Raw genomic sequence first — 41,357 nt, 5'->3', positions numbered from 1 at the left:
TCGACCTACCTTAATATACCATTTCTTTTGTTTTAATATCTAGGAAGTACATCAAAGTTAAAGGTACTCGCAATGTCGAATTGTCGCTTTGGGTACCTACACCCGACGAGCCTTTCATCACGCGGGCGTAATTCCCAACGGGGTACTTCGCGCAGCGCTGTGATTAATCCCCTCTAAATATACGCCCGGGACTTCCCGGCTGGTAGTTAAATGGCTTTTTGACCCCGCCCAAAAACGGATACAAGTTTCCGACAGTAATCGCCAGCAGCCCAAAGTTTTAGACTCTTGTTCAAGCTCCAGATTCATCTGTGAAGTAAATCGAAAATCGAAAATCGACTGGCTGCCCGATAATAGGTTTTTTTACTCCGCTCATTGACTAGGGGACAAAACGATGCGTTCTTTGGTTTTACCCCAAACATAGCTATATCAATCCCCGGACAATATAGCAATCCTTGCAGGAGTCGTAAATTTTTTACCCCACCCCAGCCCTCCCCGAACCCGCGGGGAGGGAGTAAGAAATTCACAAATGATGCGAGGATTGCTATAGATGATATTCATTTTATAAAAATACCACTAGCTTGCCAGAAGTAATCTCAGCTCGATCAGTCTCCAACCAGCCTGTAATCTCCTGTTTTTTTCTCATTGCTGGGCCTTATTTAGGGTGGAGTTTTGGAGTTCTTTTCAGCTAATCCGTGCGCGGTTAAACCGCGAAAGTTTGAACTTGGAGAGTGTTTAATTGTTTGGTATAAGCTGTGTTGCATCTAGATTGCCTATGGTATTAGAGAGGGAGAAGGTCCGATGGGGATCGGGGGAGAGGATTTGGCGATTTTTGATCTGGACTCGAAATATACAATTTAAATGCACAGCAGCTTATTGCCCTTGAATAGTATCCGATCGCAATTAAAGCTGAAATGAGGAGCGATCGCACAAACCCGGTTTGATCAAAAAATCGGGTTTTTAGATTCGGTATTAATGGCGAGGCTTGGTGGCGGTTGGCTGCCAATAACACCTGCAATTGACACAAGCATCAAGGAGGGAGCGTTGCCGGTGGTAAAAGTTGTGTGGAGAAAAAACTTGACATCAGCGTATAATTGAAAGTAAAAATAAATAAAAGCAATAAAAACAATGAGGCTTTATGTTTGATTTGCAATCGGCGATCGGCAAGTAGGGGATTGAGAAGTTCCTATTTCCTAAAACAATTTCTGCTAAAATACATCCGGTAATATACGGAGAATCTAGGATTTTTTCGCAATCTAAAATAAAAATTCAAAAAGCTAAAATGGCAACAGCTATTCTCGATCTGGAAATCTCCCAACTCTCGCCAGAAATTACGGTTGAGGAGCGTTACAGCAAAGCCTTGGTTTTAATTCGACTGCACGGAAAACCGATCGGCCAAGCTCTTTTGCCCGTAGTCGGAGGCCGCCTTGGCGGTGACGAATTACGGGAAACAGTGATGAATGCTGCGGGGGACAACTTGTGGAAAAACTGGCTCTACGACACTCTAGAATGGGACGAACGCGGGCCTGTGCAGGCAATGCCGATCGCCACAGTAGCGGTTTGCACGCGCGATCGCCCGGAAGATTTGCGGCGCTGTCTGGACGCGCTGATGCAGCTCCCAGATGAGGGTCAGGAATACTTAGTAATTGACAATTGTCCCGCCACGGACGCTACCAAGGAACTAATCAAAAATTACCCACAAGTCCGCTATGTGCGCGAAGACGTACCAGGCTCCAGCGCTGCCCGTAACAGAGCTTTACGCGAAGCTAAACATGAATTCGTAGCCTTTACAGATGATGATGCGGCCCCCGATCCGAACTGGCTGCGATCGCTCTTGGGAAATTTTAGCGATCCGCGAGTTATGTGCGTCACGGGGCTGGTGATGCCATTGGAACTGGAAACCGAAGCGCAAGAATGGTTCGAGCGCTACAGCCCCCACGGGCGGGGATTTGAGCGCCGAATTTTTGATGGGGCGCACTGCAACCCTCTGATTGTGCATCTTGTGGGAGTTTCGGCGAGTATGGCTTTGCGGAAAAGTTCGATCGACTACATTGGCCTGTTTGACGAAGCTTTGGGGGCGGGGACACCCACGGTGGGTGGCGAAGACAGTGAACTTTTTGCCCGCATTTTGCGCGCGGGCTACTGCATTGTGTACGAGCCGAGAGCATTGAGCTGGCACCGCCATCGGCGCACTTGGGAAGAATTGCGAAAAACGCTCCAGGGCTACGGCATCGCAGTCTATGCTTTCTGGACCCGGCTGTTTGTAATCAACAGAGAATTCAGTGTGCCTGTGTTAGCCTTGTCATGGCTGTTGTACAAACAAATTCCTGAACTAATTGCTTCTTTGCGAAAGCAAGCGGATTCTATCCCTAGTGATTTGCTTTTGGCTCAACTGCGGGGCTGTGTCAGCGGCCCGGGGGCTTATTTTGTGTCTCGCAAGTGGTTGCAAGAAATTAAGGGGAGCAGTCAAGAACCTCAGCCTAAAGGCATGAGGCTTGAAAGAGAAATCTAACAAGCCATCTTGACCAGCCTAAGTCTTAACTGACTACGTTTTTTGAGTCACGACACCGGGAGAATGCGAAGCTAGTTCCCTGCTCTGTCGCTAGTGGTTAAACAGTTCTAAGGTCACGCTTTACAGTGCTGCTAGCCCGCGCAAGCTCACTAAACATTGGCAAAGCTAACTTTACCCCAGAAATGGGAGATTGAGGACCCCCATATCCTCACGGGGGGGCAACCATACCCCCCTACCCCGCAAGGGAATTCAAATTAAATGTAAAGCCGTCCTGTAAGGACGGGGTTTCAGACCCGAGGAATTTTGATGAATAGGGATTTTTAGATTATTTTTAACCGCAGATGAAATGCAGATGAAATGCAGATGAAGTTAATTGTTGTCATGTAAATATGGAAAATCTAACAGTTAGCATAATTATTCCTAGCCACAACCGAAGTTCTTCGCTGCGACGGGCTTTGGATGCTTTGCACTTGCAGACTTATCCGATCGACCTAATGGAAGTTATTGTAGTCGCAGATAGCTGCATTGACGATACTTTAACAATGCTACAAGACTACAAAGCTCCGTTTAAAGTGCAGGCGATCGAGGTAAATTGCCGGAGTGCTGCCATCGCCCGCAATACGGGATCGGCTTCGGCTACCGGGAAATTGCTGCTGTTTCTCGACGACGATATCGAAGCGCTGCCGCCTTTGGTGGAAAGCCACGCGCGGGTTCACTCTTTGCGTCCGGGCTCGGCTGTCATGGGGCCCTATCCGCCTAAGTTGCAGGGAGCGACTACGTTGTTTCATGTGCAAGTGCGATCGTGGTGGGCAGACAAGTTTTATCAGATGAGCCAGCCGGCTCACCGATTTATTTATAAAGATTTGCTCAGTGGCAACCTTTCTCTGGATGCAGAACTGTTTGCTCGTCTCGATGGCTTTGATTCGGCTTTCGGGAACTGCGGCGGGGAAGATTACGAGTTTGGGGTGCGTTTGCTGAAAGCTGATGTACCTTTTGTTGTGGCTGCGGGCGCAGTGGGCTATCATTACGAACACGAAACTAACAATCTCGATCGCTATTTTCGCCGATCCCGTCAGGAAGGGCGATCTGATGTTTTGATCGGCCACCGACACCCGGAACTTAGACGGACACTGCAGGTAGCAGGCTACGAAAGTGCTTACTCGGTGGTAGATAAAATTCTGGTGGCGATCACGTTTTTCTGGCCGGCTGCTGTGGATTGCCTGGCCCTGGGACTGAGGAAATCTCTTGATTTACTCGAAAGCTTGGGGATGCGGGGAACTTGGCGGTGGTTGTGGAAAAAATTGCGCGGTTATTGGTATTTGAGGGGTGTCATCGATGAGTTGAAAAGTCGATCGGCAATTTCTAGTTTTATCCAAGGAGGCCCGGCCAGCGGCGATTTGGGCGGACATGAAATTAACATCGATTTGCAGCAAGGTTGGGAAGCTGCTGAAAGCCTGCTCGACGCGGAACGACCGACTGGGGTTTACCTGTATTACGGTCAACTGACAGTCGGTCACATTGTTCCGCAAGCGGGTGCGGAACCGCTGCGGGGCGCTCACTTACGATCGATTCTGGCGCTTGACTTTGCCGAACCCCTGGCTGGGGCGATCGCGGTTAACAGTATGCCCCGCACTGGTGAAACGATGGAAGAACAGCCTTTAGTTGCTTTGAAAAATTACGAATTAGCAATTAATAAATATGTCGGGGACTTTAAACTCCAAACTCCAACCTCAAAAGTTGGAAAATTAGAAAATTGGGAAATTGCAACTCAAAACTCCCAACTCAAAACTCAGAAGTTTTCTCTCTAGTTCCCGCTGCACTATTTTGAGGAGCAACTTATGGCAATAAAAGTGATAAAAATTGAGTTGACCGAACAGATTAATCCGGTTTGGAAACTAGAAAAATACAAAGGAGTTCGCATTGGGAATCTGGCTTTGGGCCGCCAAGTTTTCCAGGCTGTGGGCAATTTTGACGTTGTGAGAGACTTGCTGGGCTCTCTGCAAAGTCCTTTTGCTTACCGGGAAGGGTACTTGCAAGCCCAGCGTTTGGCTGCTCTTTTTGGGGTTGAACCGCTGGTAGCTGCCGGAGGTGTGCGGTGAGAAATGCTGGAACGCTCCTCGATGGGCGCAAAATGGCTCAGTGGTTCGATTTGCTGCGGGTGTTGGTCGATCGCGAGATGAAATTACTTTACAAGCGATCGACCTTGGGGATTGCTTGGACTTTAATCAGTCCGCTGTTACAGTTGGCTGTATTTTCCTTTTTGTTTCGCTCTGTCGTACCCCTTAATATTCCCAAATTTTCTTCCTTTGCTTTTAGCGGCTTGTTAATCTGGAATTGGTCTCAAACGGTATTATTTAAATCAACGGCATTAATTACCAATCATAAGCCACTAATCAGGCAGCCAAATTTCCCGTCGGCAATTTTGCCGGTAGTCACGACGACGACGGGGCTCATTCACTTTTTCTTAGCATTGCCGGTGTTACTTATCTTTCTGGCAATTGATGGCGCTCCTCTGAATGCAGTGCTCTTGTTGTTGCCGCTGCTGATGATTATTCAGTTTTTCCTGACAGTTAGTTTTGCTTATCCCCTTGCCGCTTTGAATGTCACTTTCCGCGACACTCAGCACACTTTGGGAGTAGTTTTGCAGATGCTGTTTTACCTGACTCCGATTTTCTACGACATCAGCAGCGTCCCCGAAAAATTTAAGATTTTTTATTACTTAAATCCAATGGTGCCCCTGATTGAAGCTTACCGCGCCATACTTCTTAAAGGTATGCAGCCGGATTGGTCTGCTCTGTTAATTTTGAGCTTGGCTGTGGCGGCTCTTTTACCCATCGGACTGGGAATTTTTAGACGGCAAAGCGCTCATTTTGTGGAGGAAGTGTAAATGCGTGAAGCAATTATTGTCAAAGGTTTGGGGAAGCGTTTTAACCGCTACTCTACCGCGAAACCTCATACGATTATGGAAGCCGCTTTGTCCGGTTGGTGGAAGCTGAAGCCGGAGGCGAGTTTTTGGGCGCTGCGGAATATAAATTTTACTGTTTCTCCTGGCGAAATGCTGGGAATTCTTGGCAAGAATGGCGCGGGAAAATCAACGCTGCTGCAACTTATCGGCGGTATTTGCAGGGCTGAGGAAGGATCTATTAAAGTTAACGGCAGAATTGGCGGCTTGTTGGATTTGGGTGCGAGTTTTCACTCGGATCTAACGGGCAGAGAAAACGTGTTTGTGGGTGCGGTGGTGGCCGGTTTGACTCGCCGGGAAGTGGCGCGCAGGTTTGACGATATTGTGGAATTTGCAGAGTTAAAACAGTTTATTGACAGCCCGACGCGGACTTACAGTACGGGGATGAAAATGCGGCTGGCTTTTTCGGTGGCGGTGCATACCGATCCCGAAGTGCTGTTAGTTGATGAACATTTGTCGGTTGGTGATGTGGCTTTTCAAACTAAATGTTTGAATAAGATAACTGAGTTTAAGAATCAAGGATGTGCGATTGTTTTGATTTCTCACACTGCGTCGCAAATTCAGAAAATGTGCGATCGGGCTTTGTGGCTGAAATCCGGTGAAATCGTCGCTTACGGGGAACCGGAAGTGGTAGTCGGGCAGTATTTGTCAGAAATGCGATCGTCCACAGAAAATAGCACTCCCCTGCGTGCTGCTGAAGCTACAAGTAGCGGTTCGCCACTGCGAGGTAATCAGAATCGCTTCGGTACTATGGAAGTAGAAATTACCGATGTCAAAGTGTCGCCAAATACGGAAATAGATAGCGGTGATGCTATTAGCATTGAAATTCATTATTCGGTGTCTCAGGAAATTTCTGCTGCTATTTTTGCCGTGACAATCAGCAGGGATGATGGTCAAAGTTGTTTTGAGACTAATACTAATCAAATGGGCAGACTGCTGCCGCTGGTGAAAGGGAAAGGCAAAATCCGGCTGCAAATAGATAGGCTGGATTTAGGAAACGGTCAGTATTACGTGAATGCTGGGGTTTACGAGGAAACTTTGGCTTACGCCTACGATTATCAGTGGCAGGTTTATCCGCTGTACGTGCGATCGACTGTAAACCAAAAAACGATACTTTGTCCGCCGTACCGCTGGGAATTTGAGGGCAAAATGCCGCTTATGGATGTGGCCGAACCAGCCACTGCAACTTACGATTTGGATAAGAATAATCCCGCCTACGCCAAGATTTTGACTCAGTTGGAAAACAAGCAAAAACCTGACTTTTTAATGATTGGTGCTCAAAACTGCGGCACGGAATCTCTATACGGATATCTCGCAAATCACTTGCAAATTATCAAAGAAGGTTCCCGGGATATTCACTTTTTTGAATTAAATTTTGAGCGTGGTGTTGAGTGGTACAGCAAGCAGTTGACTCGCAGTGTAGCGGGTGACAAGGTGCTGCTGTGGGAGATGACTTCTTACTATATTTATCATCCTTTGGTGGCGGAGCGAGTTTACAAGTGTTTCCCGGAGGTTAAGCTGATTGTGATGCTGCGAAATCCGGTAAAACGAGCGTGGATGCACTATCATTTGGAAGTGGCGAGTGGCTGCGAAAAGTTGGATTTTGAAAAGGCGATCGCTTCAGAACCTGATAGACTCAAAGGTGAAATTGAAAGAATCCAAGCTGATGAAAAATATTACAGTTTTAATCACCAGCATTATTCTTATTTGTCGCGGGGAATTTATGTAGAACAAATCAAAAATTGGCTCGACTATTTTCCGAGAGAACAGTTGCTAATTATCAAGAGCGAAGATTTTTACGCAGATACAGGCAAAGTCTTTTCGGAAGTATTGAAATTTCTGGATATTAGTGAGACTCCAAGTAAAGAATATGAAATTAATCATGTCGATGAATACAGCCCAATGCCCCCGGAAATCGCACAACAATTGACTAATTATTTCAAACCTTACAATCAGGAACTTTCGGATTTGTTGCATGAGGATTTTAGTTGGAGTTAGGAAAAAAGTTTTTAACTGCAGAGTTCCCCGATAGGAACATGAATCATACCTCTTTCTTCTCTTCCTCTGTGCCCTCTGCGCTCTCTGCGGTTCGTAAAAAAAAATCTAATTCACAAACCATTTATCAGCTATAAAAATGAAACGGATATTTTTAGTAGGCTCTCCGAGAAGCGGCACAACCATGCTTCAAAGTTTATTAGCTGCTCACCCTGAAGTTATTTCTTTTCCTGAATCTAAGTTTTTTCACTATTTACTGTACAAGAAGTTTGCGCGAAAGTTGCCAGGTAGGATGGAAGCTTTTTTTAAGGATGAGATTAATCGGCCTGAACTTTTGCAAGATTTTGATGATAGTCAAACTGTGGCAACTAAAGTTAGTTGGTTTGTCGGAGTTTTGGATGGTTTGGCGGCGGAACAAAACAAAAGTATTTGGTTGGAAAAAACGCCGGAACACATATATTTTATTGAGGATATACAGCGCTTTTTGCCGGATGCTAAATTTATACATATTTTGCGAAACAGTATAAATACAATAGCTTCTCTGCATGAGGCTACTAGGAATTCTCATGATTTGTGGGGGCCTGGTTGGGATTTAAACCACTGTATCCATCGCTGGAAGGAGGCGATGTTAATTAGTCACAAATATGCTAAAAATTCTAATCATATATTAGTCAAGTATGAGGAAATTCTAGAGAATAAAGTCAAAAATTTAGAAGAAATTTGTGATTTTATGGAAATTGAATATGATGATAGAATGCTAAAATTTTATCAAGAAAAAGCTGCTCATCTCAGTTTAAATCTACCTTGGCACCAAGGGATCGAGAGAGAGGTTAAAAGTAATAAAGTTCACAAATATCATAAAATTTTTAAAAGCAATGAAATCAGATATATTTTAGATAAGATTAAGCGAGTCAAGGGTGAAATTGCCTGGAAGTTGACGGTGGAAGTGAGCGAACCAATTTCCGATATTTGCGATCTTCCGCAAATATACGATCGCCTGTGCTGTACGATCAAACTAGAAGGAATTAAACTCGGTATTATTGAATTGCCGATTTGCGATGGCATGGTTGCGGCTTCGGTGTTGGCGGATGCGGTTGCAGCCCAGTTTGCTTGGCAAATTCTCGATCGCTTCTTTCAACGCAATCGCTGTGAAAAAGGCAATAAATTGTGGGAAACTGTGCTGAAACCATTGCACCCCAAACATGACTGGACGCTATTTTTGCAAGAATTATGGGGGCGTCCGAATTGGAATTTGGAGGATTTCTACAAGGCAGAAATTGCAGAGGAAGTCCCAACAATTACGCTCGAAAAAGATTTGATTGCTGTAGAAATTAGCGATGATTTTGCTAATATAAAAGTTGAGCTTTCGGAAATTGACGTGCTGGTGAAAGTAGGCGGCGTTGCTGTCGGTATTGTCACTGTTGCGGTGGAAAATAATTTTGTTTCGGCTCAAAAATTGCGATCGACAATTAATCGAAATATTGGTTTTGAGTTGGGCGTCGCCGCCGTGCGAGAAGCTTTGCTGGGAAAACCACTCAACGGCAAGCAATGGCTACGATCGCGCTTAGCCTCTTGTGCTCAACAAAGGTCTAATTTGCCCGACAGTTTGAATGCAGCGGGTGCTGGGGGCATTTACCCCCAAAATGCGGTGATCTTCGGCAGGCGATCGGGTGCGATCGGGACGAGTGTCAGCCGTCGCGCCTCACTCCCGGCGGCGGCGCTGCCGGAAATCGAGTCAGCGGCGGCAATCGCTGGGGAACCGACAATGCACATTCCCCAAGAAAACGAGTTTCCAAAGCAAGTATTTTACGCACCGGAAATCATGGGTTCAAAATCTTCTTATCGGGAAGTTTCTCACTCAGTGAAATCTCAAGTTTTGGACAATCATAGCGTTACAAAAAAACTCCCGATTCTCTCCTACCGCCGCATTTCTCCTGACGGTTTAGACGCAGTTACTCCCCAGATTTTTGAACAACAGTTACACAATCTCAAAAATCTGGGTTATTACAGTGCGAGTTGGGAAAATTGGCGAAGCGCGAAACTGGCTAAAACTCCTTTACCCGGTAAAGCTATATTGATGACTTTTGACGGCGGCTATCTCGACTTTTTCCAATATGCTTGGCCTCTGCTAAAACGCTTCGATTTTACAGCAACTGTTTTTCTCGTAGCGGAGTCAATAGGAAAGACAAATAGTTGGGAAAAAGCCGAATTTGAAGAAGTGCAGTTAATGGGATGGCCGGAAATTTTGCAACTGCGGGATGCCGGAATTGAATTCGGTTCTATGTCTGCTACTCATCCACCTTTGACTGCATTGTCGCCGACAGAAATTGTGCGGGAGGCAGCCAAATCCCGTGCTATCTTGGAACGGGGATTAGAGAAATCTGTTAAATGTTTTGCCTATCCTTACGGGGATGTCGATCCAATTGTAGCGCATTTAATTGGAGCGAGTGGATATACTTTTGGTGTATCATATAAATTAAATTTTAGCAGTTTTGACGATTCTTTATTGTCGCTGCCCCGCATTAAAGTTACAGGAGAAAATTTTTTATGGCAATTAGGTTTGTAGGGTGCGTCAGCCAGCGAGATTTTTCCCTCAACTAACAATCTCTCAACGGAGGCACATTACAAGTGAAATTTCTTAATCAATTCCTTGATTTTTCTCTGCAAATAACCGCCTAATCCTCGGGAAATTTTCTCAAATTTATAATAAAATAAAATCTCCATCACCTCTTCTGTTTTCATATACTTTAAATAAGAAATCATTTTATCGGTTAGTTCATCATTAACATCATCGATATACTTTCTCACCGCCAACCTTTCCGAAATATTCCATTTCCGATCAAACTTGCGGTGCATTTCCGTCTCATAATCCCGAAAATCTGATATTTTCCCATCCAAATACCTTTGAATATATTTCCCCGCGATTTGGGCACCATCCATCCCGTGTCTAATCCCTTCGCCGCCCAACAAATTTATTGTCGAGACAGTATCACCGATCGCAATTATATTATCCTTGCAATAAATATCCTTCAAACCAGGATTGTACTTCAGCGTCGAACCGTGTTTGTCAATAATTTTATAATTTTTTGACTTCAGATATTCATCAATCAGTAAATCAATATATTTTTTCAGCGGTGACAAATGCCTCACCGTTTTGGGATCTAAAAAAATGCGACCCGCACCAACTTTCAGCCTGTTTGGTTCCATCGGGAATATCCAGGAATAACCATCGGGCATCCATTTTTTGCCCAAAAAGAAGATTAAATCACCGCTGTATTTATTATAAACTTCTGGCTCTACTTCAATTAAATATTCAATTCCGGTTCCCGACAAAAAATCTGGCTTATCATTCTCTTTTTCGTACATAATCGCCCTAGCAAAGCCAGTAGCATCAACCAATACTTTAGTGCTAACGTTGATAATTTTACCGTCGGATAACTGTTTAAATTCGACTGTGGTTTCGCCCCTACTTTGTGAATGTCCGGTGTAGCGATAACCAAGCCAAACTTCACCACCAAATCGCTCAACTTCGCTGGCCAAAAATGCTCTAAATTTAGCAAAGTTGAGAACAACTCCCAAGCTTTCGGGAGACTCCCAAGTTTGACTGACTTTGCTAGTTTCAATAGTAAGTTTATGCCAAAAACTGCCGATAACGGACTCTGGTAAATCGAATTTAGAGAGGGTTTCTAGAGGCGTGGCGGCGCTAGAGAAGTCATTTTTATTAAAATTGTCGTTTTGCTCTGCCAGCAAGACTTTGTGGCCGGATTGGGCTAGGATTCTCGCGCAGTGACCGCCTGCTGGGCCTGCTCCTACTATTACTATGTCAAAAGTTTTTAAATTCATTTTGCTTTTAACTCGCTTCCAATGTCAAAACACCCGCAGACATATCAACTACTAACCGCCGAGTTTTCAGCCACTGGCGGCCGATTAAAATTTCAGGTACTCCGTCACCCACATGAACGGGAATGTCAAACTCTTGCTCATCTATGCGTACTTTTCCTGCATAAAGATCGAAATCAAATTCTCCCTTTGCTGTCCGCATTTCTTGTCGCCTAATATAAATCCAATCAAGTCCCTCGAAATCTTGTTCGTCCATTGCTAACCAGCCCGAAAAACCTGTATCTAGCAGAGCATCAACAGGTAATTCTAAGCCGTTATTAGCAATCAATTCAACTTCAAAAAATAGCTCGCCCTCATCACCAAATCTTCCTTCAATCATATTGAGCCGCACGCCCCTGTATTGTTGATGCGGAAAAGGTAGGGGATAGCATTTGGGTGTTTCTGGCGGCACATTTTGGTAGCCGCCATATCATCCTTGTCGATAAAATATTCCCCGCTATCAGGTTCAACCGCCATGTACCAGTTGTAGTGACTGTCAATTAATTCTGGTTTAAGGCGATCGAAAATTACTTTGCAACGCTTGCGAAATGCCGATCTTTCAGCTCGCCACTGGGCTTTTTTTTCTTCTGACCACTGAATTTCTGGGAACAGTCTTCCCCGCCGCACGGTACGATTTGGTTTCACGTTAGTCATTGTTTTTTCTCCCTTATATTCCCATATTTCTGCAATCTGATTGTACCATAAACTTCTATTTCATTGTTGGTTTTCCTTTGTGTGAGATGATACTATGTTGTCGATCGTCAAAAACTATAAGAAATGACTGAAAGCATTGATTCATAGTTGGCTAAATTTTTCCTTGAAGCCGATTGGCTTCAAACAACAGTCGCTTGACTTCTTCCTCAGTTAAACTATCTCTGTTCAACCGATTCACATAGTCAGCTACATAGGCAGCGGTTACATAACTGCTGAATAAAATTACTTTCTTGTGAGCACCCCCCGAAATGGGTTCATCAGAATTTTTACCGACTGTAAAAACACAATTTTCTTCGGGATTACCGTAAGTATTTTTGGGAGCTTCTTGTGATTCGTACCAAAAAACTTTGTACTTTTTGGAAACAGGGGGCTTTACAACCAAAACGTTAATATTGGAAGGCAAATCATCATCCAAGATCGTTTTGCCTTGCGACAGCCAATCCATAAGCGCTTTTTTATCGCCCGACACTTCATAAACAGCATCGTCATCAGAATAATCACCGTAAGTCCCAATCAAACTGCTAATGAAATTGCTAGTAATTTGATCGTTGCTTTGCAGATGAAAATATTTAAGCTTAGATAAAATATCTTGGCAATAAACAAAGATTTTCCAGGCGTCAATGATGCTTGCGTGAGCTGATATAAGTCTGCGTTCTACGCTTCTTTTGCGTCCAAATCCAAGGTAGACAGCATGAGCATCGCTGGAAGTAGAAGCAGCGATAAAACATCCAATATTAAGGCTGTTACCGTAATTTGAATCGAATCTTTTTCGGCGGTTAGCTTCTCCCACAAAATCCTCCTATTCGCTCTATGGCTATCAACTAATGACCTTAACTATATAGTAGGACTAATGAGTTCTTCAGTCCTATCCAAGAAGACTTTAGCTTTGAGGCAGGGGTTTAAACCCCTGCCGTACTGAGGGAAATAGGGTGTTTGTTGACACCCGTGGTGGGGCAGTACCCACCCTACGATTCTAGCTATTTACACGCTAACAGGAGACTGTTTGCGGCTGAATGTTGCTAAGATGCGATCGCACATTTGCGACGGAGTTAATCCCAAACTGGCAAATGATTGTTCAGGCGTTGCATGATCTACTAATGTATCGGTTACACCCAACCGCATCAGTGGCACGAGGACATTATTGTCGAGCAAAGATTCGGCTACTGCTGAACCGAATCCGCCCATCAAACAGCCTTCTTCCATTGTGACAACTTTGCCGATTCGCTGTGCTAAAGGCAAGATTAATTCTGTGTCCAAAGGCTTGACAAAACGCGCATTGATGACGGTTGCTTCAATGCCGTGTTCGCTCAGAATCTCGGCGGTTTGCATTGCCGGATAAACCATTGAACCGTAACCCAAGATCAGCAAATCGTCGCCGTTGCGGAGAATTTCGGCTTTGCCGATCGGCAATTCTTCCCAACCTTCCTCCATCAAAGGCACACCGTAACCATTGCCGCGCGGGTAACGCATGGTGATCGGGCCGCTTGTGTGGTTGATTCCCGTGACTACCATCCGCTGCAATTCTGCCTCATCTTTTGGTGCCATAACTACCATATTTGGCAGGCACCGCAAGAAGGCAATGTCGTACATCCCTTGGTGAGTGGGGCCGTCAGCACCGACAATGCCTGCGCGATCCAAACAGAAGAAAACTGGCAAATTTTGGATGCAAACATCGTGAATTATTTGGTCATAGCCTCGCTGCACAAATGTCGAGTAAATTGCCACAACCGGGCGCATTCCTTCGCAGGCTAAACCAGCGGATAAAGTCACGGCGTGCTGTTCGGCAATCCCGACATCAATGTACTGTTTAGGCAGTTTTTCATGAAGTTTATCCAGGCCTGTTCCGGTTGCCATAGCAGCGGTAATGCCGACAATTTTTGGATTATCTTCTGCTAGCTTGACGAGGGCGTGGGCAAAGACTTTCGAGTAAGCTGGAGGCTTTGGTTTAGTGGAGGGAATGCCTTTGCCCGTGGCTAAGTTAAAGGGATTTTGGGCGTGATATCCTACTTGGTCTTTTTCGGCGATCGCATATCCTTTGCCTTTCACCGTCACCACATGAACCAACACCGGCCCTTGGATAGTATGAGCTTGTTTGAAAGTGGCAATTAACTCTTCCAAATTGTGTCCGTCTACCGGGCCCATGTAAGTAAAGCCTAATTCTTCAATTACGGCTCCAACTTTCGAGACGGCCAAGCGTTTCATCCCTTCCTTGAGGCGTTCCATTTCTGGAGTAAAAGTTTCGCCCACAAAGGGAATGTGTTTGAATTGTTCCTCTAAGTTATCTTTGAGAAACTGCACCGGTGCCGACAATCGCATCTTGTTCAAATAGCGGGTAATTGCGCCGACGTTGGGCGAGATTGACATCTCGTTGTCGTTGAGCACAACTAACAAATTGGTTTTCGGCATATGGCCCGCGTGGTTGATGGCTTCGAGTGCCATGCCGCCCGTCAATGCGCCGTCGCCGATGACTGCTACAGTTTTAAAGTTTTCCCCTTTGAGGTCGCGCGCCATCGCCATTCCTAACGCTGCGGAAATGCTTGTGGAAGCGTGGCCTGCGCCGAAGTGGTCAAATTTGCTCTCGCAGCGCTTGAGATAGCCTGCAACGCCGTCTTTTTGGCGTAGGGTGTGGAATTGGTTGTAGCGGCCGGTGATTAATTTGTGAGGATAAGCTTGGTGGCCGACATCCCAGGTAACTTTGTCGCGATCGAGGTCGAGTGTTTGGTAGAGTGCTAAGGTCAGTTCGACTACACCCAATCCTGGGCCGAGGTGGCCGCCGCTAGCGGCTACAGTTTCTAAATGCTTTTCTCGAATTTGTCGGGCAATTTGTTCGAGTTGATGAATCGAGAGGCCGTGTAATTGGTTTGGGTGAGTCAGTTCGCTGAGATGCATATTTTAAAATCTTGCTCCTGTGAATCAGGACGAATCCTTAACAGATATAGGTTGTGCCTGCGAGGTTGGGTACGCGCAAACGTTAGAATAGTTTAACGGTTATTTGAGAAAAACTGTTAGGCGTAAGATTTTTGTTAGTTTTGGCCTGGTAATTATAGTTAATAAATTGTGCGCCGTCAATCGATTTTCGATTTTCGATTTGAGATTTTCGAGGCGACCCCACGGATAAATGCGGGGGCTTGAGGATTTTCGATTTTCGATTTTGGATTGATTGCACGGATAAATCACGTGGCGGGTACCACCTTTGAAATTCGTGGTCAATATAAAAAAGCTTATGTTGTTAGTTCCTAATCGCTAGTTGTTAGCTGCATGGAGATTTTTAAGCATTTTTAACTGCTTTTTGTAGCGATGGCTGACTTTTTAGCCATCTTGTTTCTGCAAGCGGACTATGATACAAAATCATTAACTGTGATGGAGCATCTCATATTTGTAAAAACACTTCTTCTGGCTCCTTCCTTCTGCCTCTTTCCTCAAAACTCCAATTTCTAGCTTGGCTGCTTTCATTGAGATGCTCCCCTGTGAAGTGTGATTTATATACAGCGTATTCCAGGTTTATGAAGTACACCCCAGAAACCAGGTTTCTTTACAGTTCTCGCATCCTTACTCATTCTGTTCAAAAAACCCGGTTTCTCGCGATCTACATCTAAATGGAATATGCTGTAAATCAATGACCTCTACCAGAAATCATTCCATTTACACTGGGAAAGTTTTCCCGAATTGGGATAGTAGAGAGCTGCGACGCTCGAAGCATTGTTTTGTCAGCTCAAAAGTCGATTCGGGCGACGGCGAGAGACTCTCCCTTACTCCGCTGATGGCAAAGGAGTTTCCGCTTCTTCGGGCGGCGGAATTTCCGCAGGAGTCGATTCGGGCGCCGGCGAGGGACTCTCGCTATCGGGCGGCGGAATTTCCGCAGGAGTCGATTCGGGCGACGGCGAGGGACTCTCGCTATCGGGCGAGGGAGTCTCCGAAGGACTTGGGGCGGGAGTTTCCGGCGGTGGGGGAACTTGTGCGGGCTCTGGCTGGGGGCTTTGGAGGCTTTGCACCCACAAACCTAAACCGCCGCCGGCTAATATCAGCCCCAACACCCCCAGTAGGGGCAGCGGCAGCTTGGAGCGCTGTTTTTGAAAGGGTTCCGGGGCGGGGGAAGTTTCGGGGTACAACAACTGTTTGGACGATTCTGAAAGCTGAGATTCTGGAATCCTCCCGGACTTCTGGAGGGACGCAGCGACGAGGGAAGGCGGCAGCGACACCGAGGGTGACACTGGCGCTGAGGCCACCGCCGGATCAAACAGTACCAATCTCTCCGGCGACATCCGACAGTGAGTCGCCACCACGGAGGTGTTGTCATAACCGTTTTTCTCGTTGGCGAGACGAATCCAAGACTGAACTGCTGCTTCCAAAGACATTTTGCCCTCAAGCACCTCTGGGGCATAATTCTCCCAAGATTTCTCTACCCAGTCGTTGTCGCTCAAACCGTCGGAACACAGCAGCAGTACGCCTTCCTCTTCGACAATAAATCGCTGAATCGTCGGGCGCAGGAAATCGGCATCCCGCGTTCCCAAAGCTTGAGTCAGGGCTCCTGCATCCGATCGCACTTGAGTCTCCCAGTATAAACAATGTCCTAGCTGGACTTCCCTTGAGGCTACGTCGTCGTCCACAGTCAGCCGGTGACAGTAATTTTTGCCAATCCAATAAGCGCGGCTGTCTCCAACATTGACTAAATAAAGTTCATGACTGTTATTCGAGGGCAAATCCTCGGAAATTTTCACTTTTTGAGGCAACTGGAGGGCCATCACCAAAGTCGTCCCCATCCGCTGCCGCAACTCTTTTCCCTGCTCATTATTTTGAGCGGAAATCACATTATTCACAACTCTGACTATTTCTTCGAGTTGCTTAATTACCATTGTTGGCGTCATCAACTCTTCTTGTTGAGTGATTTCGGCGAGCAAATTTTGGATTAAAGCTTTCATGGACTGGACGGCTAATTGACTGGCAACTTCTCCTCCTTCGTGGCCTCCAACCCCGTCACAAACCATTGTCAAATAAGGAATTAGTTTCTCGCCCCCTGAAGTTTTGCTAAATTGAAAATCAGCAGCAATCGGATAGCAACTGTCTTCATTTTGGGAGCGCTGCGGCCCGGTATCTGTCATGCCGACTACTTCTAAGTGCAGAGGCAATTTAGCGGCTTGTTCTAATAGTAAATCGTTTAGTTCCAGGGCGATCGCGTCGAAATTCATGCTGCTGCGGCGCATAAACTGACAAATTTCTCCGAGTTTCGACTGCACCTCGGGTTGCGCGGATTCCACCAAACCTGACCACACATCTCCCAAATCCCGCAGAGTCGGTACAAAATTTCCCCGGTGCAGTTCCAGCAGGCGTACCCGCCAACCTTCCACCCGCAAATTTTCCGGTACCAGCAAACTCGAAGCGACTCCCTGTTCCGACAGCGGCGTCCACAGTTGGAGCATTTGCCACAGCCAGTATACTTGGCGCGCGCCGGTTGTCCCAGACCAAGCTTGTAAAATAGAAGGATACAGGCTGCCGAAATTATTAATTGGCACATTTTCCAACAACAGCACCTCTGCCGCTTCCGGTGCTTCCCCCAAGGCACAAAAACCGTATACTTCCGGCGTATGCAGCCGTTGGGGATACAAATGCAGGTAAGGCATAATCGTATCCGGCAGTTGTTCCGGGACGCTGGGAGGCAAAGCTGGACGGCTGTCGAGCCAGATTTGGGGTGCAATGACAAAGTATCGATCGGCTATTACCTTACCCGCCGGCACTTCCTCGGCTGCTTGCCCCACCGCCCACACATAGCGATAAATTAAATCCGTTTCGCACGCTGCACAGTGCTGGCGGCCAAAGGTATTGCGGGGATCTGGACAGCTAAGATTCGGGCAATAAATGGGTTCGGAGAAACTGCTGATCATATCGAAATAGTTTGTGTAAAAACATTCTGAAGATATTTGATTCGCCAGCCCAAATTCATGAGCTTGAGAATAAACTGATTTTAGGCCCTATCAATTTCTTAACTGCCTTTGGGCCCCTAGAAATTGTAGTTTCTGCCAGTCTGCACCGGCTAAAATTGTAATCTAAGTTACTAAACTCTGACTTGGAGTACGATGGAAGCCTCAACCTGGTACCACGGCGCGAAAAATCGCTCTGAGGGGCTGCAAGTCGCAAACCCTTGCATAGTCAGTTGTTGGCAATTCTTAAATCTTAAATTTCCAATCTAAGATCTAAATAGTATCACCTATTCTTTTTATGATCTTGACTCCTACGCTCCTTTGGCTGATAGCTGGGTCTTTGCTCTGTTTGGCAGAGATATTTCTCCCCACTGCTTTTGTCGCTTTTATGATGGGACTGAGCGCCTTCGCCGTAGCTGGATGCTCTCTAGTTCTACCTTACGTTAATTTACAAATATTCCTCTGGATGGTATTTTCGACAGTTTTTGTGCTGCTGTCTCGGCGGTTGATACCAAAAGGCACGGCAAGGGCGATCGCAGATTCTCAGGAAGCAAAAACTTTAACAGAAATTCCCCCCGGAGAAGCCGGCCGAGTCATTTATGAGGGGAATTCTTGGCAAGCTCGCTGCGAAGACACGAAGGCCACTATCCCCCCCAACCAAAACGTAATTGTCGTCGGGCGTAAAGGCACTACTCTGATAGTTTTGCCAGAAAATCTCTTGCATTCTTAAACAAAATGTGGAATTGGGAATTGGAAATTGGTAGTTGGGCATTGGGCATTGGGCATTGGGCATTGGGCATTGGCAATAACCAATAACCAATAACCAATAACCAACAGTTAACAATCAACAATTATTAGGAGTCAGTTGTGGAACAAATTTTTTTACTTGTATTTTTAGCACTCGGCGGCTCAGCCCTCGCAGGTTCCGTCAAGATTATCAATCAGGGAAATGAAGCGCTGGTGGAAACTTTAGGTAAATACAGCGGCAAGAAACTGGAACCCGGTTTAAATTTTGTCACGCCGTTTCTCGATCGCGTCGTGTACGAGCAAACCATTCGGGAAAAAGTCTTAGATATTCCCCCGCAAGCTTGTATTACCCGCGACAACGTTTCCTTCACCGTTGATGCTGTGGTTTACTGGCGCATTGTAGACTTGGAAAAAGCTTGTTACAAAGTAGAAAATCTCCAGTCAGCAATGGTAAATATGGTGCTGACTCAAATTCGCGCCGAAATGGGTCAACTGGATCTAGAACAAACCTTTACTGCTCGTTCTCAAATTAATGAAATATTGCTCAGAGATTTAGATATTGTTACCGATCCTTGGGGAGTGAAAGTAACGCGGGTAGAATTGCGGGATATTATCCCTTCTAAAACTGTACAGGAATCGATGGAATTGCAGATGGCAGCCGATCGACGGAAGCGAGCGGCAATTCTGACATCCGAGGGCGAACGCGAGTCAGCAGTTAACAGCGCCAAAGGTAAAGCAGAAGCGCAAGTTCTGGATGCAGAAGCGCGCCAAAAAGCGACTATTTTGGAAGCGGAAGCTCAACAAAAGGCGATCGTCCTGAAAGCTCAAGCAGAACGCCAAAGTCAGGTTTTGAAAGCTCAAGCTACTTCGGAGGCCTTGCAAATTATCGGCAAAACTCTGCAAAATGACCCCAATGCTCGCGAAGCTTTACAATTTTTGCTAGCTCAAAACTATCTGGATATGGGTCTAAAAATTGGCACCAGCGACAGCAGCAAGGTCATGTTTATGGACCCGCGCAGCATTCCCGCTACGCTCGAAGGAATGCGATCGATCGTTGGGGAAGGTAATAATAATGAGGTGAAAAAGTAGGGGAGCATCTCATATTTGTAAAAACACTTCTTCTGGCTCATTTCTTCTTCGTCTTTCCTCGCAGCAAGAGAGCCTCCTGCCTCAAAACTCAAATTTCTAGCTTGGCTGCTTTCATTGAGATGCTCCCAAAAGTAGGGGAGCATCTCATATTTGTAAAAACACTTCTTCTGGCCAATACGGTTCAGTTAAGCTCGATCCCCCCTAGCCTAGGGCGGGCACGGGGGCACCGCCCCTACAAAGGGGGGGACAAGAAATTACTCTTGCGTCTCCCAACAATCAGGGGGAGTAGGGGGTATGCGAGGGGGATCTCGCCCGGAATAAATAGTTTTAACCCAAGCGTATTGTTCTTCTGGCTCCTTCCTTCTGACTCTTTCCTCCTGCCTCGCAGCAAGAGAGCCTCCTGCCTCAAAACTCCAATTTCTAGCTTGGCTGCTTTCATTGAGATGCTCCCCTTGGTATCTATTTAAACATCGATATTCAGGCAACTTCTCTTCGCCGTCAACCTAATAACTCGACACAGTTAAAACGATCGCCTCCCTATCTCCCAACACCAAACCATACTCCAAACCCTCAACCACCGCTTGATAAGAAGCATCCAAAATATTCCCAGAAACCCCCACAGTCGTCCAGCGGTCTTGACCGTTGCTAAACTCAACCAACACGCGAGTTTTAGCAGAAGTTCCCGCACCGGAGTCGAGAATCCGCACCTTATAATCGGTTAAGTTAAAATCAGTAATTGCCGGATAAAAATTCCGCAAAGCCTTCCGCAAAGCCGCATCAAGTGCCGAAACAGGCCCATTTCCTTCCGCGCATTCCAGAATATCTTGACCGTTAACAGTCACTTTCACGGTTGCTAAAGAATTAACTGTTTCCTCCCTACCTTTATCGCAGTGAACTTGAAAACCTTTGATTTCAAATAAACGCTTGCGCTTTCCCAAAGCCTCCCGCATTAACAATTCAAAAGAAGCCTCAGCCCCCTCAAATTGATATCCCTGACTTTCCAAATCTTTCAATTTTTCCAAAATTTGGCGGCAAGCAGGATTTTTGCGATCGAGATCCATTCCAAAAGTGCGGGCCTTCGCCAAAACATTGCTTAAACCCGCTTGATCGGAAATCACAATTCGCCGCCTATTGCCAATTTTTTCCGGTTCTAAATGTTCGTAAGTTAACGGATTTTTCTCAACAGCCGATACGTGGATTCCGCCTTTGTGAGCAAAAGCAGAAAGACCGACAAAAGGAGCACGGTCATCGGGAGCAAGATTGACAATTTCACTAATCGATCGACTTACTTGAGTTAATCTAACTAATTGCTCGTCTTCAATGCAATTCTGACCCAACTTTAGCTGAAAATTAGGAATCAAGGAACATAAATCGGCATTGCCGCAGCGTTCGCCATAACCGTTAATAGTTCCCTGTACCATCCTCACTCCTTCCCGCACAGCAGCCAAAGCATTAGCAACCGCCACTCCTGAGTCGTTGTGAGTGTGAATTCCCAGTTGAACTTGAGACTTTATCCCCCCCTTAATAAGGGGTTGAATTTGAGAATTTCTCCCCCCCTTAATAAGGGGTTGAATTTGAGAATTTCTCCCCCCCTTAATAAGGGGGGGTTGGGGGGGGTGAATTTCCGCTTCCGAATTATCCCAACTTTCTATTATTTCTGCCACCTCGCGAACAACCTGACTGACTTCGTGAGGCAAAGTACCGCCGTTAGTATCGCAAAGAACCAGCCATTCTGCACCGGCATCGGCAGCTACTTCTAAAGTTTTAATAGCATAATCTCGATTGTGTTTGTAGCCGTCAAACCAGTGTTCGGCATCGTAAATAACGCGCCTTCCCTGACTCCGCAAATATTCAATTGTATCTCGAATCATCGCCAGATTTTCTTCGAGCGAGGTCTTCAAACTTTCAATAACGTGCAAATCCCACGACTTGCCAAACAGCGTCACCCAACGAGTACCGGCGGACAAAATAGCCTGCAACATTTCATCATTAGCTGCCGTAGTTCCCGGCCGCCTAGTCGAAGAAAAAGCTACAACTTCTGCTTGAGTTAGGGGCTGTTCTTTGAGACGCCAAAAAAATTGTACGTCTTTAGGATTCGCCCCCGGCCAGCCGCCTTCAATAAAGGGAATTCCTAAACTGTCTAACTGTCGAGCAATTCGCAGTTTGTCTTCGAGAGATAAGGAGAGTCCCTCGCACTGAGCACCGTCTCGCAGCGTGGTATCGTAGATCCAGAGCCGATTTGTCATGGGAAATTGCGATCGAGAAATTGCTAATATATCACTTACCATATTAGATGAATTTATTTGAATTTAATGCGATAATATATAGGAAAATTAACATAAATCTAACTGGGGTAAATTGCTGTGGTCAAGGTACAAGCGCAAGGAAAAACATTTGAGTGCGATCGCGGAGCGAATCTCCGTGAAGTTTTGCTCAAAAACGGCATTGATGTCTACAACGGCAACGCCAAAGTCATCAACTGCCACGGCCTCGGCACTTGCGGCACCTGCGCCGTCACCGTCGAGGGCGAAGTTTCCGAGCCCCAGTGGCGCGAAAAAGCCCGACTTTCGGTTCCTCCCCATTCTCCCGCCTCCAATCGCCGTTTGTCCTGCCAAACCAAGGTTTTAGGCGATATTAAGGTGACAAAATATGACGGTTTCTGGGGCCAAGGTTCTGAAACTGTCTGGAAACCCCAACCATAGATTTTTTGTTAAGGAAGGTAGATAGGACGATCGCCTTGCCAGATAATCTGTAAGACTTGTGCAAAAATTCTAACTGTAAGGTGCACGCGGGGCACCTTACCATAAAGAAACCCGAGAGGTCAATCGATTTTAGATTTTAGATTTTAGATTTTAGATTGAAGCATTGACCCCACGGATAAATTCGGGGGCTTGTTTATGGGATACACGTTTTTTATTTATTTCTCCACGGATAAATCCGGGGGCTTGTATCCTAGATGCTTTCGGTCAAAAAGCTCAGACAGTCCATATAAAAGTTAATGAATTCATCTAAAGATATTCTGATTATTGGCGGCGGAATAATTGGTCTTTCGCTAGCAGTAGAACTGAAATTGCGAGGGGCATCTGTCGCGGTTCTCACCGCCGATTCTAAACCACCGACGGCCCGGGCTGCCGCTGGAATGCTTGCCCCGCAAGCCGAACGAATTCCCCCTAGTCCGATGTTGGATTTGTGCTTGCAAAGCCGCGCACTGTATCCCGCCTGGGTGGAACAGCTAGAAGATATTACCGGATTGAAAACGGGATATTGGCGATCGGGAATTCTCGCACCAGTTTGTCAAAATGAGCCTCAAGAAAAGCCACTTTTGTCAAACCTTAATTATCAATGGTTGGACAGAGATACTGTTCGCCAGCACCAGTTTGGATTAGGTCAAGAAGTAATGGGCGGTTGGTGGTATCCTGACGACGCTCAAGTTGACAACCGCGCTTTATTTCGGACGCTTCAGGCCGCAACTAAAGAATTGCAGATTGAGATTATTCAAGGCAATGCAGGGGAAATTATTCGGCAGGGAAACCGAGTTGTTGGCATTGAAACAACAGCAGGAAAATTGCAAGCAGACCGTTATGTTTTGGCTGCCGGTGCTTGGTCTGAGCAGTTATTGAATGTTCCTGTTTTTCCAAGAAAGGGACAAATGCTGTCAGTATGTGTACCAGAAGATTGTGGAGTTATCCAGCCCCTGCAAACAGTTCTATTCGGGACGGGCATTTATATTGTGCCGCGTCAAGATGGCAGAATTATTATTGGTGCAACTAGCGAAAATGTGGATTTTACACCGGGCAATACGCCTGCAGGAATGCACACTTTGCTAGCAGGAGCGATTAAGTTATATCCCGAATTACAAAATTATCCGATTCTGGAGTTTTGGTGGGGATTTCGGCCTGCTACGACCGATGAGTTGCCGATTTTGGGTGCTAGTGCTTGGGAGAATTTGACATGGGCTACGGGGCATTACCGCAATGGCATTTTGTTGGCTCCGGTGACGGCTAAATTGTTGGCGGATTTGATTGGGAATCAGAACTCAGATCCGTTATTGGCTGCTTTTCATTATTCGAGGTTTCCTGAATCTTGGAAGGTTGAACATGGTAAATAGTGAGATTTTTTGCTTTTTTTAAGACGAGGAAGAGCCTGGAAACGAGAAACGAAAGTCAACCAAAAGGATATTTTTTGCTATAATCAAATCAGCACAATAGGGTTTTGTAAGTTATGACTTTCAGTGATGTGGTCGAGACGATCAAGAATCTTTCTACTGACGAAAAACAAGAGCTTCAACTGTTGTTGAAGCAATATCTCCGGGAAGAACGTCGCGAAGAGATGTATCAAAACTTTAAGTCAGCGCAGATTGAACAACAAAAAGGTGAACTGAAATTTTTCGCTAACATCAATGAACTCAGAGTAATGATAGAGGAATAATCGTGGAAGTCAGTTTCAGTTCTTCATTCAAGCGTGCTTTCAAAAAGCGAATCAAAGGCGATGCTGATTTGGAGGCTAGGTTTTGGCAAAAGCTGGAGCAGTTTATCAGAGATCCGTTTGAACCAAGCTTAAAAACTCATAAATTGTCCGGTAGGCTCAAGGAGTTTTGGAGCTTTAGCGTAGATTACGACGAAAGGGTACTTTTCTACTTTACAGAAGACGGAAAAGCCGTCTTTGTAGATTTGGGAAGTCATGATGAAGTATATTAATCGACAGAACAGTTGCTACAGTAATCTGTATCTGTAGGGTGCATAGTTTACACCTTACCGCTGTAAGTAGCGCGCCAAACCATTTTTTGGTAAGTCTTGAATTAGTTCGCATCCTGTTTTTTGGGTTGGTTTAATTCCCTGCATTTAGCGGCAGCCAAATCGTAAGCATTTTGGTAATCGCTACCGCCTAACATCAAATCCCCGTAATATTCATAAGGTTGATTGCCATAAATCGGCAGCGGGTCGTCTTCAGGATAATCTTCTTTTGATTCTTCGAGGATTGCTTTGAGTTTCTTGACGCTGAAGCGCTGGACTGGGAAGTAATGAATGTCTTGAGCGATGAAACCGAGATGGGGAAAGGTTGGGTCAACAATTCGCTCGTCGAGTTCAATCCAGCTATACTCGATGGGTTTATATGGCACTCCGGGCACAGCTAAAAAGCCTTGAACATAAATCGCGCCCTCGGTGGCTAATGCTGCTTTACAAGCGTTGTCAAAGCAGTTTTTACGGTTGCTTTTGATGCGAGTCGCCATTTCAATAGAAAGCGTCTCATCTAATAGTTCGGTCATAACCCATTTCTAGTCGCGTGTGCGATTAGATTGTAGCAAATCCGAGCTATCTCCGAGCACAAAAAACGCAGGCAATTGCGATCGTCCTTCAAATTATATTCTCAAGGAGTTGATCCAAAATCCTCTGCGCTTCTGGATGTTGTGCCAGCTTTGGTTTCCGGGGCGGGCGGTTTGTCGATCGCCCCTATAGCCCGCCAATAAAAAGTTTTCGCCAGTATCCCAACTTTTGAGCGTGCGATCGAGTTGAGGGTAGATCCCGGTACGGTAAAGTGTGGCACAGACGATGCAAGCAAAAATAGCGGCATACTACATCACCAAAGGTCGATCGTGCAACCAATCAATCATATTAATGCCTTCCGGTGCAGCAATTTGTTCGGCTGCTAACAGGCTTCACAGTTTTTTTTGTAAACAAACCAGAGTTGTGATAACCTCATAAATGTGCAAAAATCGGTTCCCACAAAAAAACCTTTGGAAGAAACGGGGAAAGTCCGGGGTAAATCCGCCACTGTCCCGCAACTGTGATGCTAAGCTAAGCACTTATCCACACACCATAGATATACTGAATGAAAAGCGCGATCAAAAAGTCGGATTTTGTGCTGGCTCCTTATATGAATAGCAACAATGTGAAAGCTACTTGCCAAATACTCAATACAGTTATTCCTTATATATTCTTATGGTTTTTAGCATTTAAAGCTGCTGCTATTTCTGTATTCTTGCTGCCGCCGATAATGGTGTTAATGACACTTTTTTCAGGACGTTGTTTCTCTTTGATGCACGATTGCGGACACTATTCTCTTTTTAGTTCCAAAAAAGTCAATCGCCTTATGGGTTTTCTGCTAGGTATCATCAATGCGATTCCTCAGTACCCCTGGTCGAGGGGGCACGCTTATCACCACAAACATAATGGTAATTGGGATATGTACCGAGGCCCTTCGGCGTTGATATCCACCGAAAAATTTGCGGCGCTAAGTCCATTTAGTCAAAAGATGTATCAGTTACTCAGACACCCATTGATGCTGTTTCCCGGTGGTTTTTTCTATCTAATTATTAAGCCAAGACTCGCGCTGATATTGGGAATTACGGGTTTTATCCGACATATTTTTGCTTGTCTCAAGCAAGATTTTGGCATGGGTTTATCTGCAATTATTGCTTCTTATAAATCCAAACATTGGTATACGACGGCTGAGTTTTGGGATTTACTGTTCAACAATATTTGTGTTCTTGGTAGCTGGATTTATCTGAGCAACTTACTGGGGTTTGGCTTTTTCTGGAGTGTTTACTCAATTGTCATGACCTGTTCTGCAGCGATATTTATCTGTATTTTCTTTGTTCAGCATAATTTTGACGGTTCCTACGCTCATAAAGCAGAAAATTGGGACTATCTTCTGGGCGCAATTGAAGGCAGTAGTTACCTAAAATTACCGACTATTCTCAATTGGTTTTCTGCTGATATTGCTTACCACAATATTCATCATCTTTCTGAGCGAATACCTAACTATAATCTTCAGGCTTGTCACAATACTAATATTCACCTGCTGGCTAATTCAAAATCACTGAGAATTCGCGATATTCCTGACTGCTTCCAATTCATTCTTTGGGATGCTGCTTCAGATAGTCTGCAATCGATTAAATTATTTCATCAACAAGAAGAAATTCCCTTGAGTAATATAGCTAATTAAAATCGGTGGGCAATAAATTTGGTTGCTTTTTTATCACCAAAATCCTATGATTAGGGATGCAGCTAGTGGCATAAATTTTAACAGTAACTTTCCTAGTTAAGTAGGTGGTTACAAATAAACATTAGATGGGTCTGGCGGGTTTAACCGGGAGCTATGCTAGCAGCCTGTTATTCTGACAAAACCCGCCCTCCTCGTGACCAGTTTATTTGCACCAACAGGACTTACGCAATGACGCTATATATAGCGCATTAAGGATCTGGCGATCGCCAACAGTCTGACTCAGGCGATCGCTAGATAAAAAGAGAATCAATGTGTGTTTGAATTGAGGAGTCAACTAAATAAATTTCAGCTTAAGAGAGGCATGTTTAAGCTCTTGGCTGAGGTAATCTGCTAACAAACTAGCTTTTAACTGATACCAATTTTCAAAAATCATGCAACAGTAGCTAGGGCTGACAAAATGTAATCCCATCCAGTTATAGATGCTATTGTCTCTGTATAAAATTCTTTAAGATAAGCGCAAACTTTTTCTTTAATACCATATCAATCATCATAAATGTCCCAACTCAGTTCTTGTTTAATGTGCTGCTATACTCTTTCGATTGGATTCAATTCAGGGCCTCCGGGTGGTTGGAATATCAAGATAACATGAGCGGGTATTTTTAGCTTACTACCATGATGAAATCTCCCATTATCTAATTGGATAAGATTTAAATTATCCGGATATGGTTCTGCTAATTTAGCTAAAAATATTTGAAAGCAGAGACCCAGAAAAATGTGAGAACTCTAACCAAAAACTTTCTCCAGTTTTCGGGGCAACTGGCCCATATAAATAGAAGGCTTTAAAATTCCATTGAACTTTACCTTTTGGCTTAACTCCCAAAGCTGTAATTGTTTTTCTCTCAATCGTTTTTAAGCCAATTCTAGTTTCATCTTGAGACCAATCCTTGACCCCATTTTTTGCTGGATTAGGAGTCTTAGACTCCAACCATAAAGGCATTTTCAGCAATTTATTGAGTGTATTTTTGAAAGCGATAGCTGCTTGCTCATTTTTTTTATACTCTTTGCGTCTTGGTACTTTTAGTTTAGCTTTCATTCGATAGTGTAAGTGTTTGTATAATGTGTGATAATTGAGTGATATTTTATAGTTGTTTTCCACCCATTTCGCAATTTGCTTATAACTCTTGAATTCACAGGACTCATCACTTAACTTTTTTGACAATCCAGCTATTACGCCCTGCAAGAATTACTCGCGGTCTACCCGTTGATTGCCGTATTCCTAACAATCCTGATAGACCGCCAATACTATATTTTTTCAACCATCTATAGCGGTTCTCAAGCGTGGTGAGGTATGCCCTATGCCCACGGAGGCCACGGAGGCCTATGCCCATGAGTACCTCATCTTTCTGAGAAAGGCTATATGTACAGTAACTCTATGTACCCCTAAACGTTCAGCTACATCTGTCAGACTTAGACTATAGCCAGCTTTTAAGCAATAAAGTGCGTGGATTTTTTGTCGATTAATTACAGTTCGTTGTTGTGACAAAATTATTTTCAACTCCTTGACTGTTGCATCACTTCTTTCTTGATATAGCAATCCTAAATCATTTGTAAAAATATGTAGGGGTAGTGCTACCCCTACTCCCCGTGCCTACCCCAGTCAAGGCGGGGCAACCGGGCGTGGGGAGAGCCCCTACAAGAATTACACGAATCATTTAGGATTGCTATAGTTGACCTTCATAAAAAATCCCTTAATTTTCTGACCTTGTAGCACTTATTTGGCAAAAGGGAATTAATTCACTTGTGTCATGTGAATAGGGTATTGAGCCGAGATATGTGTAAAAAAGTGCAACATTAATCGCAATGCCTTATCAGGTAAAGGTTTGAAGTGCTACTTTGCGGTTGATGACAGCTTCGCTATTTTTAGGCCTTCTTGGCTCGCATTTTCAATCACCCAATCTGTACGGTAAGGAATAGCTGCCTCCATGACTTGATGAATGAGCGGAGAATGAAACAGCCCAGTCTCCCCGCCGAGGCTACTTCTGCTTAAGTATCACTAAGGTAATATCATCAAACACTTTTTGTTCGCCGATGTAATGGCGCAAGTCATCAATCGCAGCTTGGCGGATTTCTTCAGCAGTGCGATCGCGATTTCGGCCGATGGATTCTATCAGTGGTTCCATACCGTATAACAAGCCTTGTTCATTTCTCGCTTCTGTAATTCCGTCCGTGTAAAGCACCACCACATCTCCCGGATTTAAGTGGACTTCAGTTGATAGAATGAAATCGGCAATCTCTGAGTCTAAAGCGATCGGGAAACCTAAATCTATCGTATCGATTCGTTCCACTTCGCCGCTACACCGCACCACAATCACCTCTTCGTGCTGTCCGCTCAAGCGCAGAGTCCCCTCCTCATAGTCTAGCAAACAAAGGCTGAGATTTTTCTCGCAATTCATGCGGTTTACATTGTCATAAAGAGTGCGATTGATGGCATTTAAAAATCGCACGGGGTCAGTTTCATTGTTCACCATTAGCGTTCGCACGGCAGTTTGCGCCATAATCATTAAAACGCCGCTTTCTAATCCGTGTCCCGTTACGTCGCCGATGCCAATTTTGATGCGATCGCCGTATTGTAGTACATCGTAGTAATCGCCACCTACTTCGTCGGCGGGTTCCATAAAACCAGCAATATCAAGTCCGGGAATATTACTGAGTTCGCTCTCTTTCGGCAAAATCATTTGTTGCAGTCGGCGCGTTACGTCTAGCTCAGCACTCATTCGGATATTGTCAGCTTTCAGACGCTCGTTAAGCACCGTAATTTCTTGGTTGGCTGATGCTAATTGGGCAGTGCGTTCATCGACTTTTTGTTCTAAAGTGCGATACAGAATGGCATTTTCAAGGGAGATAGCTGCTTGAGAAGAAATGATTTTCACAACTTCCAGGCGTTCTGGTGTAAAAGCACCGATCGCGATGTTATTTTCTAAGTAAAGAATGGCGGTGAGTTTGCCTTGATTAACGATGGCGCTACACAAGATTGATTTGGGTTGGTGGGCTATAATGTAAGGATCTGTGGTAAAAATCCCTTCGCGCGTGGCTTCGCTTAAAACCACATTTTCTTGAGTGCGAGCGACGTAATTGATTATCGCCAAGGGGAGATTTTCGCTGCTAGAAACTGGAAGAGATTGCAGCACTTGGGCTTCGCGCTCAATTTCTCCTTGTGCTTGAATTTTTAAAATTCCGTTGTCGGAGAGAATGAGGAAGCCTTTTTGTGCCCCGGCATTTTCGAGGACGAGGTTCGTCAATTTGGCGAGCAATTTATCTAAGACAATTTCCCCGGCAATAGCTTGAGCAGCTTTCACGACTGTGGCTAAATCTAGCCCTTCGCCGGAACTGCTGCCTGTAGTGGAAATGGTTGTTTGGGTGACTTTCGTAGAGCTAGTTGTTGAGGTGAGAAACTGAGGATATCGCGCTTCTAAGTCTTTGACTTTGGCAAGGGCACCCCAAGTCTGGTAAGCGTAGCGAGCATCTTGGAGATAGTGAGCAGCAACGTGGCTTTGGTTGCGCCAGAGGTAAAATCGTCCCGCGAGTTCGTAGGCGAGAGCTTCTTCGTTGAGATATTCATTTTCGCGGGCGCAGGAGATAGCAGAGTCATAATATTCTCTGGCATCTTTATAGTTGCCCAGAACTCTGGCGCGTTCCCCTTCGACGAGGTAATATTTGTGCAGGTAATTCATAGGAGCGTAACTCGCCCACATTTTCATTTTTTCCTGGTTGGCAGCAACCTTTTCCAGAAAAGCCTCTTTTTCGGACTCTGGATTATCAGCAAATACTGCCAGCAGTGCTAGAGAATGATAGAAATGGAAAATAGCGACAGATGACGTAGCTAACATAGCATCTAAATAATTTTCTGCAATGGCCGCATTTTCTAGGGCTTCGCCGTAGTTTCCAAATAAATAACAGAGGATAAGTTTGTGTAAATGCAAGTCACCAATTCCGTATCTGTCTTGGTTTTCCTGCATCCTTGGCAACATCTTTACTTCGTCATAACTTTCGCCAATTAATCGACAGGTGTTTTCTGATTTTCCACTCAAATTTAAGACGACTTGCCAATATCTGTTGAGATAAGTCAGAATTAGATTCTGATTGATATTGGATATTGCCTGACTGTATTTGCCCATTTCCCGTTCGACTTCGACCAGTTCCTTGCCCATCCAGTATAAATGACAAGAATAGCCGTAAGCATTAAAGGCAGCAAATAGCAAGTCTCCAGTTTCTAAGCCACTTTGGTATCCTTCTAAAAAAGGTTTAAGTATTTCTCTGAAGTGTTCTTTCCAAATTACCGAAAAATAATAAACTAAGAATATCACCGCCGATTTGATTTTTTTGCTATTGAATTTCTCTACCAACTTCAATGCAAGTTTCGCAAATTGATAGCCAGACTCTATATCGAAGACGACACCACACAGAACTATTCCGTAAGATCCATAACCTTGAGCGGATAGAGGCGTATTGCCATATTTGACCGATAAATTGACCATTTGCAGGGCACACAGTGTGAAGAGTCCGGAGTTCCCGTCATAGGCTGGATGTATGACATCAAACAGGATATCCATTGCTGCCCGCTTTTCAGGAGCGGTCATCTCTGGCAGGTCAATGAGATCCTCAATTTGCTTGCCTAGCCAAGCCGCTTTTGTTTCTTCTATAGCTTGTCCGATGTCTGCTAAACTTGGGTTTTCCGGTAGCGCGATCCCCAACTGAGCTAAAATTTCGAGTCCGCTACGCATTGCTTCTGGTAGTTGATGCTGGTTTGCATAACCCAGTACGGTTACTCTGTAGATTCTTACTTTGTCGAGTACAGTTTTGGCGCGATTTTTCACTACAGAAGCTAATCGCTCCATCTGCTGGAAGTTGTCGCTGAGATAAGCTGCTTCTGCGGCTTCTACGTGCAGCGCTAGAATCAATTCATACTGGCATTCCCAGCTATTTTCTTCTAATAAGCTCAAGCCAACTTGCAAGTAATTGAAGGCGGGTTGATAGGCTGCTGATGCCTTGGCTTTTTTGCCGGCTGTCAGGTTAAGCTGAGCTAGCTCGTCTTGCTCGGCTTGACAGGAAATGCGATCGCCCCCTTGATTTAGTTGGTTGACGATATCAAATATTTTTTGCTCTCGCTTCTGGGGCGGTGTATTCCGTAGCAGCAGTTGCCCCACTTGCCAATGCACAACTTTTTTGTCTGCTTCGGGAATGAGGGAATAGGTGGCTTGCTGAATGCGATCGTGGGCAAATTTATACTCAACTTCTATCTCTTCTGCTAACCCCTGCACGTCAAGTTCTATCAACTTGTAGGCATCGCTGATGGGTAATATCAGACCTTCTGCGATCGCTTCCCACAAATCAATCGCTATTTCTCGCGGCGATTTTTCAGAGACAATTGCCAACGTTTGGAGATCGAACTGGTTGCCAATACAGGCAGCTAGCTTCAAAGCTTGCTGCGTTGAAAGCGGTAACTTCTGCACCTTGCCCGCCATCAACTCTACGACATTATCGGTGATGTTCTGCGCTTGAATCTGCTGCAAGTCCCACTGCCAGCCCCCAAGCTGAAAATCAAACTTCAGCAGTCCTTCGCTGTACAGAGATTTCAAAAACTCATTAATGAAGAAGGGATTGCCATTGGTTTTGGTCTGCACCAATTCTGCCAAAGGCATAGCCGTTGCTAAGTCATAGTTGAAAGAGTCGGCAATCAACTGACTGACATCAGATAACTCCAATGGTTTTAAGGTTATTTGACTAACAATTCCCTCAGCTTGACGAATCTCATCCAGTGTCAGCATTAGGGGATGAGCATCGCTCACTTCGTTATCTCGATACGCGCCAATAACAAACAAATATTGACTTTCTGAGCCTGTCATCAGCCACTGAATTAATTTTAAAGAAGCGCCATCACTCCATTGCAAATCGTCCAGAAACATCACCATTGGATGTTCTGGTCGAGCCAACACCCGAATGAAGTTTTGAAACACTAAATTAAAGCGATTTTGGGCTTCTGCTGGAGCCAGTTCGGGGACTGCTGGTTGAGTGCCAATAATCAATTCCAATTCGGGAATAACCGCAACGATTAACTGACCGTTCTCACCAATAGCTGCTAACATTTTTTCGCGCCACGCTACTATCTGAGATTCGCTTTCGGTCAGCAATTGCGCCACTAAAGAGCGAAAGGCTTGTACCAGCGAGGCATAGGGAATATCTTTCTGATATTGGTCGAATTTTCCAGAGATAAAATACCCGCTTTGCCGCGTAATTGGCTTGTAAACTTCCTGTACCAAAGCCGACTTGCCCATACCAGAATATCCCGCTACCAGCATCATTTCAATTGGGGATTTGCGATTGGGGATTTGCGATTGGGGATTTTCATTTTTTTGTATGCCTGCGACTCGATCGAAGGCGGCGAGTAGCATTTCCACTTCTCGCTCTCGTCCGTACAACCTTTGCGAAATTTGGAATTTGCTGGAAAAATCCTGCTGACCTAGAGGGAAAGGCTCGATGCGCTGCGATCGCTCCCATTGCCTATAACATTCCTCTAAATCTGCCTTAACGCCATAGGCCGATTGATAGCGGTCTTCGGCATTTTTAGCCATTAGCTTGATGACAATTTCTGACAGAGGCTGGGGAATATCTGCGTTGAGTTGGTGAGGTGGGGTAGGGTGTTTAGCAATGTGCGAATGCACCAACTCCATCGCATCGTCAATCTGGAAAGGCAATTGCCCTGTTAGCAACTCGTAGAAAGTTGCTCCGAGCGAATAAAAATCTGTACGATAATCGAGCGCTCGGTTCATTCGCCCTGTTTGTTCAGGCGAGATATAGGCGAGCGTTCCTTCTAAAACATTCGGGTTTCGCAGCGTGGGATTTTCTCGCGAGAGAACTGTAGAAATACCAAAATCAATAATTTTTAATTGTCCAGTTTTGGGATTAAAGACAATGTTAGAAGGGTTAATATCTTTGTGTATAACTTGCTGCTGATGCACTTGAGCAAGGATGTCTGCAATCTGAAGGGCAAGAGACAAAAACTCGCTCAGCGTGAAGGGCTGACTCTTTCTTAACTGCTGGAGGGATTCGCCGCCAAAATCTTCCAGTACGATTACCCAGCGATTTTGGTAGCTTTCCAGGTTTAAGGGATTTACGACTCCCGCCAAATTCAATTTTTGGAGGATTTCATATTCCCGCTTGAACCAGGCTATTTTTTCCGGCGGCGCATAGGCTTGTTTGAGCACTTTGAGGATAACGGGCTGGTTATCTGTTGGGCTGCATCCGCGATAGATTAGTGAGTTGGCACTTTCGTAAATTTCTTGGGTAATTTGGTAGCCGGAAATTGTGAGCGTCATTGATTTGTTCCTTACTTCATTATCCCTATAGAGACATCTGTTTCATTCTCAGGAAAATGAGGATTTTGTATGGTTGTACCCCCGTGCCGACTCCGCTTGACTAACGGAGGAAATAGGCGTTTTCGGCATTGGGGCAACTACGGGGGGTTTGGCCCTACAAATTTTCACCCTCAAGTCCGTAAAAGCGAAAGGGGTTGTCCCAGAGGATTTTTTTTACGGTTTTTTCGGATATGCGATCGCTCAACGCTACAACTTCCCCGATAACGTCTGGGTGGTGATCGATGTGAGGGAAATCAGAACCGAAGATCAGATTATCCGTGCCGATGTAGTCAATTGTCTCAGCTAAATAAGGCTCAGAAGGTTCAAAGGAGATGAAGCACTGACGGCGAAAATATTCTGAGGGCTTCATTTTAACATGATCTTTGACTTCCCAGCCTAAGTCGCAATACTCGCGATCGAGCCGCCACAACCAGTAGGGCAGCCACCCGCAACCAGACTCCAGAAAGCCCACCCTGAGTTTGGGGTGACGTTCCAACACTCCTCCTTCGATGAGGGTCAACAGCGCCATCATCTGTTCCATTGGATGCGAACAGGCGTGCATGGCAAATCGGGTGTTAAACCGATCCGATCCGGTGGTTGGGAGTTGGGAATGAGTGCCTTCGTGGAGGCTGACGGCAATCCCCAACTGCTCGCATTCGCTCCAAAATGGCTCGTAAGCGGGGTCAGAAAGCAGCCGTCCCTTGACTGGGTTGGGGCGCAAAAACACGGCTTTCCATCCAAATTCTGCAATGCGGCGCAGTTCTGGCACCATTTCTTCGGGAGCGTGGAGATTAATCGCACCGACTCCTCTAAGAATCTGGGGGTCATAGCTGCAAAAGTCTCGCAGCCAATTGTTGTAGGCGCGGGTAAATGCACCTGCCAGTTGTGCATCCATTGTATCGACGGCAAGCAGCCACAGTCCCATTGTGGGATACAAAAATGCGATATCAGCTCCCATTTTCGCGATCGCCTTTACCTGAGAATAGGGATCGTAGCGATCGATTCCGTAGCTGGTGAAATCCCGGATTGCCACTTTCAGCCCTTCCTCTTGGTGTTGGCGGGTTATCTTCTGATAAATCGGTTGACCATCAACTTTTAGATCGAGCGATGGTGCCCGGTTTTTAAAGGCTGGTTCGAGGTAATTTTTCCACAGATCGATCGGCTCTAAAACGTGGCAATCTGCATCGATAATTTGATAGGGCTTCAACATAGATTATTGAGATTTTTGAAATGTGAAAACATTTATAGGGGCAATCCCCCCGTGTATTGGTGTCAACTTAAGCTGAAAGCCCGCCAGGGGTTTTAACCCCTGGCTAATAGCTTAAGTCCTCTGAAGAGGACTAATAAATTTGAGAGTTTTCTTCAGTCCTCTTTAGAGGACTTTAGCTATGAGACAGGGGTTTTAACCCCTGTCGGACTGCGGGTTTAACCTTAATGTTGACACCTATGGGGCAAGGGGCGTCGCCCCTACAATTTTACACAAATGATTTAAAATTGCATTAACCATAAGCCTAAACCTCTCAGAAAAAAGCTGGGAGGGGATTCAAATTTTCCTCAGTCAAAGCTTTAGCTAGCCAACCCATTTTAACGGGTACATCGTACAGCCGACCTGCACCCAATCTAGGCCAAAAATGCCGCAGTCCGGGTACAATTACTTTAACAACAGATAAGCCTAAATCAGGGCGGCTTTGGTCTAAAACAATTGTTTCTAATCCGTTCGCTCTGGCAATTTCTACGCAGTTCATTACGTCTGTATAAAGATCGTCGCTCCACTGTTTGAGATAGTCTGCGGGTGTTTTTGAGGGGGCTGTTTTGTCTGGCAACAAATAGGGGTGTTGAGCGACTGTTGCACTCTTCCACCATTCGATCGCTTCTCGGTCGCGATCGCGATCGGCACTCTTTGGATCGAGTATACCAAAAAACGCAGCAGGCAGCGATTGATTCAGTTCGGTTAAGGCCCGTAGCAGGGCTATTTGCGGGTCAAAATGTGCCCCGAAACCCATAATAATATTCTCTTCCTCGCGGTCATTGCGGCGCGAAATAGCGGCAAATACGGGAATGTTTAAATCGCTGGTAAGGTCGAGTACCCAGAGGTCGCGCTGAAGCGTTTTGTAATGCGCCTCTATTTCCTGAAAATACGGCTCGTCAAAGCTGGAAAGCTCCGCTGCAGGTTTTTTCAATCGGTTATACCACCACAGGGCAATACTGTCTCGTTCTACTAATTCCATGAAGCCTTGCAGGATTGCTTCTTCTAAGTAGTTTCCGGCGGCGCATCCATTGGAGTTGGCAACCGCAAAGGGGGCATGATATTTTTGGGAATAACCGCTGTAACAGTAGGCAGTGGGGATGTATCGAGGCGCGTTGTGAGTTAACGACCAAGCTGGACTCCACTCGATTTCCACCTCTTCGTTGAATGGTTCTGGAATCCAGTTAAATCTGATGCGATCGCTATTCAATTCCTCGCGATTTGAAAACTGCTTTTCGCTAAAAAGCATACAAGTATTTGGGTGAATTGCGACACTCCCCAAGTCTTTTAACTTCCCTCTAATTCTGGCTTCATCTCCTTGAAATGCGATGGAGTAGCGCTCGATTGCTTCGCTCAAGGCGCTGACTTTTGCCTGAGTGTCGCTTTTTCCCTTACCGTAAGATTCGCTACGCAGGCTTTCTTGCAATTCATTTAAGTCTGCGATCGCGCCGACTAAACTGTAACCGGCACGGTAGGAAGTTGTCAGTCCGTTTTCTTCCTCCCAGGTAGAAATTCGCTGAAGAATGCTGATAATGCCAGTAATTGGGCTGACGTGATGCTCTAAGTTTTTCAAGGTTTGTTGTGGCGAGATGCAGCGGTGTCCGCCATCGCGAGTAAAAGATTTCTTACGACTAGAAAGAGCGATGGGTGCTGATTGTTTGGCTGCGAAATCTTGGGGGTTTCCGCAGCACGGACAATGGGGACGCTGCACGAGAAAGTGATGGCGTTTTTCTAGAGAAAGCGCGTTTAAGGTGATGATATTGCTTTCGAGAGATTCGCTGCGATCGCAGGCGATCCATTTAGCAAGTTCGGTGGCGGCGATGCCGTAGGCTGTAGCTAGGGTTGATGGCAATACAGACAAAGAAGTGGGGAAGGATGCGGTGTTTTTTTGGTTTTGCAGGTAATTTTCTACTTTGCGGTGCGATCGCAGTCGGTGCGCTAGGCATTCCCAGCAGCCAGTTTTGCCGGGGATAAAAATCGGGCCGATCCAAATTTCTGTTCCTAATGGTTTGACGAGCATCCAGGGGCGATCGTTCTGCAAGGCTTTTTGATTAATTTCTTCTAAATCTTCTTGCAGGTAATCGTCGGTTAGCACCACCGAGCGATCGCTATTTTCGCCGAGTTTAACTCCCACAGATGCGATCATTTCTTTGAATGGTTCGGTGTCGATTTCACCCAAGGAAATTACAGAAACAATCGCTTCCTTGAGGCGTTTTTCAGCTATTTCTGGATCGACTTTTAGCATTTCCCAAAAAGCAGCTTTTTCGGCGGACACGGAGGGAGCGGCATCTGTAATATAGCCTTGACTTTGCAGGCGATCGAGCAGATAGAATATTTCGACAAAAGAGAGTCTATCTTGCAGAGTCTCTATAATTTCTTCTAAGGTGTGTTTACCGTCTAGAAGCGGTGCAAGCTGAATGTAGGCATCTCCCCGTAACAAAAAATGGTCTTTTTCGGCAAGTAAAAATACGCCTTCAGAAGGGACTATTTCGCAGCGAAAACAGGGCTTAAACCTCGGCAGACGCATCATTGTTTAAATAACTATTGTTTAAATAACTCATGTCAGAGATTAGTGCAAATTTTTTATATTTTATTTCCGCCAAAAAACTATCTCTTCTTTCGTGCTTTAGGCTCTAGGGGCGCATAGCCATGCGCCCCTATGGAGAAGGCATATCTGGTAGGAGTAAGTCAGGGCTAATTTTACGCGCGATCGCTAATTCAAAAAATATGTCTTGAGAATTAGCGTTTTAAAATACCAAATCCGATCTTCAACATACTCTGAGAATTCCGTACAATCCGTCTTGCTTGGCATAGCCATATAGCTGTTCCTCGCTTAAATCCCCCGTTGTTAAACTTTCTGGCAGGGGAGGAAGGGCTAAAAAACCCTCTTCCGAGTCAGGGGCATCTACATATTTGAGGATAGTCTGGCAAGCTTCTGCTAGCTTTTCAGGTGAGCGAGAGTTGGCGATTTCACTAATTGTTTGTCTCGGATCTTTGTTCAGTTTTCGCAGAAAGTCTTTATTGTCGTGTTTCCAAGCATGAGCAAAAACCCGTGCCCAGGCATCTCGCAACTCTGGCGGACAAGGAGTGTTTATCATTATTTTTCTCTTTTCATGCGTAGGTCGTGCAAAATTTTTAGGCCTTTCAAGTATGTCTCATAATTCCGTACAACTCGCTTTGATTGGCATAAGCATAGAGTTGTTCTTCGCTCAATCCTTCTAATCCCTCTGGTAGAGTCGGCAGCGATATGAAACCATACTCGCAGTAGTCGTCATTTACATATTCGAGAATCGTCGCACATGACCCTAATATACTTTCAGGTTTACCAGAGTTTACAACATCACCAATTGTTTGCCTTGGATCTTTCCTCAGTTGGTGCAGAAATTCCTTATTATCCTTATGCCAAGCATGACCAAAAAGACGGTTCCATGCTTCAGCTAAGTCTGGAGGATACAGGGGTTTGTCCATAATTTACCTCTCAGCTAATGGTCAAATAGAGCACTTGTCGATAAAACCTATCGGCTGATGACAGCCTAGTACGGAAATATCTTTAAGTCAAGATACAATTTACATAAATTTACGCCAACTGCACGTTATGAATCCGGAAATAAATTTCCGGGCTGGCTATAGAGCGGAGCGAGAATGCTACAAGATATCCGATTTAAGTGAATCTCATAAGCCCAAATAATCCACCTTGATTGGCATATCCATAGAGTTGGTCATCGCTTAAAGTATCTAGCTCCTCCGGTAGATTGGGAAGCGGGAGAAAACCCTCTTCTGAGTCTGGCGAATTTATATGCTCGATGATAGTCGCACAAGCTCCGCTCAGTTTTTGAGGATTTCCAGAGTTTACTACATTATTGATTGTTTGTTTTGGATATTTTCTCAATTGCCGCAAAAACTCTCCATTTTTCCAAGCATAGGCTATGACCTTGGCCCACGCAGCCTGTAGGTCTGACGGGTACAGACTCTTAGTCATAATTTACCTCTCTTTAGGTGTTGGTGTTGCGAAATAGTTAGACAGACTATTTTGCGCTAAAAGCTTGTCGTCCTAAATTTATTAAGGAAAAATATTTGTGTCAAGAGGTTTTATTAAAAGTTTATACAAGTATTTTTTCTTTACAAATATTTTCCATAGACCGCAACGCGGGCTTCAATTCATAGAATTGTAAATACAAATAAAAGGTTTTAAAGATAAACGGGAAAATTGTTGTATTTTTTACAAAAGTTTATAGCTTGACAGGACACTTACAACCTGGTAATTTTGATAAATCAAAGCCAAGCTCCGCTAAGCAACAAAGCTGTTAACTATCTTACAGTTTGCAAAACTGAGAAACGGCTAAAGCCAAAACCTCAAAAATAGAGTGCTGCAAAAAAGCTGTGACCATAGACTTAAACCAAACCAATATCGATCCTAACAATCCACAGTATCAAAATATGTTAGAGGATTTGCAGGGAAATATCCTCAAAAGTCACGAACGAGACTATTCGACCCATATTTTGATTAAATTCAAGTCAGACCCGGACGCAGTTAAAAAATGGATCGGCTACTTTACCGAAAAGTTTGTTATGTCCGCTAAGAAACAGTTGGACGATAGTGCTAAGTTGAGAAGCAACTGTCAAGAAGTCGAAGGTTTGTTTGTTGCCAACTTTTTTCTATCTTATAACGGTTATAAAGTGCTCGGCTTCGAGTTAGATGCCGGGGGAAGCGGCGAATTTCCCAGTCCGGCTTTTAAGGTGGGACTTCGGCAATTTAGGACAATTTTGTTCGACCCTCCAGTTGAAGAATGGGAAAAAAGTTTCCAAAATGAAATTCATGCTTTCATTCTCCTGGCTGATAACGATCGCGACAACCTGGAAAAACAGGCAAAACAAGTCATAGAAGAAGTTGGGCGCGTCGCAGAGATTGTTCATACAGAAGTAGGCATTGTCCTCAAAAATAAAAAAGGGCAGACTATTGAACATTTTGGGTTCAGAGATGGTGTCAGCCAGCCTCTATTTTTAAAAGAAGATATTGAGCTAGCCAAAGAACAAGGTACTGATTTGTGGGATGCTTCTGCACCTTTAGAATTAGTGCTTGTAAAAGATCCTTTCGGTGAGGGAGAGCATAGCTTTGGCAGCTATTGCGTCTACCGAAAGCTCGAACAAGATGTGCGAGGATTCAGAGAAGCAGAGAGAGAACTGGCTAAAAAGCTGCGATTGTCAGATCGAGATGTAGAAAGGGCCGGCGCTTTAGTTGTAGGGCGGTTCAGAGACGGAACCCCAGTGACGCTTTCTCCATCGGAACAAAATTCCGATACGGTTCCTAATAATTTCAATTATGATAGCGATCGCGACGGAATGAAATGTCCCTTTCACGCACACATCCGCAAAGCAAATCCGCGCGGCGACAAAAACGACAAATACCAAACCTTAGAAGAACACCGCCAGCGTCGAATTGTTCGTCGAGCAGTTAGCTATGGCGAGATGCCGAATGCACGGGATAACTCCCTGTCAAAACTCTCGCGATTTGAAAATCAACTGGAACATTTAAAAGAGTTGAAGGTTCAGCCAGCGTCAGGCGAAAAAGTAGGATTGCTGTTTCTATGTTTTCAGCGCGACATTTTCAACCAGTTTATGTTTATGCAAAAAAACTGGGCGAATAATCAGCATTTTGTCAACTATACAACAGGCTTGGACGGCATTGCAGGTCAAGGAAAAAAACAAATTGAAGGGCAAGCGTGGCCGAAAGAGTGGGGGAAGGACGAGAAAGTACCGTTCGATTTTTATAATTTTGTCACGATGAAAGGAGGCGAATTCTTTTTTGCTCCTAGCATTAGTTTTCTGAAAAATATTTCAGCGCTCGCCGTGAAATAAAACACGCGATTATATAGCCTTTCGAGCTCTCATATGAGGTACTCATGGGCATAGGGCATAGGCCTCCGTGGGCATAGGGCATACCTCA

At 45.1% G+C, this 41,357-nt stretch carries 30 protein-coding genes; 14 read left to right on the top strand and 16 right to left on the bottom strand.

Annotated elements, in window-relative coordinates; genetic code table 11:
- Window positions 1-1,279: 1,279 nt before the first annotated feature.
- From QT990_RS27890 to QT990_RS27865, 6 genes are all read left to right on the top strand, one after another.
- Window positions 1,280-2,509 carry a glycosyltransferase gene (locus QT990_RS27890; RefSeq protein WP_333466020.1) on the top strand — a complete coding sequence of 410 codons (1,230 nt, stop codon included), beginning with the start codon at window positions 1,280-1,282 and terminating at the stop codon, window positions 2,507-2,509.
- A gap of 389 nt (window positions 2,510-2,898) precedes the next feature.
- The gene (locus tag QT990_RS27885; protein WP_333309412.1) at window positions 2,899-4,317 is read left to right on the top strand and encodes a glycosyltransferase; all 1,419 of its coding nucleotides are present in this window, start codon (window positions 2,899-2,901) and stop codon (window positions 4,315-4,317) included.
- 30 nt (window positions 4,318-4,347) lie between these two features.
- Window positions 4,348-4,608, top strand: coding sequence for a hypothetical protein (locus QT990_RS27880; RefSeq protein WP_333309410.1), 261 nt, complete (start codon window positions 4,348-4,350; stop codon window positions 4,606-4,608).
- A gap of 32 nt (window positions 4,609-4,640) precedes the next feature.
- Complete coding sequence (locus tag QT990_RS27875; RefSeq protein WP_333466019.1) at window positions 4,641-5,396, top strand: ABC transporter permease; 756 nt, start codon at window positions 4,641-4,643, stop codon at window positions 5,394-5,396.
- Window positions 5,397-7,469, top strand: coding sequence for an ATP-binding cassette domain-containing protein (locus tag QT990_RS27870; protein WP_333466018.1), 2,073 nt, complete (start codon window positions 5,397-5,399; stop codon window positions 7,467-7,469).
- Window positions 7,470-7,605: 136 nt separating this feature from the next.
- Entirely contained in the window at window positions 7,606-10,032 is a 2,427-nt protein-coding gene (locus tag QT990_RS27865; protein WP_333466017.1) for a sulfotransferase, read from the top strand.
- A gap of 56 nt (window positions 10,033-10,088) precedes the next feature.
- On the opposite strand, the gene QT990_RS27860 is transcribed toward QT990_RS27865, so the two are convergent.
- The 6 genes from QT990_RS27860 to QT990_RS27835 all read right to left on the bottom strand — a co-directional run bounded on the left by QT990_RS27860 (window position 10,089) and on the right by QT990_RS27835 (window position 17,938).
- Window positions 10,089-11,309, bottom strand: coding sequence for an NAD(P)/FAD-dependent oxidoreductase (locus QT990_RS27860; protein ID WP_333144341.1), 1,221 nt, complete (start codon window positions 11,307-11,309; stop codon window positions 10,089-10,091).
- Window positions 11,310-11,316: 7 nt separating this feature from the next.
- Complete coding sequence (locus tag QT990_RS27855; protein ID WP_333144340.1) at window positions 11,317-11,685, bottom strand: aspartyl protease; 369 nt, start codon at window positions 11,683-11,685, stop codon at window positions 11,317-11,319.
- On the bottom strand, window positions 11,682-11,999 hold the full coding sequence (locus QT990_RS27850) for a hypothetical protein (protein ID WP_333144339.1): 318 nt from the start codon (window positions 11,997-11,999) through the stop codon (window positions 11,682-11,684). The genes QT990_RS27855 and QT990_RS27850 overlap by 4 nt, the downstream gene beginning before the upstream one ends.
- A gap of 151 nt (window positions 12,000-12,150) precedes the next feature.
- Entirely contained in the window at window positions 12,151-12,849 is a 699-nt protein-coding gene (locus QT990_RS27845; RefSeq protein ID WP_333144338.1) for a hypothetical protein, read from the bottom strand.
- Between the two features lie 191 nt (window positions 12,850-13,040).
- Window positions 13,041-14,948, bottom strand: coding sequence for a 1-deoxy-D-xylulose-5-phosphate synthase (gene dxs, locus QT990_RS27840; RefSeq protein WP_333144337.1), 1,908 nt, complete (start codon window positions 14,946-14,948; stop codon window positions 13,041-13,043).
- Between the two features lie 860 nt (window positions 14,949-15,808).
- Window positions 15,809-17,938: a protein phosphatase 2C domain-containing protein gene (locus QT990_RS27835; protein WP_333144336.1), complete on the bottom strand. Its 2,130-nt coding sequence runs from the start codon at window positions 17,936-17,938 to the stop codon at window positions 15,809-15,811.
- Between the two features lie 334 nt (window positions 17,939-18,272).
- Here QT990_RS27835 and QT990_RS27830 point away from each other — a divergent pair, with 334 nt between their 5' ends.
- Window positions 18,273-18,704, top strand: a complete 432-nt coding sequence (locus QT990_RS27830; RefSeq protein WP_333144335.1) for an NfeD family protein — start codon at window positions 18,273-18,275, stop codon at window positions 18,702-18,704.
- Window positions 18,705-18,841: 137 nt separating this feature from the next.
- The gene (locus QT990_RS27825) at window positions 18,842-19,810 is read left to right on the top strand and encodes an SPFH domain-containing protein (RefSeq protein ID WP_333144334.1); all 969 of its coding nucleotides are present in this window, start codon (window positions 18,842-18,844) and stop codon (window positions 19,808-19,810) included.
- A gap of 503 nt (window positions 19,811-20,313) precedes the next feature.
- Here QT990_RS27825 and cimA read toward each other — a convergent pair.
- Entirely contained in the window at window positions 20,314-22,098 is a 1,785-nt protein-coding gene (gene cimA, locus QT990_RS27820; protein WP_445305457.1) for a citramalate synthase, read from the bottom strand.
- Between the two features lie 75 nt (window positions 22,099-22,173).
- On the opposite strand from cimA, the gene QT990_RS27815 reads away from it, so the two are divergent.
- From QT990_RS27815 to QT990_RS27800, 4 genes are all read left to right on the top strand, one after another.
- Entirely contained in the window at window positions 22,174-22,512 is a 339-nt protein-coding gene (locus tag QT990_RS27815; protein ID WP_333409500.1) for a 2Fe-2S iron-sulfur cluster-binding protein, read from the top strand.
- Between the two features lie 296 nt (window positions 22,513-22,808).
- Window positions 22,809-23,918 carry a glycine oxidase ThiO gene (thiO, locus tag QT990_RS27810; RefSeq protein WP_333309401.1) on the top strand — a complete coding sequence of 370 codons (1,110 nt, stop codon included), beginning with the start codon at window positions 22,809-22,811 and terminating at the stop codon, window positions 23,916-23,918.
- 113 nt (window positions 23,919-24,031) lie between these two features.
- Entirely contained in the window at window positions 24,032-24,238 is a 207-nt protein-coding gene (locus tag QT990_RS27805; RefSeq protein ID WP_015177124.1) for a hypothetical protein, read from the top strand.
- A 2-nt stretch (window positions 24,239-24,240) separates the two neighbouring features.
- On the top strand, window positions 24,241-24,507 hold the full coding sequence (locus QT990_RS27800) for a type II toxin-antitoxin system YafQ family toxin (protein WP_190734190.1): 267 nt from the start codon (window positions 24,241-24,243) through the stop codon (window positions 24,505-24,507).
- A gap of 101 nt (window positions 24,508-24,608) precedes the next feature.
- Here the strand turns inward: QT990_RS27800 and QT990_RS27795 are convergent, their stop codons facing one another.
- Window positions 24,609-25,076 carry a hypothetical protein gene (locus QT990_RS27795; RefSeq protein ID WP_333162310.1) on the bottom strand — a complete coding sequence of 156 codons (468 nt, stop codon included), beginning with the start codon at window positions 25,074-25,076 and terminating at the stop codon, window positions 24,609-24,611.
- Window positions 25,077-25,177: 101 nt separating this feature from the next.
- Complete coding sequence (locus tag QT990_RS27790; protein WP_333144330.1) at window positions 25,178-25,381, bottom strand: hypothetical protein; 204 nt, start codon at window positions 25,379-25,381, stop codon at window positions 25,178-25,180.
- Between the two features lie 258 nt (window positions 25,382-25,639).
- Here QT990_RS27790 and QT990_RS27785 point away from each other — a divergent pair, with 258 nt between their 5' ends.
- A complete protein-coding gene (locus QT990_RS27785) occupies window positions 25,640-26,755 on the top strand; it encodes a fatty acid desaturase (protein ID WP_333144329.1) in 1,116 nt (371 codons plus the stop codon).
- Window positions 26,756-27,491: 736 nt separating this feature from the next.
- Here QT990_RS27785 and QT990_RS27780 read toward each other — a convergent pair.
- The 7 genes from QT990_RS27780 to QT990_RS27750 all read right to left on the bottom strand — a co-directional run bounded on the left by QT990_RS27780 (window position 27,492) and on the right by QT990_RS27750 (window position 39,392).
- Window positions 27,492-27,848 (bottom strand): hypothetical protein, encoded by a 357-nt coding sequence (locus QT990_RS27780; protein ID WP_333144328.1) that lies wholly within the window; start codon window positions 27,846-27,848, stop codon window positions 27,492-27,494.
- A gap of 940 nt (window positions 27,849-28,788) precedes the next feature.
- Window positions 28,789-34,128, bottom strand: a complete 5,340-nt coding sequence (locus tag QT990_RS27775; RefSeq protein WP_333144327.1) for an AAA family ATPase — start codon at window positions 34,126-34,128, stop codon at window positions 28,789-28,791.
- Window positions 34,129-34,282: 154 nt separating this feature from the next.
- On the bottom strand, window positions 34,283-35,377 hold the full coding sequence (locus QT990_RS27770) for an amidohydrolase family protein (RefSeq protein WP_333409497.1): 1,095 nt from the start codon (window positions 35,375-35,377) through the stop codon (window positions 34,283-34,285).
- A gap of 310 nt (window positions 35,378-35,687) precedes the next feature.
- Window positions 35,688-37,943, bottom strand: a complete 2,256-nt coding sequence (locus QT990_RS27765; protein ID WP_333466016.1) for a TOMM precursor leader peptide-binding protein — start codon at window positions 37,941-37,943, stop codon at window positions 35,688-35,690.
- A gap of 238 nt (window positions 37,944-38,181) precedes the next feature.
- A complete protein-coding gene (locus QT990_RS27760) occupies window positions 38,182-38,511 on the bottom strand; it encodes a hypothetical protein (protein ID WP_333144324.1) in 330 nt (109 codons plus the stop codon).
- Between the two features lie 46 nt (window positions 38,512-38,557).
- Window positions 38,558-38,881, bottom strand: coding sequence for a hypothetical protein (locus QT990_RS27755; protein ID WP_333144323.1), 324 nt, complete (start codon window positions 38,879-38,881; stop codon window positions 38,558-38,560).
- Between the two features lie 193 nt (window positions 38,882-39,074).
- The gene (locus QT990_RS27750; protein WP_333409495.1) at window positions 39,075-39,392 is read right to left on the bottom strand and encodes a hypothetical protein; all 318 of its coding nucleotides are present in this window, start codon (window positions 39,390-39,392) and stop codon (window positions 39,075-39,077) included.
- A gap of 401 nt (window positions 39,393-39,793) precedes the next feature.
- Here QT990_RS27750 and QT990_RS27745 point away from each other — a divergent pair, with 401 nt between their 5' ends.
- The gene (locus tag QT990_RS27745; protein WP_333409494.1) at window positions 39,794-41,269 is read left to right on the top strand and encodes a Dyp-type peroxidase; all 1,476 of its coding nucleotides are present in this window, start codon (window positions 39,794-39,796) and stop codon (window positions 41,267-41,269) included.
- Window positions 41,270-41,357 lie beyond the last annotated feature (88 nt).

Origin of the sequence: Microcoleus sp. T3_B1, from assembly GCF_036700445.1 — a bacterium.
Lineage (GTDB): Bacteria > Cyanobacteriota > Cyanobacteriia > Cyanobacteriales > Microcoleaceae > Microcoleus.
This window is presented reverse-complemented; position numbering and strand designations above follow the sequence as displayed.

What these genes read in the sequence shown, in the direction of transcription:
- QT990_RS27890 (WP_333466020.1), top strand. Translation starts at nt 1,280, where the DNA reads ATGGCAACAGCTATTCTCGATCTGGAAATCTCCCAACTCTCGCCAGAA.
- QT990_RS27885 (WP_333309412.1), top strand. Translation starts at nt 2,899, where the DNA reads ATGGAAAATCTAACAGTTAGCATAATTATTCCTAGCCACAACCGAAGT.
- QT990_RS27880 (WP_333309410.1), top strand. Translation starts at nt 4,348, where the DNA reads ATGGCAATAAAAGTGATAAAAATTGAGTTGACCGAACAGATTAATCCG.
- QT990_RS27875 (WP_333466019.1), top strand. Translation starts at nt 4,641, where the DNA reads ATGGCTCAGTGGTTCGATTTGCTGCGGGTGTTGGTCGATCGCGAGATG.
- QT990_RS27870 (WP_333466018.1), top strand. Translation starts at nt 5,397, where the DNA reads ATGCGTGAAGCAATTATTGTCAAAGGTTTGGGGAAGCGTTTTAACCGC.
- QT990_RS27865 (WP_333466017.1), top strand. Translation starts at nt 7,606, where the DNA reads ATGAAACGGATATTTTTAGTAGGCTCTCCGAGAAGCGGCACAACCATG.
- QT990_RS27860 (WP_333144341.1), bottom strand. Translation starts at nt 11,309, where the DNA reads ATGAATTTAAAAACTTTTGACATAGTAATAGTAGGAGCAGGCCCAGCA.
- QT990_RS27855 (WP_333144340.1), bottom strand. Translation starts at nt 11,685, where the DNA reads ATGATTGAAGGAAGATTTGGTGATGAGGGCGAGCTATTTTTTGAAGTT.
- QT990_RS27850 (WP_333144339.1), bottom strand. Translation starts at nt 11,999, where the DNA reads ATGACTAACGTGAAACCAAATCGTACCGTGCGGCGGGGAAGACTGTTC.
- dxs (WP_333144337.1), bottom strand. Translation starts at nt 14,948, where the DNA reads ATGCATCTCAGCGAACTGACTCACCCAAACCAATTACACGGCCTCTCG.
- QT990_RS27835 (WP_333144336.1), bottom strand. Translation starts at nt 17,938, where the DNA reads ATGATCAGCAGTTTCTCCGAACCCATTTATTGCCCGAATCTTAGCTGT.
- QT990_RS27830 (WP_333144335.1), top strand. Translation starts at nt 18,273, where the DNA reads ATGATCTTGACTCCTACGCTCCTTTGGCTGATAGCTGGGTCTTTGCTC.
- cimA (WP_445305457.1), bottom strand. Translation starts at nt 22,098, where the DNA reads ATGGTAAGTGATATATTAGCAATTTCTCGATCGCAATTTCCCATGACA.
- thiO (WP_333309401.1), top strand. Translation starts at nt 22,809, where the DNA reads ATGAATTCATCTAAAGATATTCTGATTATTGGCGGCGGAATAATTGGT.
- QT990_RS27805 (WP_015177124.1), top strand. Translation starts at nt 24,032, where the DNA reads ATGACTTTCAGTGATGTGGTCGAGACGATCAAGAATCTTTCTACTGAC.
- QT990_RS27795 (WP_333162310.1), bottom strand. Translation starts at nt 25,076, where the DNA reads ATGACCGAACTATTAGATGAGACGCTTTCTATTGAAATGGCGACTCGC.
- QT990_RS27790 (WP_333144330.1), bottom strand. Translation starts at nt 25,381, where the DNA reads ATGCCGCTATTTTTGCTTGCATCGTCTGTGCCACACTTTACCGTACCG.
- QT990_RS27785 (WP_333144329.1), top strand. Translation starts at nt 25,640, where the DNA reads ATGAAAAGCGCGATCAAAAAGTCGGATTTTGTGCTGGCTCCTTATATG.
- QT990_RS27780 (WP_333144328.1), bottom strand. Translation starts at nt 27,848, where the DNA reads ATGAAAGCTAAACTAAAAGTACCAAGACGCAAAGAGTATAAAAAAAAT.
- QT990_RS27775 (WP_333144327.1), bottom strand. Translation starts at nt 34,128, where the DNA reads ATGACGCTCACAATTTCCGGCTACCAAATTACCCAAGAAATTTACGAA.
- QT990_RS27770 (WP_333409497.1), bottom strand. Translation starts at nt 35,377, where the DNA reads ATGTTGAAGCCCTATCAAATTATCGATGCAGATTGCCACGTTTTAGAG.
- QT990_RS27765 (WP_333466016.1), bottom strand. Translation starts at nt 37,943, where the DNA reads ATGATGCGTCTGCCGAGGTTTAAGCCCTGTTTTCGCTGCGAAATAGTC.
- QT990_RS27760 (WP_333144324.1), bottom strand. Translation starts at nt 38,511, where the DNA reads ATGATAAACACTCCTTGTCCGCCAGAGTTGCGAGATGCCTGGGCACGG.
- QT990_RS27755 (WP_333144323.1), bottom strand. Translation starts at nt 38,881, where the DNA reads ATGGACAAACCCCTGTATCCTCCAGACTTAGCTGAAGCATGGAACCGT.
- QT990_RS27750 (WP_333409495.1), bottom strand. Translation starts at nt 39,392, where the DNA reads ATGACTAAGAGTCTGTACCCGTCAGACCTACAGGCTGCGTGGGCCAAG.